Raw genomic sequence first — 57,671 nt, 5'->3', positions numbered from 1 at the left:
CATCCTGGACCGGCCTTTCCACCACGATGCCCGGCGGGCCTGGGTACATCCCCGCCATCTCGATATATGGCAGCGGTACCTCAGCCGATTCGGACCGGCGGAACACCGGTGGCGGTACCAGGGCGCCATGGTGCACCTGAAGCGGTTCCTGCGCAGGGCCCATCAGCGGGGCGTGACGGTCGCGCTGGGAACCGATACGCCCTTCCCCCACCTCGTACCGGGGATGAGCCTGCACGACGAACTCGCCATGTACACGGATGCCGGCATTCCGGCCGTGGACGCGCTCCGGTCGGCCACTTCGATAAACGCCCGGGTGCTGGGCATTGACGAAAGGACCGGTTCCGTCAGGCCGGGAAGGCAGGCCGACCTCGTCGCGGTGCAGGGGAATCCTCTCGAACGGATCGAAGATATCGAAAACGTGTCGTGCACCGTGCGCGAAGGCCGTCGGTTCGAACCGTCCGGCCTGATGCGGGACTTCAGGACGACCTTCGACCGGGAACCGGACGGCGCGGTCACCCGGGATCTGCTGGATTACGTCGACGGCAAACACGTGAATCGGCCGGTTTCATGAAACGCATGATCAAGGATCTCATGTTCTGCTTGGCCGTATCCGCCGCCACAGCGGCCATTCCAGCGGCGGGCGTCAGTACGCTGCTGGCCATGACCGGGATCATCGAGGACGACCGGGTGCTGATCTGGATTTTCCTGGCCCTCGCGATACCGATTTTCGTTTTTACCTACACGCGTGTTACGCGGAATCCGCGTGATTGAGGAGGATGGCAGCATGACACAACAGGCGCAGGCGGCAACGCTGGGCGGAGGTTGCTTCTGGTGTCTCGAAGCGATCTATCAGCAGGTCAAAGGCGTCTCGAGCGTGGTGTCCGGCTATGCCGGCGGCAGCGTGGCAGACCCGGATTACAAGTCCGTGTGCACCGGCGCGACGGGCCATGCCGAGGTCGTGCGGATCACCTTCGATCCGGCCGTGATCTCCTACGCGGATCTGCTGCATATCTTCTGGCGCATACACGATCCGACCACGCTCAACCGCCAGGGCGGGGACATCGGCACCCAGTATCGTTCGATCATCCTGTACCACGACGAAGCGCAGAAGCGCGCTGCCGAGTATTCGAAGGCGGAGACGGACGCTACAGACCTCTGGAGCGATCCGATCGTCACGGAGGTCGAGCCCCTGCGGGATTTTTACGAGGCCGAAGCTTATCACCACAACTACTATCGCAACAACCCCCGGCAACCCTACTGTTTCATGGTCATCGATCCGAAAGTGGACAAGTTCAGGAAGTCCTTCCAGCACATGATGTCGTGATCCACCGGACCGGGCCGCCCGGGCGTGCTTCCGGCGCGCGACCCGCGGCCTTTGCGATCCGTGGTCTTCGCGACCGCGTCAGTGCGGTCCGCGTCAGGTGCGGTCCGTGTCAGTGTGATCCGCAGTCTAAGGAGCGCTTATCCGTGCGCGTAGGCATCCTCTCGCTGATCCACGAATCCAATACGTTCAGCCACACGCCGACGACCCTCGACCTGTTCCGGCGGGACGGGATCCTTACGGGCGAAGCCGTCAACGACCAATTCAGGGGCGGCTTCCACGAGATCAGCGGCTTCCTGGACGGCCTGGACGACGCCGGCATCGACGCCGTGCCGCTGTTCTATGCGTCCACCCCGCCGTCCGGCCGGATCACGCGGGATACCTGCGACGCGCTGATCAAAATGATGTTCGAGCAGCTCGCGGGCGCGGGACCCCTCGACGGCCTGCTGGTCGCTCCCCACGGCGCCAACGCCGGCGAGGGGACGGACTACCACGACCTGGACGGGTTCTGGCTTACCCGGCTGCGTAAGGAGGTCGGACCCGGTCTTCCGATCATCTGTACCATAGATCCCCACGCCAACCTTTCGCAACGCATGGTTTCCGCCTGCGACGCCACCATCGCCTACCGCACCAACCCGCACCTGGACCAGAAGCAGCGGGGCCTGGAAGCCGCTTCGCTCATGAACCGGACCCTGCGCGGGGAAGTGCGCCCCGTGCAGGCGGCCGCCTTCCCCGCGGTGGCCATCGGCATCGAACGCCAGGACACCTCCTCGCCGCCCTGCCTGCCCCTCTACGAAAAGGCGGATGCGCGGCTGAAGGAGCCGGGCGTCCTGTCCGACAGCATCGTCCTCGGCTTTCCCTACGCGGACGTGCCGGAGATGGGATCGGCGTTCATTGCCGTTACCGATGGCGACCCGGACCTGGCCCGGCGCATCGCGGACGATCTCGCCGGATACCTGGTGGCGCACCGGGACGAGTTCGTCGGCGAGTTCGTCTCCATTCCCGATGCCGTCGACGCCGCGCTGGCAGGCGAGGGTCCCGTATGCCTGCTCGACATGGGAGACAACGTGGGCGGCGGCTCGGCCGCGGACGGCACGCTCATCGCCCACGAACTGCTGGATCGCGGAGGCGCCGATGCCTTCCTCTGCCTGTACGATCCCGGGTGCGTCGAACAGGCCGTTGGCGCGGGGACCGGCGCGCGCCTCGTCCTGAATATGGGAGGCAAGACGGACGACCGGCACGGCCCGTCCATCCGGGCCGAGGTGCGGGTGCGGGGCATCCACGAGGGACGCTTCACCGAATCGGCCGTGCGCCACGGCGGCAAAACGTCCTTCGACATGGGGTTGACGGCAGTGGTGACCGCGGACAGCGGACTGACGGTCAGTCTGACGTCGCTGCGTACCGTGCCCGTGAGCCTGGGCATGATGACCAGCATCGGCCTGGACCCGGTCGATTTTCAGGTGCTGATCGCCAAGGGCGTGCACGCGCCGACGGCGGCCTACGCCCCCGTGAGCAGGCGCCTGATACGGGTGGACACGCCCGGCGCCACGACGGCGGACATGCGGAGGTTCACCTATCGGTACCGGCGCCGGCCCCTCTATCCATTCGAAGATTGATCATGAGACTCGAATCGGTGTTTGATGCGCTTCCGCCCCGTCTCGGCGGACGCGAACCACATTCCGTATGGCTTGACAGCAACCCGCCCTGTGATTATGGTTTTCCGATGAAGATCGAACCATCCGGTCCGGTCATCTATGGCCTGCCACGCCGATGAATGAGGAAATTCGCGAAGACGTACAGGGAACGGCTCAGTGAGAGACATACAAGGAGCGGTGTAGTGAAGGATCTCAACGAAAAGCTGGATCAACTGGAGCGGGACGGTTTTGTGCTGATCAAGGGCGCCCTGTCCCCGGAGGAGACCGAGCAGGTGCGGTCACGCATATTCCACGCGAAGGATCAAGGTTGGGAGGAAGGACTGAACTCGGTCGGCAACATGTGGTTCGACACCCTGCTGGACCGGGAACCCGATATATTCAGTCCCCTCGTGGGCCATCCGAGCGTGGCGCCGCTGCTCTATGCCATGATGGGCAAGCAGTGCCAGCTCCGCAGCTTCAGGGCGCACATCAATCCGGGACCCTACGTCCAGGAATGGCACATGGACTTCTACGGGTACTGGAACGAGAAGCGGGAAACGGAGAAACGCCGCCTCGCGGTTCAGCCCAGCAGCGTGAACACGACCTTCTATTTCCAGGACAACGTCCCCGGACAGGGCAATTTGAGATTCGTCAAGAACGGCCATCTCGCCGAACCGCCCCACCTCTATCCACGGATAGACCATGTCGCCTTCGAGGAATGGTGTTACGCCCAGGAACACGTGGTACTGCGCCCCATGGCGGGCGACGCCGTGGTCTTCCTCAGCCACATCCCCCACCAGGGAGCCAAAGAGGACGATGGCATGGAGCGGTGCAACGTGGTCTGCCACTACCAGACCTGTCCCATGTACGAAGGCGTCTGGTACGTCTCCAGCCCCCGGCCCTTCAACGGTTCCTTCCCCTTCCACAAGACGGCGCCGGCCGGAATGAACTAGGTTGTCGGAATGGCTGCCGCACGTGAAGTGGCCGAATCAGCCTCGCCTCACGCAAGCATGGAAGACCGGACTCGAATTCCGGGCGCATCGTGGTGCCGGGAGGGGGTGAAATCGAAATCCTTTGACACGGCGGCTGCCGGTCTATAGTATACGGTGCGGCGTTGTTAAGTTAAAAGACTGCATAGGGATAGCGTCCGGTTCCGGCCGGCGGTCCCGTTGCAGGGAGGAGGTCCTCCATGACCACCACCAAGAAGGAGTTGGTGGAACAGATCAGCAAGCGCCTGGGATTGAAGAAAGAACAGGTCTTTCCCGTTGTCGACCAGACGTTCGTGGCCATGCGGGATTCGCTCGTCCAGGGAGATCGAATCGAGATCCGTGGGTTCGGCGTTTTCGAGGTGAAGGACACCAAGGCCCGTACCTCCGCGCGCAATCCCCGCACGAGCGCCATCGTTTACGTTCCGGCCGGAAAAAAGACCCGTTTCAAACCTGGAAAACTTTTGAAAGAGGCCCTTCGGGTCCCCCTCGATGAGTGAAACGAAGGCGGGCTGTCACACCCCCGCCGTCCTGTCGAAATTTGCAACTCTTGCCCGTCTGAATCTGTCCAGGTGGGCGATGTGCCTCTGCACTTTCCTGGTCGCGGCGCAGGATACGGCCGTTGCCGAAACCTCGCAGCAGACCCCCACCATATCGCTTGGCGAAGCGGTAGCCTTCTACGAGGCAGGCCGGCACGACCGGGCCCGCGACGCCTTCCTGCGTATACTGGAAGACCAGCCCCGGGAACCGGTGGCGCTCTTCCACCTGGGACGCCTGGACCCGGATCGGGAGGCCGCGGAACAATACTACCTGCAGGTACTGCTCCACGACCCGGATCACGTTCTGGCGGACGACGCGCTGCTCGAAGTGTCCCGCATACAGTTCGACCTGGAACGACACGACGACGCGGTCAACGCCTGCAACCGGCTCCTGAAAGCCTATCCGGATTCGGAACTGAAGGATGAAACGCGTTTTCTCCTGGGCAAGGCGCTCCTGGCCGGACGGCGGCCGGAACTGTCTCGCATGGTATTCCAGCAACTCCTTGCCTCGCAACCCGATTCGACGCTCGTTCGTTCGGCGCGCCTGGCGATAGCGGACAGTTACCGCGACCAGGGCGACCTCATCGAAGCCGCCCGTCAGTACCTGAAATTCGAAGTGGAGTTCCCCGGAGCAGAAGGGCTGGAAAAGGTCCTCCTGCAGGCGGGACAGTGCCTGCGGCAGGCGGGACGCGACGTGGAGGCCGGCTACGTGTACCAGCGTCTGATCACGCGGTATCCCGACACGCCGGAAGCGAATCGTGCGAGGGTGGAGAGGCCGGTGCCCGAGTAACGTGCGCGGGCACGGCGGCCGTCAGACCGGAAAGATCAATGCCGGACCAGCATCACGGTCGGCACTACCTGGCCGTCTTGAAATACACGGAATAGTCCGGTGCGATGAGGATGCGCTTTACTCCGTCCGGCACCGCGTACTCGAAGGTCTGCCGCTTCTGGGTATTCCAGATTTCCCGGGTAATCCGGTCCCCGTTTTCCAGTTCGAAGACCAGGGGCACGATCGCCTGGAAGACTTCCCTTTCCTGTTCCTGCAGTAACTGTCCCCGCACCGTAAACACCTTCCCGGCCCCCTCACCGCCGTCTCTCTTACTGGTGGTGTGATACACCCGGTAGACCGGATAGCCCGTGCGCCGGATCCACTGGTCGAAGAACCAGTCCATCTCCCGGCCGGCGACCGCTTCCACCGCCGCCTCGAAGTCCTCCGTGGTCACCACCTTGCCCACATTGTCCCGGTAGAAACGGGAGAGCGCGGCCATAAAGTGTTCGTCGCCTATGGTGCGCCGCAGCATGTGCAGCACCATGGCGCCCTTCTCGTAGACGATGGCCTGGTAGTTTTCCCTGAGCCGGCGACCCAGGTCGACGGCGCCGTGCCGGTCGGCGAAGAGCGCCTGGTCCGTGTGCCGCTCCAGCATCTCCCGGAATCCGTCGCCGCCGATCTCGCGTTCGATGAACAGGTCTGCCGCATACGTCGCCATGGCCTCCGAAAGCCAGGCGTCGCGATACGTCTTCGGGATCACGGCGCCGCCCCACCACTGGTGGGCGAGCTCATGGGCCAGGAAGCCGCGGAAGATATGCTGCACTTCCGTGTACATGTGGGCGTGCAGATTCGCGTCCAGGCTGAAGGCATCCTGGAAATACAGGCCCCACAGCATCAGCATCGACGGCAGCGCCCGGCCGAATTCGTAGTCGTCGGGCATCTGGATGATGTCGAGCTTCCCGTAGGGATAGGGACCGAAGATGCCGCCGAAGAAATCGAGCGCGGGACCGATATGTCGGATGATCCGCTCCGTACTCGAATCACTCTTGCGCCGGTCTTTATCCACGCTGAAGGACAACTCGACTTCACCCACGGAAACCGACCGGGTACGGTTCTCGGAGAAGGTGACGCCCAGCGATGACACCGGATGCCGGCGCTGCCACCGGGATACCCGCGTGTCGCCCTCCACGTACCCGTCCACCGCGGCGCCCGTCGTCGCCACGGCCAGCTTTTCCGGGTAGCGCAGTTCCAGGTCGAAAGTGTACAGGTCCTCGTTGGAATGCACGGGCAGCCACTGCTGGTTGTTCAACAGGCCGAAGAAGTCTCCGCCGCCGTCCCGGAAGACGTCCCCTTCGTACCACAGGGTCAGCGTGGTGGTGCTGTCCCTCGGGACAGGCTGGAGAAACGGAATGGTGCGATAGGTCCCCTGTCTCGTGAACAGGGCGCCCCGGCCGTCGGCGTAATCCACGCGAAAGACGTCGAAGGCCGGATTCAGCGTGAAAGTCGCCGCGGTGAGCGTGTCCGCCCTGGCCGTGATGTCCAGAATCGTCTTCAGCCGCATGCGCTTCCCGTTTTTCTCCAGCGTCCCGGAGATCCCGTAGTGATCCACGGACAGCAGCGGACCGCGGACCTTCTCGTCCTTTCCGGTGGCGTCCGTCCGGTCCACCCCGAAACGGCACCACACCACGGGGGGACTGATATGCGGATTCCTGGGAAAACCGCTCTTCTGCACCAGGCTGACCGCTTCCGATTCATAGGGGCTGTACGTGTAGACCAGCCACCGGTCCGATTCCGCGAGGTCGATTTCCGCCTGGAGAAACGCCGGATGCGAGTGGGCCAGCGAGAAGCGTTTCCGGGCGGGCTTCATGTCCATCAGGTAGTCTCTGTCGACGCGTTTCATCAGGGCTTCCGCCCGGTCGAAGGCCCGGCCGCCCTTGACGCGGGACAGCACGACGCCTTCCACCAGTTTCTCGTAGCCCTCAGGAGAAAGGATCAGCACGATCCGTTCGAACCGGGTCGTGTACACCGCGTCGGTGGTGCGGGCGTACTTGTTCATCTGCTGGCGCTCGACCCGGTCCGGCGGCGTGAAGGTGAAACGGCCCGCGCCCATGAGAACCACGCGCCCTATGCGGTCTCCGGAAAACCCGGGCATCAGCAGGCCGTCTTCGATGTCGAATACACAGGCAGGTCCCTCGATCGTCAGGCGGTCGAAGGCGTAGACCTCGTCCTCGCGGAGCGAGAACCGGAAGCCGAGACGGGCGGTCAGCAGCGACTCGTACCGGCCGGTCTTCCAGCCATTCCCGTCCGGAGCGAAATGGACTTTCCACAGTTCGGCCGAAAGCCGGTCTTCCTCTTCGATGAAAACGCTGAGCCGGACTTCGGGGTGCACGAGGAGACTGTCGACCGCGTGTCGCTTCCTCAGTCTGATCCGGGCATCGTCGAATCGTTCAGCCAGGGAAGGAGCGTTTTCTTCGCGGATCTCCTCGAGGGGATTGTCGCCGATGTCCCGGTCGTTCAGCAGCTCGTAAAGTTCCCCCAGGGCGCGTTCGATGGCGCCGCCGTCGATCACGCGGTCTTGGGCCGCGCCGCCGCGGAGAACCGGAGCTTCGGTTGTGTCACCTGCGCCGTCCGCGATGGCTGTGGCAGCGATTTCCTGTGGCGAAGGCGGTTCCCCGCGGGCACTGTCGCAGGCGGGGTGAACAAAGTGAGACAATAGGAAAAACAGCAAGGCGGGCAATACCCGGGATGACGGACGTGGAAGAGAGACGATCATGACCGTTTCCTCACACAGGATGCATGATCCTAGTCCATCATTTCCCGCATATCGATCAGGCGGGATCGGATCCACTGTATGACTTCGGATTCGGAGGCGGATTCGGGGGGCGCCCTCCTTTCCGCGTCGCGGTCGGCCTTTTCCGTGGTTCGGTCAACTTTTGCCGCGGTGGGATCCGCTTTTTCCGCGGTTCGGCCGGTCTGTTCCGCGCCACGGTCCGCCTTTGCCGCGGCGCGGTCCGCCGCGGATTCCTGGAGCTTCTTCCTGGCGCCGGCTATGGTGTATCCCTCGTCCCGGGTGAGCTGCTTGATCGCGCGGATCAGCTCGATGTCCTTCTCCCGGTACATCCGCTTGCCGGCGCGGTTCCGCTTGATTCGGAGCTGACCGAACTGATCTTCCCAGAACCGGAGTACGGACGGCTCCAGGTCGAGCATGGTCGAGACTTCGCTGCTGGAATAATACAGCTTGCTCATCGTTTCCCTTCCCGTCCGCGGATCAGCACCCGTATGGGCGAACCCTCGAATACGAAGGCCTCCCGGAGCCGGTTCGACAGGTACCGCCTGTACGAATCCGGTACCGCGTCCGGATGGTTCACGAAAAACACGAAGGTGGGCGGAGCGATCTGTACCTGCGTGCAGTAAAGGATCCGGGTCGCCCCTCCGTCCGGCGCGGCCGGGGGCGGATAATAGGCCGTGATGCTTTCCACGACGCGGTTCAGCTCGCCGGTGGACACCCGGAGCGAACGCATTTCGTGGACGTGGCGCGTCTTCTGCATGATCTGGGTCACCCCGCGGCGGGTCTCGGCCGAAACGAACAGGATCGGCGCGTAGTCGGCGAACCGGAGATACTCCCTGGCCGTCTGGGCGTAGGCCTCCGTCGGATGCTCGGTCCAGTCCACCAGGTCCCACTTGTTGAAGGCGATGACCAGCCCCTTCCCCGCCTCGTCCACCTGCGAGACGATCCGCTGCTCCTGCGTGGCCAGGCCGTCGACGGCGTCCACCAGCAGTACCGCCACGTCGCAGCGCGCTATGCTCCGCATCGTGCGCGTGAAACTGTAGAACTCTATGTCGCTCTTAATCCGGGACCGGCGCCTGAGGCCGGCGGTATCGATCAGGTTGTACTTCACGCCCTGCCGGGTGATCCGCGTGTCCACCGAGTCCCGCGTCGTACCGGGGACGTCGGATACGATCACGGTGTCCCGGCCCACGATGGCGTTGACCAGGGACGACTTCCCCACGTTCGGCTTGCCCACGATCGCCACTTTGATCGCGCCGTCTTCCTCTTCGACGACGGGGGCGGGTTCGGGCATATGTTCAGCCAGCATATCCATCAGGTCGCCGGTATTCCGTCCCTTCAGGGCGGAGATCATCATGGGCTCGCCCAACCCCAGGGCGCCGAATTCGTAGGCGTGGTTCTCCTGCGCGCCGCTGTCCACCTTGTTGGCGACGACGATGACCTGCTTGCCGGCCCTTCGGACGACTTCGGCCGCCTTCTGGTCCAGGGGCGTGATGCCCGTGCGGACGTCCGTGACCAGCAGGATCACGTCGGCTTCGCTGACGGCCAGCCGGGCCTGCTGTTCGATGGCCGCCTCCATGGGTTCGTCGGATTCCGGGACCAGGCCGCCCGTGTCCACCACGGTGAACTTCTTCCCGAACCAGTCCGCCTCGGCGTAGTGCCGGTCCCGCGTGATGCCCGGGGCGTCGTGCACGATAGCGTCGCGGCGGCCGATCATCCGGTTGAACAGCACCGACTTGCCCACGTTGGGACGGCCTATGATGGCGATGACAGAAGACATGGCGGTTTGTCGTCCTGTTGCGGCCTGGGTTCAGCGCGGTCCGGCCGCGGAGCGAAGACCGGGAAGCTCTCCCATTAATTCCGGGAACAGCTCCACCGGCGCGCCGACCCGCTCGCTCAGCCCGGACAGGGTCATATCGTCCAGCAGCAGTCCGTCGTCGTTCAGGACGTTGGGCGGAAGGTACACGCGGTCCCCCACTTCCTCGTCCTTCAGCGCGTGAAGGATGTCCTGGCCGGTCAGCAGTCCCGACACGGTGATGCCCGGTCCGAAAAAGGTGTTCTGCGCGACGACCAGATTCGCGTCGACGCGCTCCACCCGGTTCAGCGGCTCCACCAGCGACTTCCTCACGACGTCCTGTGCCAGTTCGGCTGTGACGAGTGTCGTCCGGAGCGGTTCGGCCGCCCGTTCGGGCAGCGTCCGGGTCTGCCCGGCCATATCGGCTTCGAACTGCGTGACCATGCCGACGCCGTTCTCCACGACGGGGCAGTCCTCGTAGAAGGACGGCGGCGGCAGGGGTGTGGAAGACATCAGATACCATTCGTCGGACAGGTAGACCAGCGGATGGCCCAGCCGTTCGCGGAGCTCATCCTGCCAGGCGCCGATCGTGTCGATCATGCGCCGGGCGTAATCCACGGTTACCGGCTCGAGGCGGTACAGTCCCTGGCGGTGTCCGGTGAGACCGACGGGCACAATGGAGATCGACTCCACCGCCGGATACAGTTCGGCCAGGTCGTCCACGGTCTTGCGGAGCGCGGGACCGTCGTTGAGTCCGGGACAGAGGACGATCTGCGTCTCGATCAGGATGCCGCCCTCCGCCAGCCGCCTGAGGATGGGCATGACGTCCTTCGCCTTGGGTGCGCCCAGCAGCATCCGGCGCAGCTCCGGGTCCGTGGCGTGGACCGACACGTAGATCGGGCTCAGGCGCTGGACGATGATGCGTTCGAGGTAGGCGTCGGATGCGAAGGCCAGCGTAACATAATTACCGTACAGGAACGTGAGGCGCACGTCCTCGTCCTGGAAGTAGACGGCCTTGCGCATGCCCTTCGGGTTCTGATGAATGAAGCAGAACACGCACTTGTTGGCACAGGACTGGTAGGGCGGTTCGTGCAGAGACAGCCCCAGGTCCTCGTCCGGATCCTTTTCCACGTCGATCAGCACCCGGCTTCCGTTCACCTGGAGCACGTCGAGCTCAAGCACGTCCTCGCTGGACCAGAACCGGTAGTCGAGGGAATCCCTGACCCGGGCCTGATTGATCCGGATCAACCGGTCCCCTGGCACCAGGCCGACATGCTCCGCAATGCTGTCCGGACGCACCTGTTCGATACGCATATCACATAACACTTTGAAATTGCTGCAACAAAAACCGGGTCATCACAAGCAATCGTTTAGGTATTTCCAATAACAAATTGCGACCCTTGACAATATAGAGAATCGGACTCTTCCTGTCAAGGAGATTGGCGTGCCTTGGGGGCCGCTGACGGGGCGGTCCGCCGGCCGGTTCATCGGCCCGGGGGACCATGGACTTTTTGCTTGCCCCGAGCCCGCCTCCAGGGCTATATTGGATGCGTTGGCCCGCGGAGCTGTCAAGCGGGCGTAAGCATATGAATTTACAGTCTTTAAGGGCCATTTCGGGACTTGCCGGCGCTCTGGTTCAGGGGAAGAGGCCCGCGCCGGTTCGCCGTTCGTGATTACCGGGGAACATCCATGCCAGCCAAAACCATGTATGAGAAGGTCTGGGACCGGCACGTGGTCAGGGAGATGGCCGACGGGCTCGCCGTCCTCTACATCGACGCCCACCTGATCCACGAGGTGACCTCTCCGCAGGCCTTCGAGGGACTGCGGGCCGCGGGCCGGAAGCTGAGGCGGCCCGATCTGACCTACGCCACGATGGACCACAACGTGCCCACCACCGACCGGTCCCTGCCCATGACCGACGAGATCGCCAGGCTCCAGGTGGACATGCTGGTCCGGAACTGCGAGGAGTTCGGCGTGCCTCTGTACGACCTCGACTCGCCTAATAACGGCATCGTCCACGTGATCGGACCGGAACTGGGCGTCACGCAGCCGGGCAAGACCATGGTCTGCGGCGACAGCCACACGTCGACCCATGGCGCCTTCGGCGCGTTGGCCTTCGGCATCGGCACCAGCGAGGTCGAGCACGTCATGGCCACGCAGTGCCTGCTCCAGAAGCGCTCCAGGACCTTTGAGATCCGAATCGACGGAGTATTGAGCGAGGGCGTGACCGCCAAGGACATCATCCTGAACGTCATCCGCCGCACGGGCACGGCCGGGGGCACGGGCACGGTCATCGAATATACGGGGAGCACGGTCCGGAGCCTGTCCATGGACGAGCGGATGACGGTCTGCAACATGTCCATCGAACTGGGCGCCCGGGCCGGCCTCATCGCGCCCGACGACACGACCTTCGAGTACCTAGCCGGCCGCGAGTTCGCCCCGGGCGGCGCCGAATTCGACCGGGCCGTGGAGCGATGGCGCGGACTGGCGACCGACGAAGCGGCTGAATACGACGAGCGTCTCACCCTTCGCGCCGACGAGATCGTCCCCCAGGTGACCTGGGGCACCAATCCCGGCATGGTGACGGACGTGACCGGGGTCGTGCCCGATCCGGGCGGGATGGCCAGCGAGAACGACCGGCGCGCCGCGGAAAAGGCGCTGGCCTATATGGCGCTGGAACCCAATACGTCGATCACGGATATCGAAGTGGACCGGGTCTTTATCGGAAGCTGCACCAATTCCCGGCTCAGCGACCTGCGCGCGGCCGCGGACGTCATCAAAGGCCGCCGCGTATCGCCGCGGGTCACCGCCCTGGTGGTGCCCGGTTCCTATTCGGTAAAGCGGCAGGCGGAAGCCGAGGGCCTGGACCGGGTCTTCAAGGAGGCCGGGTTCGAGTGGCGCGAGGCCGGATGCAGCATGTGCCTCGGGATGAACCCGGACATCCTGCAGCCCGGAGAGCGGTGCGCGAGCACTTCCAATCGCAATTTCGAAGGACGGCAGGGGCGGAACGGCAGGACGCACCTGGTCAGCCCGGCCATGGCCGCGGCGGCCGCCGTCGCCGGTCATTTCGTCGACGTGAGAAACTGGTAGGGCAACCCGGAAACGGAGCCTCGCATGGCAGAATCCTTTACCCGGCACACCGGCCTGGTCGCCCCGCTGGACCGGATCAACGTGGATACGGACCAGATCATCCCCAAGCAGTTCCTGAAGCGCATCGAGCGCACCGGCTTCGGCCAGTTCCTGTTCTACGACTGGCGTTTCACGGCCGACGGTTCCCCCAACCCCGGTTTCGTGCTCAACGAAGACCGGTACCGGGGCGCGACGATCCTGGTCGCGGGGGACAATTTCGGCTGCGGTAGTTCCCGGGAGCACGCGCCCTGGGCGTTGCAGGACTACGGCTTTCGCGTGATCATCGCGCCGTCCTTCGCGGACATCTTCTACAATAACTGCTTCAAGAACGGCCTGCTTCCCGTCGTGCTGCCCGCCGATACCGTGCGCCGCATGCTCGAAAGCGCCGCGGAGCAGCCCCGCTATACCGTTTCGGTGGACCTCGAACGGCAGGTCGTCACCGAACCGGACGGCGCCTCCGACCGGTTCGAGGTCGATCCCTTTCGCAAGACCTTTATCCTGAAGGGTCTGGACGAAATCGGCTGGACCCTGCAATACGAGGATGACATAGCGGAGTATGAACGAACCCAGCGTACCGGTTGACCAGCTCCTCGCGCTGTCCAGGGCCAGCGACCAGATGATGCGAAGCGTGTTCCACCGGGATCATAGCGCCACGCTGCGCACGGTGACCCGGTGTGTCCACGATCTCCTCGACGCCGAGTACTGCGGCATCTTCCTGGTCCCGGAGGACGCGCCCCACGAACTGGTGTTGACGGCGCAGTACTCGGACCTTTCCGGCCACGACGACCCGTCGCCCGTCCGGTTGCAGATTCACAGCGCCCCGAAGGGCGGCATGACCGGGCATATCGCCGACCAGGGCGACATCGTCCGCCTGCACGGGACGCAGCTCACCCGCAGTCCCTTCTACTCCGGCAACGTACGCGAGTACCTGGCCAGCAAGGAGTTGCGGTCCCTCCTGGCCATTCCCCTCAAAGATCATAAGGACGTCGTCCTGGGACTCGTCAAGGTGGAGAACAAGAAGTCGCCGGACGGCTCGGACGGCTCGGGCGGTTCGGATGGCCCGGGCGGTCCGCTCTCGTCGGACGGCTTCGATGAGGCGGACGAGTACATCGCCCGGATCCTGGCCAACAAGATCGTCGTCGTCCTGGAGCATCTCAGAACGGTCTCCCTCAACCGCGACCTGGTGCACGCCATCCACACGACCCGCGACCGCGCGTCCATGCTAGAGGAGATCCTGCATCGCAGCCGGGCGCTGGTTCGGGCCGACCGGGGCGACTTCGTCTCCTGGAACGAAACACTGGGCGACCTGGTCATCGCCGCTCAACTGGGAGAGGCAACCTTACCGGCGGGAAGTTCCGCCCACAGTCCCAGTATCGTGCGCCGTCTCTGGGACGATCCGTCGCTTACGGAGATCCGCGTCCCGGACGTATCGGTCGACCCGGACTATCACGCCATAGACGACAGGACGAAATGCCAGATCGCGGTCAAGCTCCAGTTCGAGGGCCGGCCCATCGGCATCCTGAGCGTGGAATCTTACGAGGCGGACGCCTTTGACGACCACGACCTGGAGATGCTGCACTGGCTCGCTCATTACGCGGCGATCGCCTACCAGGTCGTCGGACGGGAAGCCCAGTTCAGGGGGATCGTCCAGCGCCTGGTCGAACATTCGCCGCCCCGCAACGAGATCCTGAATCGGATTCTGGTCAGCGTGCGGTCGATCTACGGGTTCACGGACGGCATCATCTACATCGTAGACTACACGGACCAGATGCTCCACTGCCTGTCCTACATCGGTTGCGAGGGCTTCGACGGCGATCTTTCCCGCCTGAGCTTCCGTTTCGACGAGAAGGCGCTGGCGACCAAGGCGTTCCGGGACCGGAAGAGCTATCTCTGCGTCGATCCGCAGTCGGATCCCCAAATCAGCCCCCGCGCCCTGAGTATACTGAAATTCGACGTGCCCATCGTCGTCATGCCGCTGCTGTACGATCAGAAGGTCGTGGGCGTATTCACCCTGTGGAGCCAGAGCGGCCAGGTCACGCCAAACGAGCGCCATCTGAGCGAAATGGAACCCTTTGCCCGGCTCGCCGCCGCGAACATCGCGCTGTCGGAGACCGAGCGCCACCGCAGCACGGCCCTGGAATCCATCCAGGAGATCCTGACCCTGATGCAGACCGAGTTGTCCAGGGAGAAGAACCTGCGCCTCATTCTCCACGGCGTGCAGATGGCCGGCTTCGACCGGGCGCGCATATTCGAAGCCGACGAAACGGGAGGAAAACTCGTGGGCATCGACTCGGTCGGCATGGACGACCCGGACGGTTTCGCGGGCTATACGATCATCATCAAGGACAATCCTTACACGGACTTCGTGGCCAGGCAATCCAGGACCAGGCCCTCGGCCTGTTGGTTCGACCCCGCCGATTCCGCGTTCCATGGCCGCTCTCCCGACGCGGCGGCGCTTGGCAAGGACGACGATCTGCCGTGGCTGGCCGTGCCGCTGGTCATCGCGGGACAGTTCTACGGCCTGATCGGGGCGGACAACATGCGCACCCGCCACGATATCACCCGGGACCACCTTGAATTCATGACCGTCATAGGCGCGCTGGCTGCGCAGGTCATCGCGAATTCCCAGACCGTGGAACTCCTGCGCGACCGTACCCGGGCCGAAGCGCGCAGCGAACTGGCCCAGCGGACGCTGCACGCCCTGAAGACACCGGCGATGGCCACGCAGATCTTCCTGAGGCACCTCAACCAGGAGATCGGCGACGAGACGCCGCACAACGGCCGGGCGGGGGAGCTCATGAACAAGATCCGGGGACAGATCGACCGTATCGCCGCGATCGCCGAGGATATGCAGCGCCTGACCAAGCTGACCCTCACCCCGAAGCGGAAAGTGGATATCAACGAGATCGTGCGGCGTACGGTCATGGACGGCGTGATCGGCGAGACCTGCGAGGTGGAATTCGATCTCGCGGACCCGCCCCCCTTCGTGGAGGCCAACGTGGAGGAGATCGACCAGGTGATCACCGAGCTGACCGGCAATGCCTGGAAGGTCATGGACTACAACGGACGCATCCACGTTTCCACGCGGCTCGGCCTCGCTTCGCAATATCCCCGGCTGATGCGCCGGAAGGACGGTCGGTACGTATTGATCAACGTCCGCGACACGGGGCCCGGAATCCCGGAATCCGTGCTCAAGGAACTTTTCAGGCCGGGCGTGTCCACGACCGGCGGTTCCGGACTCGGGCTCTATGCCATACAGACCATTGCCGCGGAACACCACGGCGAAGTCTGGCTCGAAGACACGGGCCCGGGCGGCGCCACCTTTACCTTCGCCCTGCCCGTAGCGGGCACAGGCGGCTCCGACCGGTGAACAGGTGAACCGCTCTGACGGGCACAGTCGGTTCAGACCGATGAACCGATGGACCGCTCTGACGGGCACAGTCGGCTCCGACCGACGGACCAGTGAACCGCTCGGGCGGGCTGAACGGCAGACGCCATGACGAAACCCCTCGTTCTCCTCCTCGACGACGACACCGCCATGCTGGACGCGGTCACTCTTGATCTTGAAGGCGCCTTCGACGTGATCTGCGTCACCGGCGTGGAGGATTGCGTCGACAAGATCAGGGACGCCCGCGGCGCCGTGGAAGTGGCGGTCGTCGACATGTGGATCGAAACGGACCGGGAGGGCGGACTGGACGCGATCCGGGGCATCAGGGCCTGCGACTCGCCTCCCGAATGCATCGTGTTGACGGCCTACGGCACCCACGCCAACATCGTCAAGTGCATGGAGACCGGCGCCTTCAGCTACGTGGAGAAGTCGGGCCGCGCCGCCGACGACGCCACCGGCCTGCTGATCACGACCATCCACCGGGCCGTGGAAACCCGCCGCCTGAAACAGCTCGAGGCAGCCCAGGAGCAGATCAAGGCGGACGAACGTATCAAGCAGGACCTGCAGCGCGCCTACGAAATCCAGCAATCCCTGCTGCCCCCCGGGGACCTGCATCACGCCGGCATGCATTTCAGCGGGTACTGCCGCCCGGCCGAGAACGTGGGAGGCGACTACTACGACTACTTCGTACTGCCCGATGACCGGGTCGGACTGCTGATCGGCGACGTGACCGGACACGGGTTCGACGCGAGCCTGATCATGGCCGTGGCGTGCAGTTGCCGGTCCACGCAGACCCGGATAGACCCGGACGTGGCGCCGGTCATGGATGCCCTCAACCGGATCGTGCAGACGACCGGACCGGACTGGCGGTTGATGACGGCGTGCTACATCCTGATCGATCCGTCGACCCGCGGTTTCTTCTACGCCAACGCCGGCCATCATTTCCCCTTCCACTACCGCGCGGAGACCGGGAAAGCCGAACCGATGGAATCGACCGGACTGCCGCTCGGCGTAGACGCGGACATGGCCTTTCCGGTCGTCGAGCGGTCCTGGTCTCCGGGCGACGTGATGGTCCTCTTCTCGGACGGGATCGTCGAAGCGGAAAACGCCGCGGGGGACATATTCGGAGAAGACCGGTTGCAGGCCCTGGTGGAATCCCACGGACAGGAATCGCCGCCCGAATTGAGGCAGCGGATCATCAATGCCCTGGAGGCGTTCTGCCAGGGCGTCCCGCTGCTGGACGACATGACCATCGCCGTGGCGAAACTCTGAGCATGCCGTCGTGGTTATCGCGGCGGCAAACCATAGGTAGAAGCCATGCGGATCGTGCCGATCGCCGTGGCGAAAATCCGAACACACCGTTATGGTGAAACCAGGTAGATGCCACGTTGATTTTGAAGATCGCCGTGGTGAAACGCTGGTCATGCCGCCGTGAAGATCGTCGAAGAACCCTTAACCTTACCCCGTCTGGCCGAACACGGCGACGTGCCGATCGCCTACGAGGTGACATCGCGCCTGAGGCCCGAACCGACGGAAAGCGGCCTGGGCGGCATCAGATTGGTGGAAGAGCCGGTTGATCCCCCTTACTTGAAGGACTACGACGCCACGTCTGAAGAGGGCCCCGCCCGATGGCTCCGACGGTGGGACTGGGACACGTCGGCGTGGGGACTGCTCGCGGCCTACGAAGGTTCCCGGCGCGTGGGCGGAGCGGTGCTGGCCCGGCGTACGGCGAACGTGAATATGCTGGAGGGACGGGACGACCTGGCGGTGCTGTGGGACTTCCGTGTGCACCCGGACTGTCGCGGGGCCGGTGTGGGACGCCGGCTCTTTGAAGCATCCGTTGAATGGGCGCGGCGCCACGGCTGCGTCGAGATGAAAATAGAGACCCAGAATACCAACGTGCCCGCGTGCCGGTTCTACGCCCGCCAGGGATGCCGGCTAAGCGCCATCATCGAACGCGCCTACGCGGAGTTCCCTGAAGAGATCCAGTTGATCTGGCGGTTGCCGCTGTGACGGCCAATTCCGCCTTGCGTCTGCGACGGCCATTTCCGCCTTGCGCTCCGAATGCGCCGGCATATAATGATGAATATCCGTCAGACCGGAAAGTCTCGCTGCAACGGATCACCTTGCACGATTGCCTCCGCGGTGCCTGACGCTTTATCGTTGTACAATTGTACAGCTTAAAAGATCCATTCACCGAGTGACGGTATCACGCATTTCGGACATCCCCGGACCACACCATGCATCCCACGCCTCTGACCGAGTCCCAACGACGTTCCTTTGAAGAGGACGGCTACCTGATCGTCCAGGGCGCGCTGGATCCTGCTCAGATCGAAGCGCTGACGGAGACGGGCGACCGGCTCATGGACGGGTTCGAGTACCCCGACTTCTACGCCCATCGCCGTCCCGGTCTCGTGCAGGAACAGCCCTTCCTGGACCTCGTAACGAACGAGCGCACGGTCCCGCTGATCGTCGCCCTCCTCGGCTTCAATATCCATATCACGAACACCGCGCTCATCTACAAGCACCCGGAGGCGCCCGGGGATACCGACCAGGTCAACTGGCACCGCGACGTGGGCGTTTCACTGGACGTCGGCCACGTGTTGCTTCCGTTCGTCGGCCTCAAGATCGGCTATTGCCTGACGGATTTCCCCGGCCCGGACACCGGGGCGACCATGTTCGTGCAAGGCAGCAACAACATGAAGTCCGCGCTGCCGATACGAAAGGGGCACGTCCATCCGGACGAATACGTGCAGCCGGTCCTTCGGGCAGGCGACGCTTTCCTTTTCGAAAACCGGACCTACCATGCGGCCGGATTGAATTTCACGAAGCAGATCGCCAAGGTCGTCATCTACGGCTATCACTACCGTTGGATCAAGCCCGATCACTACATGCGGTTCTACAACGACGCGCCGCAGCCCGATGCCAATCTGCTCAAGAGGACCGACGACATCGGACGCCAGTTGCTGGGAGGCACCGTGGATTCCGAAGGACGCGACGCGCCCGACGGTATCGACTGGGCCATCCGGGGATGGGCAGATCGGCACGGACTCGACGTGGCGCAGCACACGCATACCATAGAAGCCTGATCCACCCCGCCGGACAGAATCCCATGTACATGAAACTCATGCGTCCCCACCAGTTGCGCGAGGCGGTGGAACGGGGCGACCCGCTGCTGGTTCCCGCCGGCTGCATCGAGACCCACGGTCCCCACATGGCCATCGGTCACGATACGATCATCGTGGAGGAGATCTGCGCGCGGGTCGCGGAGCGTCTCGACGTAGTCATCTCGCCGCCCTTCGATTTCGGTCCAACCGGTTACGCCCTCGGCGGCCCCGAAGACGGCACCATCGATCCGGACTACGCATCCTTCGGGTCGTACGTGAAGTCGATCCTGCGCAACTTCCTGGAGATGGGCTTCCGGCGTATCTACGTGATGATCATGCACCAGGGCATGGAGGCGCCGCTGGCGCTGGCCTTCAAGAAGGCCGCGGCGGAGCTTTCCTTCGAAATGGTCCTGGCCGAAGGCAAACCGCGGGGATGGTGGGCGGATGCCAGGATGTCCAGGGAGGCTCGCCGGTTCGGCCGGGTCGAGGTACATCCCATGGTCCTTCCGGCGTCGTCCCCCCCGGCCGGCGGAGACCACGCCGGGTACAACGAGACCTCCTTCCTGCTGGCCACGCGCCCCGAACTGGTGGATCAGGGCCGCCTGGACGAGAACGCGCCGTGGTACTGCCGCCAGGAGGAGGACCGGAACAGCTGGACGGCCAACGCGGTCCATGGGGAAGCCATGGTCGAGGCGGTTGTGGATGCCTGGGTCGAGATGTTGAAGGGTTAGGCGGCCAGGACCGACCGTCCGGTTCACGGCCGGAAACAAAATACAGGTGGCCCGCCACGCAGCCGCGCGACAAAGCGGTCGAGCAGCCAAACGGGGCCCGATTCCAAATCAATCCTATCGTGGAAAGGAGCAAAGCATGCGGTCCATTTTCGTCGGTATCGAGTATGCCGGCAAGTCCACCCTCATCGATCTCCTGGACGCCTATTACCAGAAGCGGCGGCGCCGGACGCATCTCGACGATCACTTCACCATCCCGGACGCTTCCCTGAGTCCCGTTTCGCGGGCGCAGTACGTCCACTACCCCGACGATGTGAAAGAACGCCTGCAACGGATGCAGTTGCACTACCACGTGGAGGTCATCCGCAACTATCCCCACACGCTGATCGCTGGCTGGCACATCGAGGAAAAGATCTACTGCGACGTGTACGGCAGCGTGGAGGGGAATCCCTACTATCCCAACTACGTCCACCACAATCAGCGGCACTACGAGGTGCTGGTGCTGGAAGCCCGGCTGCCCGACGTGGTGTTGATCCACCTCACGGCCGACGACGAGGCGGTCCGCGAGCGCATGCGCACCGACCCGCACGAGTACCAGATCATCGACGAAAAGGACATATCGGATCTCAAGAAACGCTTCGAGGACGAAGTAGACCGATCGCTCCTGACGCGCAACGGTCATCTCGTCACGCTGGATACGACCGAAAAGTCTCCGGAGGAGTCGCTGGACGAACTGCTGCTTAAGACCGATCCCCTGGTGACCGACGGAGAACTGGCCATGCGGGCTATGCCGGTGCCGGACGGTGATTACGAGGTCAGGTACGAGAATGGGGCAAGGAAGATGGTGTAGAGGGAGAAGCAGGATCCGTTTTCGATTTTGTTGCCAGACCGGTACGAGATTGGGGTTCCAATTTCGACCAATCAAGTATGGACAACCTTCTTTTGGTCATAGGTTCAGTATCGACTGCATGCCTCGTTCTCTTGGCAGTAGTTACGCTGTCATGGAAGTTCTCGCAGATGAATCAAAGCGAGATGGCAGCACTTCGTGAATCCATTGATGAAATAAAAAGCGTACTGTTCGAAATCAATGAAAGGTTGGAAAGAGTTGAGGGAAGACTGGGAAGAGTTGAGGGAAGGCTGGAAAGAGTTGAAGGAAGGCTGGAAAGAGTTGAAGGAAGGCTGGAAAGAGTTGAAGGTCAATTAGGCATGAACCCAATTACTGGCAGGATGATGGACAGTTAAGTTATCCGAAGAAGCCAAAACGCTTGTTCCGAGGGTTTTACTAATGGAAGGAATCAGACGATGACCGTGATGTCCCGCGATAACTGGACCTTCGGAGCACAGATCGTAACTGCCGTAGGCATGTTCATCGTAACCCTGGGCATCTTGTTCATCGCTACGCTTACATATCTGGACCGGGAAGACCAGGAATTCAGGAATGAGATACGGACCGAGTTGGCCGCGTTCCGAACTGAAATGCAAATCGACTTTACGGAAATCCGTACCGCAATGCGAGATATGAACAATCGTCTCGACAACATAAACACCCGACTAGGCAGAGTCGAGGGGTATCTGAGGGTGTCCGGCGATGAGTAACGCACCCATTTCTACGCCGCCAGGTCCTTGCCCTGGGCTTCTTTAATGCAATCCGCGAGAATAGGCACGCCTTCGCGGATATCCTCTATCGTGGGGAATCCGAAAGCGATGCGCAGGTAGGGAATATCCTCGTTCCCGGCGCTGAAGGACTGCCCGAGGCTGTAGTAAACCCCCCGTCCGGCGGCCAGTTGCAGCGCTTTTCGGGTGTCCGTAGCCGCCGGTATCCGCACCCAGACGAACATGCCGCCGGGCGGATCCGTCCACCATACTTCCTCGCCCAGATCACTGAAGTGGGTCGCCAGCGACTCGACTAACGCGTCCTTGCGCGCCTTCATGACTTTATTTACATCGCGGATGTGGTCCCAGAGGTGATCGCCCAGGTATTCGGCCACGATCATGCTCGCCAGCGCGTTGGTTCCACCGTCCATCTTGTTCGCCATGATCCGCTGCTGCAGCGCCTCCGGCGCCATGAAGTAGCCCTGCCGTACGCCCGGTCCGAGGATCTTGGAGAAAGAGGCGACGTACACGACACGGTCGTCTTCGTCGAGGTGGTACAGGTTCGGCGGCACCGGATCGGACTGGAACACCAGATCTCCGTAACAGTGGTCGTCCACGACCAGCGTGTCGAACTTCCTGGCCAGTTCGAGCAGGCGTTCCCGCCGTTCCAGCGGCAGGATGGAGCCCGTGGGGTTGTGATGCGTGGGTATGGTATAGATGAACTTCGGTGGCGTACCCGAGTCGACGAGCCGTTTCAACACCGTCTCCAGTCCATCGGTGACCAGGCCGTGGTCGTCTATCGGGGCCGGCTCGATGCACACCTGCCGGCTTCGGAACACGCTCAGCGATCCGCCGTAGGTGAAGGATTCCGTGACGATCGTGTCTCCCGGCGACGTGAAGGCGTCCGTAATCAGCTGGAGTGCCTGCATGGATCCGGACGTCAGCACGATCTCCTCCAAGGGCACCGCCCGTCCCGTACCGCGCTCGAATCGGTGTGAAGCGATGGCCCGCAAGGGTTGATAACCGCGTCCGTCCGGGTAATTCACCAGTTCCGCGCCGCGGCTCGAAATGACCTTCGCGGCAGCCTCTGCCAGCGCGTCCGAGGGAAAAGACTGCGGATCGGGTCTTCCCGCGCCGAAATTGATCTCACGCATGGATCTGCTCCTGTAGGGTGGCGGTGACGCCGTCGTAGGAAAGTCAATCGGTGAATGTAGAAAAGCCGCACCGCGCCTGTCAACCGCTTATGCGCGTACCTGGGGCGCTCGCCAGGGGACAAAGTGGGCGGCGTTGACAGGATATACCACGTATCCTACATTTACTCTACCGTTCTCTGAGGCTCGAATCCATCGGTTCTCCAACCATGACCCCGTTCCGCTTCCTCCTGCTCGCTATCGTCGTGTCGTTACCGGTCGTTGCGGCCGTTGCCGAAGCGCGGGACCAACCCCCCGTCCGCGTCGAAGTGCCCCTTTTCGAGGGCGGCCAGGGACTGGAGTTCTTCCTCGAATGCGCCCGCACCTACGAACAGGAGCATGAAGGCGTTCAGATCGACCTCTACGGAGATCCCCGCATCCACGACAAAGTGCGGGTGCGTATCCTGGAACGGTCTTTCCCCGAGGTCACCAATGCCCGGCTGAACTACTGGGCGCTCATCCGCAACGGCGATCTCCTTCCGCTGGACGAATTCCTCGATCAGCCCAACTGGGAGGGCGACCGCACCTGGCGCGAATCGTTCCTGCCCGGCACCCTGGATCGCTATTCCCATGAAGGCAAGACCTACAGCGTACCCTTGATGGCCTCGGCCTACGCCGTGTGGTACAATAAGAACCTCTTCGAGGAACACGGCTGGCAGCCCGCCACCACCTGGGAGGAGTTCTTCGCGCTTTGCGAAGAGATCAGGGCGGCGGGCATGTGGCCGCTCGCCTTTCAGGGCCGGTATCCGGGATACGTGCAGGCCGTAATCGACCACGCGTACTACCACCTCGCCGGGCCTGACCGGTACGACGACCAGAAGAACCTGGTGCCCGGCAGTTTCGACAATCCCGAATTCGGGGAAGCCCTGTCCGTCGCGCAGCGGATCGCATTGAACTACTTCCAGCCAGGCGCCATGGGCATGAGCCACACGGAATCCCAGCTCGAGTTCTTCCTGGGACACACGGCCATGATCTTCTGCGGTTCGTGGCTCAAGAGCGAGATGCTGGGCAAGATACCGGAGGGATTCCGCCTGGGGTCCTTCAACCTGCCGGTGGCGCCGACCGGCAAGGCGGATCCGACGGCCGTCTACGGCGGTTCCGGGTACTATTTCGTCATGAAGGATAGCGACAACCCGCTTGCCGGAGTCGAGTTCCTGCGGTTCATGACCTCCCGGCGCATGGCCGGTCTTTTCGCCCGGATGCGCGACATCCCCGTGTCCGTGGCCGGTGTATCCGAAGAGAACCTGTCGGAGGACATGGCCGACCTGGCCGCCATGCTGAAGGACGCGGCCGTCACCTACGGCACACCGCCTGGGGAAGGCTATCCGGCCATGACACAGTACTGGACCGATGCCCGGTTCAGGGTGATTACCGGTCAGACCATGCCCGCGGTGGCCGCGGCTGAGCTGGAAGCCGCCGCGGCCGTCGTACGGCGGCAGACCATCGCACCGGACGAGATCAACATCCGGCACGTGTGGAAGCCCAGTCTGCTGATCGGACTCATGGCCCTGGCCGTGGGCTACTGGTCGGCCACGACCTGCAAGCGCTACCGGGACCGCCGTCGCGCCGGAACCGCGCACGCAGCCGGCCTCCCGTTCCTCCGGAGGACCGACCGGATCATCTTCATCGCGCCCGCCCTGCTGCTGTACTCCGTGTTCGTCATTATCCCAAGCGTGAAATCCTTCGTCTGGAGCCTGAACGAATGGGACGGGCTGACCGACATGCGGTTCACGGGCCTGCTCAACTTCGGCCGCCTGCTCTTCGAAAGCGACGGGTTCTGGATCGCGCTGAACAACAACCTGTTCATCATGTTCGTCATCCCGCTGTTCGTCATCCCGATCTCCCTCTTCCTGGCCGTGTGCATCAGCCGGCAGATACGGGGATCGAAGTTCTTCCGCATCGCCTTCTTCTTCCCGAATATCCTGGGGGCCGTGGCCGCCACGCTCCTCTGGATGCACCTCTACAATCCCCAGGGCGGACCGATCAACACGGCGCTGGTGGGACTGGGCGTGATCCTGTCCGCCGCCGGTCTCGAAAGCGCGGGAAGCTGGCTGCAGGCCATGGAAGGATTCGCCTGGCTGTCGCAGTCCAACCTGTACTGGGCCCTGATCCCCATGTCCATCTGGGGCGCCTGCGGCTTCAACATGATCCTGTTCCTCGCCGCCATGGAGAGCATCCCCCAGAGCCTCTACGAAGCGGCGGACATCGACGGCGCCTCGTCATGGCGACAGTTCTGGACCATCACCCTGCCGCTGATCTGGGAGGTGCTGTCCATCTCCATCGTCTTCATGGTCATCGGGGGGATGAAGGCCTTCGAAACCATCTGGCTCCTCACCAACCAGACGCCCACCACGCAGGTGCACGTCATCGGCACGCTCATGGTGCAGGACATGTTCACCGAGTTCAAGATCGGCGAGGCCACGGCCATCGCGGTGCTGCTGTTCATCATGGTCTTCTTCGGCACGGCCGCCACGCTGAGGCTCATGCGAAGGGAAACGGTGGAATTCTGATGACGCGGACGAGAACGAAGAAGCGAACGACGGTGGGATATTGATGACGCGGACGAGAACGAAGAAGCGAACGACGGTGGGATATTGATGACGCGGACGAGAACGAAGAAGCGAACGACGGTGGGATATTGATGACGCGGACGAGAACGAAGAAGCGAACGACGGTGGGATATTGATGACGCGGACGAAAGAGGATAAAAGGATGGAAGAGAAGAAACAGACGGGCGAAACGCGCCGGACAGCGACCTGGAATCTCCTCATCTATCCCGTGCTGCTCGGCTACCTGGTCATCGTGGTCTACCCGATGGCCTGGCTGCTGTACACGTCGCTCAAGACGGACCGGGAGATTTTCCTGGCGCCTTTCACACTGCCGGACTGGGCGGACCTGCAGTGGATCAACTTCTCACGGGCGTGGACGGTGGGGCATTTCGGAGACTACTTCCTGAACAGCGCGGTGCTGACGGTACTGACAGTAATCCTGTCGCTGCTCTTCGCGGCCATGGCGGCCTATGCCCTGTCGCGGTTCCGTTTCTTCGGCGCCCGGCCATTGTTCTTCTTCTTTCTGGCGGGTCTGATGGTGCCACTGCAGCTGGCCATCGTACCGCTGTTCTTTCAGATGAAGGACCTGATGCTGCTCAACTCCCGCCTGGGATTGCTCCTCGTCTACATCGCCTTCGGGATGCCCTTCGCCATCTTCATCCTGGCGGGCTTCTTCAAGTCGCTGCCGTCCGGACTCCACGAATCGGCGCTGATGGACGGCGCCGGCGAACTGCGGGCCTTCTGGCACATCATGCTGCCGCTGGCCAAGCCCGCCCTGGTCACCGTGGGCATCTTCGCCTTCCTCGGCACCTGGAACGAGTTCTTCATGGCCTTCATGTTCCTGTCGGGAGAAAACGCTGAAAGCCTGCGCACCCTTCCCCTCGGCCTGGCCAACATCACCATTGTGAGCCAGTACCGCAGCGACTGGGGCATGGCCTTCGCCGGCCTGGTGCTCATGATGCTGCCCACGATGCTGGTCTACGCCCTGCTCCAGCGCCAGGTGACCCGGGGGATCACGGTGGGTGCGCTGAAGGGGTGAATCAGAGGCGCTTGCTGCGCAGGCGCAGCGCGTTCGAGACGACGGAAATCGACGATGCGGTCATCGCGAAGGCCGCGAACATCGGACTGATGAGGATGCCGAAGACGGGGAAGAGCAATCCACCGGCCACCGGTACGCCAGCGGTGTTATAGGCAAAGGCCAGGAACAGGTTCTGGCGAATGTTGCGCATGCTGGCGCGCGCGAGCCGCCGGGCACGGACGATGCCGTTAAGGTCGCCTCTGACCAGCGTGATGCCGGCGGTCTCGATGGCCGCGTCGGCGCCCGTGCCCATGGCGATCCCGACATCAGCCTGGGCGAGGGCGGGCGCGTCGTTGACCCCGTCTCCCGCCATGGCGACCTTCCGCCCCTCGGCCTGCAGTTCCTGGATCATGCGGGCCTTGTCCTCGGGCAGCACATCGGCGCGAATGTCATCGATGCCGACGCGGGTTGCCACGGCCTTCGCCGTGCGCTCGCTGTCGCCCGTGGCCATGATGATGCGAAAACCGAGTTGACGAAGGGCACCGAGCGCGTCAGGCGTGGAGTCCTTTACCGGATCGGCGACGCTCACGAGGCCCGCGAGCTTGCCGTCCGGCATGACGGCCACCACCGTTTCGCCATGGTCACGCCGGCGATCGGCCCGTTCGGCCAGCGCTTCGACCTCCAGGCCGAGGTCGCGCGCCATTTTCAAGTTGCCGATCGCGACCGTCCTGCCGTCGATCCTGCCTTTGGCGCCCTTGCCGGTCACGGCTTCGAAGTCCGTCGCCTCGCCCAGCTGGACGCCACGGTCTTCGGCTCCGCGCACGATGGCCTCGGCCAGGGGATGCTCGGAACCCTTTTCCAGGGACGCGGCCAGCCTCAGTACCGTGGCTTCGTCGTATCCGGTCTCGGGCAGGACGGCCACCAGCCGGGGTTTTCCCTCCGTCAACGTGCCCGTCTTGTCGACGAGCAGCGTGTCGACCGTTTCAAACCGCTCGAGCGCTTCGGCGTTCTTGATCAGCACGCCCATCTGTGCGCCGCGCCCCGTCGCCGTCATGATCGACATGGGCGTTGCGAGACCCAGCGCGCACGGGCAGGCGATGATCAGAACCGAAACCGACGCAAGTATCGCGTAGGACAGCGCGGGCGCCGGACCCCAAAGCGCCCAGGCAATGAACGCGCAGGCCGCTGCCAGGATCACCGCCGGTACGAACAGGCCCGCCACCTTGTCGACGTACTTCTGGATCGGCGCGCGACTCCGCTGCGCATTTGCCACCATCTCGACGATCTGGCTCAGCATCGTGTCGGCGCCGATGCGCGTGGCCTCCATGATCAGGCTTCCGGTACCGTTGATGGTTGCGCCCGTGAGTGCATCGCCCGCCGTTTTCTCCACGGGTATCGGCTCACCGGTGATCATGCTCTCGTCGACGGAGGAGCGGCCTTCGACCACCACGCCGTCGACAGGCACCTTGTCACCCGGCCGCACCCGCAGCCGGTCTCCGGGTCGCACCTCGTCAACCGGGATCTCTTCCTCTCGTCCGTCCTCGCGGACCACGCGCGCGGCCCTGGCCGCCATGTCGAGCAGCGCCCGGATTGCCCTGCCGGAGCTCTCGCGGGCGCGAAGTTCCAGGACCTGGCCCAGAAGCACCAGCGTCACGATCACCGCCGCCGCTTCGAAATAGACGCCGACATGGCCCTCCGCGTCGCGGAAGCCTTCCGGGAACAAGTCGGGCGCCAGCACCGCGACCAGGCTGAAGAGCCAGGCGGTGGCCACCCCCATCGCAATCAGGGAGAACATGTTGAGGTTCATGGTGCGAAACGACGTCCATCCGCGCGCGAGGAACGGCCAGCCACACCACAGCACCACCGGCGTGCCCAGCAGCACCTCGATCCAGAGCGCCCCGCGTGCTCCAAAGGCCTCTCGCAGGCCCCCGAAGCCGAAAAAGGGCCCCATCGTAAGAATCAGGAGGGGAAATGTCAACGCGGCGCCGACCCGGAATCGCCGGGTGAAATCCACCAGTTCGGGATTCGGATCGTCATCGGCCATCGCGGCGGATTCAAGCTCCAGGCCCATGCCGCAGACCGGGCATGAGCCGGCATGCGCCTGGCGCACCTCCGGATGCATCGGGCAGGTGTAGATTACATCAGTCATGACCAATAGCCAAACACCTAGGGCTTGTCGGTCCAGACCGGGTCGGGTGTGATACTCGTCTCCGGCGTCGGCCCTGTGTCGGTCCACTCTTCCTCGTTCTCCAGCAGGAATCCCGGCTCGACGGACATGTCGTGATCGCAGATGATCTGGCAGGACAGCCGCACCTCGCCGAGGGCGCCCTTCTCGGTCAGCACGTCGCGTTCGGCTTCGGTCATGGTGTCCGGCTCGCCCGATACGAACGTCACGCGACAGGTCGTACACTTGGCGTTCCCGCCGCAGCGGTGGCCGATGTTAACGCCGGTTCCCTCGATGGCCAGTACGAGACGTTGCCCCGAATCGACCTCGTTCTCCACTCCGTTGACGGTGAGTTTCGGCATGTTTCCACGCTCCTTTCGAGTGTGAGATCGTGTGGTGTGAATCAGCTTCTATTCGAGCATGATTCGACTGTTACTTTAATGGCTGCCACTTAACGCCCGCGCAACCGGGGTTTTCAACCCTTAAAACTCGTGACCCAGCCGATTCCGCGTATGCTCCAGGTCCACCCAGCGGTGCGGGCCGTCGGTCACGGCGAAGCAGACCTCGTAGACCGAATTCTCCGTGGCCTTCAGAGCCAGTTCTATGATCTGCGTGATGTCCGCCTGGCTGCACCATACCGACCGCAGGAACGGCTCGGTGGCCTCGTTCTGCTTGTTGACCCAGCCGATGCGGAGGCAGACGACGGAAAAACCATGGGCGTCGTGGTAGGTGCGGCAGATGCCTTCGCCCCACACTTTGCTGGCCGAATAGGGTTCCGTGGGCCGGGGCGGGTCGGTGACCTTCACGATGGGCATGGGATCGGGCAGCCCCTCGAGGCGGCCCTCGTTGAGGGACACGTAGGGTTCGGAGAACTGGCCGTAGCCCCAACTCGCCATGACGGAGCTCGCGTAGATCAGGCGCCTGATGCCCTCCTCCCTGCAGACTTCCAGCACGTTGTAGGTGCCCCGGATGTTGCTCTCCAGAATGGTCTCGAAGGACGCCCCGGGATCGGGAACCGCGCCGAGATGGATCACCGCGTCCATGCCGGTAAGGGCCCTCGACACGGCGTCCCGGTCGGTCAGGTCGGCAAGAAAGAAACGGTCATCGGGGATTCGCAGGAGATCCTCATCGTCGATGCGGTCCGATGAGGCGGTCCGCCGGCCGCTCCCGTAGACTTCGTACTCATCCTTCGCGCTCAGATGGCGGTACGTCAGGTTGCCGATCAGTCCGTACGCTCCGGTTACATGTACCTTTAAGGGTCGTGCTTCACTCATTGGTTCCTCCGGTTGAACTTCCGTGAATCGATAGGGTTAAGCCTCGTCCATGAAAGGATAACGCCAGTCTGCCGGCGGGACCATGGTTTCCTTGATGGTCCGGGCGCTCATCCATCGCAGCAGGTTCATCGGGCTGCCCGCCTTGTCGTTCGTCCCCGACGCCCGCGCCCCGCCGAAGGGCTGCTGTCCGACGACGGCGCCGGTGGGCTTGTCGTTGACGTAGAAGTTTCCGGCGGCGTTGCGCAACGCGTCCGAAATGCGGACGATAGCCTGCCGGTCCCTGGCGAACACGGAACCGGTTAGCGCGTAGGGCGAGGTGCTGTCACACAGTGCCAGAGTCTCTTCCAGCCGGTCGTCCTCGTAAACATATATAGTCAGCACGGGCCCGAAGATCTCTTCTTCCATGGTCTTGAAACGCGGGTTGGTCGTAACGATGGTCGTCGGTTCGACGAACCAGCCATGCTCCCGGTCGCAGCCACCGCCGGTGATGATCTCGGCGTCCTCCGCCGACCGGGCGTATTCGATGTGATCAGCGATGTTCTCGAAGGATGCCTCGTCGATCACGGCCGCCATGAAGTTCGTGAAATCCTCCGGGTCGCCCATCCTGATTTGCTCGACTGCCGCGACGAACCGTTCCCTGAAGTCCGGCCACAGGGAGCGGGGCACGTACATCCGGGAGGCCGCGGAACACTTCTGCCCCTGGTATTCGAAGGCGCCGCGGACCGCCGCCGCCACGAGGGCATCGACGTCCGCCGAGGCGTGGACGAAGATGAAGTCCTTTCCGCCCGTTTCTCCCACGATGCGGGGGTAGTGCTTCATGCGGTCCAGGTTGCCGGCCACGGTACGGTACATCCGCTGGAACGTGTCGGTCGAGCCGGTGAAATGGATCCCCGCCAGGTCCGGGCTGTTCAGCACCGGATCGCCCACCTCGGACCCCGATCCCGGGATGAAATTGATTACGCCGGGCGGCAGGCCTGCTTCCTGCAGCAGCCGCATGACATAGTATGCCGAGTAGACCGCCGTGGAGGCCGGCTTCCACAGGACCGTGCAGCCGGTTAGGGCCGGCGCCGTGGGCAGGTTGCCGCCGATGGCGGTGAAGTTGAAGGGCGTGACGGCGAAGACGAATCCCTCGAGGGCGCGGTACTCGAGACGGTTCCACACCCCTTTCGAGGAGGCCGGCTGGTCACTCATCAGCTGTGCGAGGTAGCTGACGTTGAACCGCCAGAAGTCGATCAGTTCGCAGGCGGAGTCGATCTCGGCCTGGAAAACCGTCTTGGACTGGCCCAGCATCGTCGCGGCGTTGACCGTCTGGCGCCAGGAGCCGGCCAGCAGGTCGGCCGCCTTCATCAGTACCGACGCCCGGTGTTCCCAGGGCATGTCCGCCCAGGCCTTACGGGCTTCCAAGGCCGCGTCGATCGCCAGGCGGACCTCGGCCTCGCCGGCCCGGTGGTACACGCCGAGATCCAGCGCGTGGTCGTGAGGTGCGCGCAGCGGTGCGGTGCGGCCCGTCTTTACCTCCCGCCCGCCGATGATCAGCGGGATCTCGACCGGCGCGGATTTCAGCTCGTGGAGTCGAGCCTTGACGGCCGCTCTTTCGGCCGATCCCGGGGTGTAGTCCAGGACCGGTTCATTATAGGGCTGGGGCGGGTTGAAGCGTGCGTTGGCCATGCCCCATATGTATCTGGCGCGAAGCCGCCGTGTCAACTGTTTTGTGGGCCGCCCGGACGGCATCCCGCCGCACTGATCTGTGGCACCTTCCGCAGCGCTCCCCATGGCATCCCACCACGCTGATCCGCAGCGCTCCCCACGACCATTTTACCCTTGCCAGACCCCGCGGTGATATGAGATATTGATGATACTAAACGATCAAGACACCCGATCCATAACAGCAGGGTTCGCGGCGGTACGGAACGGCGGCCGCCCGGGCCGGGGGTACGGTCATGAGCACCGATCAGGCGGACCAGGAACACGGTATCAAGGCAGTCAACCAGGAATACACCCAGTACGACCAGGTTAAAAAGGAACAGACCTACAACCTGGCCGAAGGCGCGGCCTTAGAGGAATTCGACGAGGAAACGCAGATCAGGACCTGCGACATGGCCCTTTTCTACCGCGGCGGTCCGGAGGGCAGGGCGCAATTCGCCCGGGATATCGGCGAGGCCATGGAAGGTATCGGATTCGTCATCCTCGAGAACCACGAAATCCCGACCAGCCTGTACGAGGAGACCGAGCGCAAGGTGGCCGAATTCTTCACGGCCACGCCTATGGCCGACAAGTTGAAGTACGAGGCGCAGCGGCAGGGTTCGGTCAACCAGGGGTACTTCCCGATCAAACAGACCAGCCGCATGCATCCCGATCTCGTCGAGGGCTGGGTCTTCTGCCGGCGGGCCTTCAATCTGGGCGAGAACCCGGATTACCGGGAAGCGGATTTCTGGCCCGCCAGCGGATACGAACCGTTCTTCCGGGAAGTCATCCTGAATCACGAAAAGCTTATCCTGCCCCTCATGCAGAGCATCCTGACCTACCTCGGCTGCGATCCGACGCTTTACGACGAAAAACTCACCCGGACGAACTTCGGGTTCCGGCTCAACTACTACCCGCCCATCACGGCGGAGGACGACGCATCCGGGGCCGGCCGCATGCTGGGACACGAGGACGTCGACCTGTTCACCATCCTGCCCTCCCACGGGGTGGACGGACTGCAGGTGCTGAACCGGGAGAACATGAAGTGGATCCGCCTCAATCCCCCGGAAGGCAGTATCATCATCAACACGGGCGACTACATGCAGCGGATCACCAACGACCGCCTCCCGTCCACGACCCACCGGGTCAGCAAGCCGCAGGACGCCCGTCTCTTCGAAACCGCCCGCATCAGCATTCCCATGGCCGTCTACGTCTGGGAGGAAGAGATGCTCGAGGTGCTGCCCAACACGGGCGAGCCCAAGTACGAACCCATCTCGGCGGTTCAGTTCCATACCCGCACCACGAGCAAGTACTACGGTGACGACTACGCGGTGGACGACGACTGACGGGCCGGGAGCGGATACGCTTCGAGGTTACGGAATGGTCGACGATCGAGCCCTGATCCGGAAAAGGACAGCGCATGACCCCCCATGAACGGTATCTCTTCGACCTGCAGGGCTTCATCGAGGTCCCGGACGCCCTTGACGCCGGACGACTCGCAGAATTGAACCGCATCCTCGACGAAAAGGTCGAGGAGGCCATGGAACCCGGCGCGACCACGCACCGTTTCGGTTTCACCCTGCTCGACTGGGGTCCCGCGTACCGGGCGTTGATCGACAACCCGCGGATAGATCCTTACCTGGAGCAACTGGTCGGACCGAAGTACCGGCTTGACCACGATTACGCCGACATCATCCGGAAGGGCGACGGGCCCATCGGCACGACCCTGCACGGCGGGGCAATTCCCTTCGACCCGCTGTATTCCTACACCTGTATAAATGAGGAAATCCGGTGTGGCCTGACCGTGGTCGCCTACAACCTGAAGGACGTGAACCCCGGCGACGGCGGCTTCGGCTGCGTGCCCGGCAGTCACAAAAGCAACTTCCGGTTCCCCGACGAGTGGCGCAACCTGAAGACCGATCAGCCCTTCATCCGCGCCGTGACCGGCAAGGCGGGCACCGCCGTGATCTTCACCGAGGCGCTGACCCACGGCACCATGCCCTGGCACGGCGACGAGCGCCGCACCCTCTTCTACAAGTACTCGCCCAACTCTGTTTCATGGTACGCTCAATACTATGATCCGGACTGGTATGAAGACCTGACGGAAAAGCAGCAACAGATACTCGAGGCGCCTAACGCCAGGTACCGGAAACGGGAACGGAGTCGACGCGGAGTCGGGGTCGGGATGGAGTGAAGAAAGATTACGGGCAGGCTGTCAATCTACCGACTAAATGAGTTATGTTGTTCTGGCTCATCGAATCGTGAGGTTACCAATGAACGTCAAGCAAGCAGTAAAGACAGCCATGGAACATGTTGCCGATGTATACTCGGAAGAGAATATATCGCATATTGGGTTAGAAGAGGTCGAATACGATGAACCGACCGCTCAGTGGAACGTGACAGTAGGATTTGCCCGTAAATGGGATATCCCTCATCCAGCTCATATCCCCGCCTTTGTTCCACTAAGACCTAACAACAGAACGTACAAAATCGTAGTAATACGCGACAGCGACGGGCAGGTGACTGCAATGAAAATACGGGAACTGGCTGCTTCGTAATGAATAGCGTACTCATAGACACGAACCTGCTTGTCCTTTTGTAGGGCGAATTAAGTTACCTCGGCCGAGGAGTAGTATACTTCAATCATGTCCGTGCTACGTACCTCACGTAGTATCGATTGAGGCTGAATCGTGGGTGCGTTCTACCCAATCTCGTGCTCAATCGTCCACCAAGTCCAACCCATACTTGAAACTGACCAATGGCCCTGAAGAAGTCCCAACTATATTCCTCTCTTTGGCAAAGCTGCGATGAACTGCGTGGTGGCATGGATGCCTCTCAGTACAAGGATTATGTCCTTACGCTGCTGTTCATGAAATACGTCTCTGACAAGGCGTCCAAAGATCCGAATATGCTCATCGAAGTGCCCGAGGGCGGGAGTTTCGCCGATATCGTAAAGCTGGTCGGCGATAAAGAGATCGGCGATAAGATAAACACGGTGATCGCCACGCTCGCGGAAGCGAACGATCTTGGAGACGTCATCGATCAGGCGGATTTCAACGACGAAAACAAGCTGGGGTCCGGCAAGGAGATGCAGGACAGGCTTTCCAGGCTCGTCGCCATATTTGACAGTCTCGATTTTGGCGCGAACCGGGCCGATGGGGATGATCTCCTCGGCGACGCCTACGAGTATTTGATGATGCACTTCGCCACGGAATCCGGCAAGAGCAAGGGACAGTTCTACACGCCGGCCGAGGTCTCACGCATCATGGCCCAGGTGATCGGCATCGGACCGGATACCCGGCAGGATCAGACCCTCTACGACCCGACCTGCGGTTCAGGTTCGCTCCTGCTCAGGGCCGCCGATGAAGCACCGCATGGCATTACCGTCTATGGCCAAGAGATGGACAACGCCACCTATGCGCTGGCGCGGATGAACATGATCCTGCATGGTCACGAGACCGCCGAAATCTGGCGAGGCAACACCCTGGCCGCTCCGTACTTCAAGAACCAGAACGACCGCCTCAAGACCTTCGACTTTGCCGTTGCCAATCCACCTTTTTCCGCCAAGGCCTGGTCCAACGGCCTTGATCCTGCCAACGACGAGTTCGGACGTTTCGGCTACGGTATCCCACCTGCCAGGAATGGTGACTACGCGTTCCTCCTTCACCTCATTGCGTCGCTCAACAGCAAGGGCAAGGGGGCGATCATCCTGCCGCACGGCGTACTGTTCCGGGGCAACCGGGAAGCGGACATTCGAAAGAACCTCATCCAACGCGGATTCATCAAGGGTATCATCGGCCTGCCGCCCAACCTGTTCTACGGCACCGGCATCCCCGCCTGCATCCTGGTTGTAGACAAGGAAAACGCCCATGCGCGCGGCGGCATCTTCATGATCGACGCGAGCAAGGGCTTCCGCAAGGACGGCAACAAGAACCGCCTGCGCGCACAGGACATCCACCGAATCGTCGACGTATTTAACCGACAGATTAAGTTGCCGCGTTATTCCCGCATGGTTCCGACCGCCCAGATTGTCGGCCCCGCTAACGACTACAACCTCAACATCCCGCGCTGGGTCGATTCCAGCGAGCCGGAAGATCTGCACGATCTCGACGCCCATTTGCGTGGCGGCATCCCGGACCGCGACCTCGACGCGCTCAGTGTCTACTGGGACGTCTTCCCCTCACTGCGCCGGACGTTGTTTGTCGGCAACGGCCGAGAGGGCTACAGCGAAAGTCGCATCGAGACGGGACAGGTGAAGGCCGCCATTCTCGATCACATGGAATTCAGATCGTACGAGACCCGGGTTGCGGCCGTTCTCGACGATTGGTGCAAGACACATGAGGCCGTTCTGAAAGGACTGGAGACAGGCGCCAACCCCAGGGAACTCATTCGCGCCTTGGCAGAGGATCTGCTGGCGCGTTTCGCTGACCTGCCGCTGCTCGACCCGTACGACATGTACCAACGGTTGATGGACTATTGGGATGAAACGATGCAGGACGATGTGTACCTTATCGCCGCGGAAGGCTGGCAGGTAGGTCGCAACCTTCGTTCCTCCCATGACAAGGAAACTCCGGAGTTCACTATCAAGAAGGGCCAAAAGACTACCAAGTACATTGGTGAACTTATCCCGCATACTTTGTTAATTGCGAAATTCTTCAAGAACGAACAGCAAGAACTGGAGCGACTTGAGGCGGAAGTTTCCGAATTGGCGGAACGTAAGGAGGAATTCGAAGAGGAACATGGTGCCGATGAGGGCGCTCTCAACGGTCTTGAAGGAAAGAGTGGTATCACCAAGGGTAATGTGCGGCAACGCGTCATCGAGTTAAAGGAAGCCATTCTAAAGAGTTGTTCCGAAGGAACGCCGGAGCACAATCAGGTAAAGGCCATCAAGAAAACAACCTTTGGCGTTCATGATTGGACCAAGAACGTCCAAGACGAAGAAGGACTATTCGAGGAGTTGGATATTCTCTACGACTATCTCCAGTTCATGGAAGACGAGAAGGTCCAAAAGGATACATGCAAGCAGACACGGGACACGTTACTTACATCGGTGATCCAGAAGTACACGATGCTCACCGAAATTGAGATAAAGACGCTTGTGATCGAGGACAAGTGGTTTACGAGTATACGGGCCGCCGTCAAGGATGAGGTGCAAGGGTTGACACGGCAACTTACCGGGCGCGTGACAGAACTGGAAGAACGCTATGCCTGTCCGTTGCCGGAGTTGGATCGGGAAGTGGAGGCGTTCGGCGAGAAGGTCGAGGGGCACTTGAAGCGGATGGGGCTTACGGTACGACAAATTCGGAGGTCACGTGCTATCGGATAAGGTGCCAAAAGGTTACAAGCGAACCGAAGTGGGGGTGATACCGTCTGATTGGTCCATGTATTCCATTGGTGATCTTTTTGACTATCTGCGTACTGCTTCTAATTCGAGGGCCGAACTCGGTGACACCGGTGACGTTGCATACGTGCATTACGGAGATATCCATACCCGCTTTCATCACTTCATCGACTTCTCTCGCGATAAATTACCACGCCTTTCGGTTGATAAAGGCGTTACAGCGAACCGGCTTCGTGAGGGCGATCTGATAGTTGCTGATGCTTCTGAGGACGAAACCGGGGTCGGCAAGAGCGTGGAAGTTCGAAATCTTGGCGTTACTGAAGCAGTTGCCGGACTGCATACTCTCCTGTTGAGACCAAAGGACCTACGCACCCATGAAGGCTATCGCGGGTACCTTCTGGATAAGGAATCCGTAAAGAGGCAGTTGCGTAGTCTCGCCACTGGTCTAAAGGTCTTTGGAATATCGAAACAGGCACTCAGAGAGGTGCGCATACCGTTACCATCTCCTACTGAACAACGCACCATCGCTGAGGCGTTATCGGATGTAGATGGATTACTCACGGCGTTGGAGGAACTGATCGACAAGAAGCAGGCTGTCAAACAAGCTACCACGCAGCAACTTCTCACTGGAAAGTTTCGGCTGCCGGGATTCAGTGGGAAGTGGGAGACAAAACGACTAGGGGATATTGCGTCCATTCGCAATCAAAAGGTACTACCCTCGAAAGTACCAATAGATACGCCCTGTGTGGAACTCGACCATATCGGGCAACGCGAGGGGCGGCTACTGGGGTGTTCAACGGCTCAGTACTCAACTTCTTCCAAATATCGTTTCTATTCTGGTGATGTGCTCTTTGGCCGACTTCGTTCATATCTTCGAAAGTTCTGGCTCGCAGACCGGGACGGAATATGCACGACTGAGATATGGCCACTGGTGACTGATACGAAGCAGGCAGACAACGGTTTCCTATATACCATCATTCAATCCGACCAATTCATCAAAGCGGCCAGTGTCTCCTATGGAACACACATGCCACGCACAGACTGGGATGTAATGCGAAACTTTGAGATCTGGCTACCGCCAGTTCGGGAACAACGTGCTATTGCTGGCACTCTTTCTGATATGGATATCGAGATCGCCGTGCTGGAGCGCCACCGGGACAAGACTCGCGCCATCAAGCAGGGCATGATGCAACAGCTTCTCACAGGTCGAGTGAGGCTTGTTAAACCCGCATCTCCTTCCAAATAGGACGGAATGACAAGTTGGCTCTTCTTTACAAAGATTGGATCAATAGTACTGCACCCTTGACCGGGTTAACTCTACGGACCGATAAACCGGAAAATAGATGATCGCTCTTGACGACCCCGAACTGAAGCCACTTGTGCAGGATCTTCAAAAGTACGACTTACGTCATACATCAAGTCGTCTTGCTAGTCTCCTCACTGTACCATCATTACATGCGAATACTATACGTCTGGAAATCCTCGTTCATCTAGCTGTTCTCCACTGTCGAGGGAAACGGAAACCAACGTTGAATGATGTAGATCGTTGGCTAAACAGATTTCTGGGCGATACTTCTATTGTAATGGCAGAAGACCCGGCCGAAGATGTTTTCATCACGAACGTTAGTACACCAAATGGAAATCGGCGGTTGTTTGAGGGAATCTGGCATTCAAGCGGTTACTTTACACAGACTGTTCTCGATATCATATACCACCATAGAGCATTGCCTGAATATAAGAAAATGCTAGACCCATTATTTGCTTTGCTAGCACTGAGCGAATGTGTCGCAGATAGAGTTGGATTGCAACGGTGGCATACTGAATCATCAACCCCCAAAAGCGTCAGTAGATTATCGCCAGCGATTCGAATTGTCGACAGGGCGAAATCCGTATCATTCACCACAAACGACCTCACTGCACTACAGGTTAGTTCTGTTTTACTGGAACCGTTTATCCTTAAGTCTCACAACAGGAAACTCCTTGATTCCGAGAGATTAGGACATACTTCACTGGAGCGATACCCGCTTTTGCAGTTTGGGAACGAACTGGTACTTGTGTTGCCTCATGCAGTCGGCCCTGCTATCAGGAGATTCCTTTTGGGTCAGTTACAATTGACGGGACTGTTGCCGCACTTCGCACAATTGCTAGCCTCCTATCAGTCCTATCAAATAGAGTCGGAGGGACTAAGCACGCTAGAAAACGTGGATTCTCATCAAGTACCAAGCACAGACACGTCAGATTTGCCTATTCAAGATTGGTTGCTCAAGGTCGACCTGAATCAGGGTCTACATGTAGTCCTCCTTCACTGTAGTGTAGACCCGTTGATTGAAGGACTTGACAGTGTGATTGAGTATGCGAAAGAAACAGAAAAACGCCTGTGGGTATACCTTAATCGAACCGTAGATCATTGCGTGTCTTCACCAGGAGTAGATCGCGGAACAACAATATTGGTCGCAGGTGGATTAGGAGGAAATTGTGGCTTAAGCACTGAAGATTGGCAGGGGCGGTGGAGTCTGACCGTTATACATATTTCAGATTTTCTAATGTTGGTTAATGATCCCGCTCAATCGATTCGAAGGTTTTTGAAATTCATCAAACAGAAAAGATGGGTGGAAGAACAAGGAGTTGAATTTGCAGGCATCAGTGGTGACTACACTTTTTTCTGCTCTTGGTTAAGGTCTAATTTCCAGATAGTACCTCGAGGGCTATCAGTGAGCCTGGGTTCAGTTCTCTTGGTTGATTGTGGTTACCCGATGAATGTACGCGCCAAAGGCAGAAGAACACTCGACCGTCATTTAATCCAATCAACGACAGGAAATTATGTTTACGTCGAAAGACTTGATGCAGATTCATACTTTGATTCCGTTTCAGATCGCCCAGTATATGCCAGCCTTGGACATCTACGATCAGGTGTATTAGCAGGGGCGATTGAAACAGAGCGTGGCCCCAGTTGGTTTAGTTTACGCCTTCGTGAAGAGGGCAATGGATTAAGGGACCATGCTTATCAAATTTGGAATGGCTTTATTGACTTGTTCTTCAGGCTTGTGATTGAATTCGAGTCGCAGGGCAAGGATCTACAGTCCGGTCCAATAGAAGTATGCCTAGATTTAACAGATGTGGACTTACCGAGTGTTAGTGCAGGTATACAGTCGGCGACGGAGTTCATTGAACCAGGAATATCCATAAAGAACCGAACTGTCGTAATAAAGTTTCCGCCGGTTCTCTTGAAGTACTTCCAGCATCCGGAAAACTTCGGCGAACAATATGTTGTCAACTGTATTACGAAAGGCCTTACCAGGCTACATGTGGGATTGGGCACGGACTTCGATGATAGCAAAATCGAGCAGTTAACCAGAATAGTAACTGGTGATGCGGGGATACGGATATTACATGTTTTCACGAGCTATGATTACGTTGAACAACTGCTACAAAAACACAACATGAATCCTGTAATGCTATCACGTGAGGACTTTTCATTTTCAGAACTGAAACTGTCTGAGGGCTGCCTACAAAGTGATAACGTAAGTAATATCGACTCAATAAGCGCATGTAACAAGTTCTTGAATAAGGTCGTTGAAAAGATATGGGATCAGTTGCGATACCAATTAAACTCTCTTGATCGAGCGTCGGTAATACAGGGGATGTTTTTCGTTCATGAAGGTATCCTCCATGACCGAATTCGTTGGCGACGGACGGCAAAAGCAATGCAAGCACTCTATGGATCTGATGATGATGTGCTCCATACCGCACATGAACGCGAGGGAATCAGGAGCATCACTGACTTGGCAACTCGTACCTTACTTGAAATAGCAATCTGTGAATGTCCGGAATCGGGAGGGAATCTCCTATCACAACAGCAAATGGATGAACTCTTAGCAAAGACTGCCCTGATGATGCAAGTCGCATCTCACTCCGACGGATTCAAAAACAAGTTGCTCGATCCTCCAATAGAATTACACCAAAATGGAACTTATTCCATTGAAAGGGATATCATAAGCACTGTAATCGAACCATTTATTAAAGCACACGTTACTGATGGTTTTGAAGAGGATGTTTCCAGATATCCTAACCTGTATCAAAACAGACTATTTGAAAATCCAAAGCCGATAGAGGAACTTTATCCTGAAAGCTTACTTAACGCGTTTGAATCCGAGTTCGACATTTCGTTACGAGATGCCGTTGTGGGAATTGAAGAATTGTTCGAAATGGCAGTCGATTGCGATCAAATCGTTGTCAAGACGACATTGGGTGAAATTAGAAACAGACTTATTACAACAAGGGGCTTTTCCGAGAACGCAACCAATGCGTTCATATCTGCTTTCAGTTTATTCCATAGGCCCAAATGGGATGTAACACCGCCTGGAATGACAAACAGGGATATCCAACCGTGGCGTTACAGTCGTCGAATGTCCGTGGTTTTTAAGCCGATACTTGTTTTTGGAAAACAGGACACGGACGTAGTGATCTTCGGAGTTGGCACCTTACAGTTGGGATTCCGTTATCTACTATACTGTATTGAAAACGGGTATCTACCTCAGGAGTTTTTCAGTTCGGATACGATGAGAAGCTATATCGGCGGAATCACAGACAAGAAAGGTCATGACTTCACAGTCACAGTCGCTGAACATCTGAGTACGAATGGATGGCGAACCAAAACCGAGATTTCGATGACTCAGTTAGGTGCGTCGTCCGACTTAGGGGATATTGATGTCTTGGCATGGAAATCAAATGGAGCAATCTTAATCGTTGAGTGTAAACGATTGAGACTTGCTCGAACAGCCGCCGAGATCAGTGAAATCTGCCGTCGTTTTCGCGGAGAAGCGAAAGATGAACTGTTTAAGCATATGAGAAGGGTAAACTGGATCGAAACCAAGCCCTCAAGCTTGAACACGATCATAGGGTTCCCGGTAAATCCAAATCGAATTGATCAGAGGTTAGTTACAAACGTTCAGGTACCAATGAGATTCCTTTCAGATCTGCCCATACCGAATGATAAAATCGGTCCGTTGGGATCTATCGGATATTAGGATACTCGCCCATTACTCTACGTTCCTCCCAGGGTCGACTGGTCTGCTCGTCCCAAATTCGGCGCGTCGGACCGTCTGGCCTACGACAGCGAGAGAATACCTGACGTCTTCTGAATTCCTTCGAGCATGAGAGCTATCCGCCCCCTTCGCATATCCCGTTCTGGGGTGGTTTGACACCGGCCTCGCACCGGCGTACTAAAGTGTCAACCGCCTCACAAAAACCGCCAAAGCCATGGGCATTGGATATTGATCCGAAAGAGACCGATCACGATGACCGATGTTTCATCGCGGCGAAATCAGTCTGAAACAACCGCGTGAACATTGAAGAGCCGGAGAAATACGAGATTGACAATCGAATCACGACTAAATACATAATGATTAACTGAACTAACTCAACATACGATAAGTAATCGTGGGTTGACTTTTCGATTCAGGATACAAACCCGCAAGGCAAAAGATGGCAACTCAGGTCCTAAGCGAAGTACTTGAAGCCACCGGCTACATGGCGAATGGCGAGCCGGCACCCGGCGTGTACCTTGATGAGAAGGCCCATGCCGAGTGTAAGACTCGGGACTTTATGCCTGACGCCTTTTGGCGTAGCGACTCGGAGCTCACCGTCTATTTCAAGAGCGAAACGGAAGTTCCGCCCGAAAAGGAGATAGCCCGATGGCGCCGGGAGATATGGAATCAGGGATTTTCTCCACTGCTGTGGGTGGTTTCTCCGCAAAGAATTGACCTCTACAACGGTTTTGCTCAACCTCTGAAGACCGGAGACGCTTCCTCTAACCGACTGCGTACGTTTCAGAAGATCGAGAACGAGTTGGATGAGCTTGATGCATTCGCCGGTCGACTTGCGATGGAAACGGGACGGTTCTGGCAACAGGCAGATACCGTAGATCGCAGTGCCAGCGTGGACCGGAAGTTGTTGTCTGACCTCTATGCCCTTGAAGTCGATCTACTAAAGATAGGATTGGACCGTTCTGGTGCTCAGGGACTGATCGGCCGCTCGATTTTTACTCAGTACCTGATTGATCGAAAGATCGTCACGGAACAGAATCTTGAGAAGGATTACGGTCATCAGTCCTTTCCCGCCGTACTGCGTGATCCTCCAGCCACAGCTCGATTGTTCAATTGGCTTCGAGAGGTATTCAATGGCGACATGTTCCCCGAAGAGGGAGATGCTCTGCCTGACACCGAGCATCTCTCAAGGGTGGCGGACTTCCTTGAAGCCATGGACCCCGAGACGGGGCAGATGACGCTCTTTCCTTACCAGTTTGACGTGATACCAGTAGAGTTGATCAGCTCGATCTATGAGCAATTCGCTCATGCAGATCCATCGATTTCCGATACCCGTTCCGGGAAGGATGTCTTCTATACCCGGCTGTCGCTTGTCTCTCTTGTTCTGGATGAGATCACGGAAGGACTCACTGGAGAAGAAACCGTACTTGATCTGACCTGCGGTTCCGGCGTCTTTCTGGTCGAAGCCTTGCGACGACTGGTTGATCTTCGATCGAAAAGAGAAGAACGAAGCCGTGAATTGATCCGTTCCACGTTACACCAACAGGTCTACGGCGTGGACATCAGCGAAGCCGCGGTGCGCGTAGCCGCATTCAGTCTCTATCTGGCGGCCCTGGAACTCGATCCGAACCCAGATCCTCCTCAGACGCTGAAGTTCGAACCGTTGATAGGTAAAACGCTCTTCGTCGGTGATGCGTGGGATGACAAAGTTCTAGCAGATGGACTGTCAGCACCAACCGAAAGAGACGCCTCCCGGAAGTTCGACGTTATCGTCGGTAATCCACCATGGAGCTATCGAGGTCAATCGGCCAGATCGGAACGCCAAGCCCGAGGGAGCGGGAGGACGGCGCTGTCGCCTCGTGGTGAGAGTCTGGATTTCGTGTTTCGAGCGATGGATTTTGCCACTGAGGATACGCGATTTGGCCTGATTTTAAGTGCGGTCCAATTCTTCAGTCTGAGCAGAACCGGCGCATCCGCCTCGCGTCAAATCATTGAAGAATTATCTCCCGTGACGCTGGTCAATCTGTCGAATCAGTCCGATTGGCTGTTTCCAAGAAGCAGTATGCCCGCAGTTGTCCTCTTTGCAAGACACCGGCCCTCACGCCCCGATGCGATCACCGCGGTGCAGGTTCCCTGGTCTCCGGCCGGAACGCAAAGCCACACGTTCGAGATTGCAAGAAGCGATATCATTACGTTGCCGCTGGCCGACTGGCAGAGAAAACCGGAGTTCCTGAAGGCTGCGGTTGTCGGTTTCCGTCGTGATCTGTCCCTGTTGGACAAACTGACGGACAGTCATCCGAAGCTTGGAGACCAGCTTGCCAAGCTCGGTACGGAGTTCAACGTCGGGCTGACTTTCGGAGATAAAAGCCGCGCTGCGCGTTTCCTTCAAGGGCATCCGATCCTGACAGCGGCCGACCTTCGACCGTTCTCCGTCTCGACCGATTTGGGCTTGTTTGAAGACGATAAAGCGCAGTGGCCGCGCAATCCCGACATCTACAAAGCGCCGTTGCTGCTCATCAAGGAGTTCCTGAGACGCGGACCACGCCCGGTCACCGCTGTTGCTGATCAAGATACCATCTTCACGGACGCCTTCTTTGGTGCGACCCTTCCACACGCGGAGCGAGATACTCTTCACCTGCTAGCCACTATTCTGAGTTCGTCGCTCGCATCTTGGTTCTTCCTCATGACGTCATCGACTTTCGGTTTGTGGATGCAACGGATCAAGCTTCGGGACATCGAACGTATGCCGATTCCCGATCTCAAAAAAGCCCGGAACACCGAGAATGGTAGATACCTGGTGCAACTTGCCTGCGATATGCAGGCAGGTTCTCCCTCCGTCTCCGATTGGCAGAATCTTGACGAAGCCGTATTCGACCTATATGAAATGGACGTAGCCGCCCGTGTCGTTGCCCGTGATGGTCTGTCCCGTGCAAGTTGGCAATGGAAGGCAGGCAGGATCGCTTCTGTTGAAGCCGCAAACGTTAGCCAACTTTCGGACTATGCCCACAATTTCGTGGCGGCAATTGGTGTTTGGCTCTCCGTAGCAAACAAACGCCGGATGCGCGCCGAGGTCTTTGAACTTCCGGAACGTGCACCGCTTCGGGTTGTTCGCTTCATTCTTGAAGAGCGTTCAAAATGCCCGGATCTTCCCGAGTTGAAGACTGTTAGAACAGGTGGAGACCTGAAAGACGTTATTGACCGGGTCGGTGAACGCTTGGAAGTTCCCCTAACGACAAACCTGATCGGCCAGCGCGAGCTTCGTGTACACGGTCGCGACGAAGTTGTGATCATCAAGCCTGCCGCCCGGCGGCACTGGATGGGTGTATCGGCCTTGGAAGATGCGGATTCGGTCATTGCCGAAAGTCTCTCCGGTTCCGTTTTATGAGGTTACCATTTGATGTCACGGTCGTCGCCGGTCGTCGGTTCATTAATCTATGGCCTGAAATTGCTACAGCGATCCTGCGTACTGTCGAAGCCGGCTGGACGCTTGCGTTACAGTCGTCTCAACTCAGTACGAGTGCGGGGGAAGTAGAAATCACGGAACGGCTACGCGATGGAATGCGATGTGCGCTGAATTCGGGACGTTTTTCGTGGAGCAAGTTAATGGCAGTTCCGCCCGGAACCGAATCCCGTTCTCGGCCTGAAGTATTCGTACCAGACGGGCGAATCGATATTCCGATTCTGTGGATCGATATCATCCGCTTCGGCGAGCACGACCCACACGCAATCATCGAATGCAAGCGGGTTTCCGGTGGCGATGCTCGCCTGTGCCGTGAGTACGTCGTCGCCGGCATTGATCGTTTCCAAACCGGGCAGTACTCAGAGAACCACTCTGCTGTATTCATGGTTGGATACCTGATCGCCGACAACCCTGAAACCACTGTCGCAGGTATCAACCGCAACTTGAACCACAGGTCACGCTCTGCCGAGAATTTGAGACCGTCAAATCTGACTAGCGAGCCATGGGTTTGGGGGAGTCTCCATCCGAGAACGAATAATAACTCACCGATAGAATTGCATCACGCATTCTTGGCGTTCACGGAGTCGTGACTTCAAAATACTTAGCCTTGATACCCTTCTTCAAAGTTGGTTTCTCGCAGTCTGGTATGGGTAAGATGGTCAACGTGCCATAACCGCGCTATCCTCCGGAAACCTCTGTCGAGATAGCTCTGCTGGACCGATACCACGACAAGCCCCATATTGTCTAGCAAGGCTTTAAACATGAGTTCCTTACAGGCCATGTGCCACTGCTTGATCCAGTGTAAACCGATTTTGGCTTGAAGAGATGGACGGAAGGGACTGTCTATGAACTGGTCGCTTGATTACTACAACCTGATCTGTTTTTGGAATCCGTCGGCTGATATTTTTAAACGTTGGTCGGGGGCATCTACTTTTCCTGCGGAACGTCTAGAATTTGGAGAAAACGTGGATGACCTTTCAGAACTCCCTGCTTTAGTTGTAGCGGAGGTCGCAGGCCCAACAAGTGAACCCCATACCCCCGCCTTTTTTACGCAACTTGAAGACGTTCGAGTTTTAAGTCGCAGTATCAGGTTTTCATACAAACATCTAACCAAGGGACTGAGTTCGGAAGAAGTGTTCGGGAGCGAGTTGTTTGATACTGAGGATTGGGAACGCACGCGAACTCACTGGGCTGTGAAAAGGGGCAACTTGGTATCGAAAGTTTTCGAGCTATTGAAAGATCGTGGCGATCCTGATTTGCCAAAACTGTTCGACGTTAAAACGTGGCCACTCCCGAGATTAGAACAAATCGCTGTCATGATGCCCTTTAAGGACGAGTTCAATCCTGTCTATGATATCATCAAAGCTGTTTGCGAGAAGGTCGGCTATCCTGCCCTGCGCGTAGATGAGATATATGGACCTACCAAAATCGTCGACGACATATTCAACAATATTGTCCAAAGTCGGCTGGTCATCTGCGATCTGACCGGAAGGAATCCAAACGTTCTGTACGAAGCCGGACTGGCGCACGCGCGTGGACGCGACACGGTTCTCATAACACAGAACAGAGAAGACGTGCCTTTTGATCTTCAACAGATTCGTCACATCCATTATTTTCCAAACAGAGAGGGGCTTGAATCGCTAGGTAACGAATTAGAGCAGTCTCTCAACGCCACTCTAAACGAACACTGAGAGGCTCCTTTACAAAAGACGGAGAATCAATGGCAAGCATTACGATTCGCAACTTGAGCGATGACTTAAAACAACGATTGCGTATGCGGGCAGCCGAGCATGGCCGCTCAATGGAGGAGGAAGTTCGGGAGATTTTGAAGGTGGTGCTGACCGAAGACATACCTCCGGTCAATTTGGCACGCGCTATACGTGCTCGCTTTGCTCCTTTGGGTGGTGTGGAGTTTGACGTACCACCCCGAGAACCGATGCGAGACCCCCCGAGTTTCGATTGAATTGCCGCCTGACTGACCTGTCCGACGCCATCATCCGCGACCCGCAACATCGAACTTTTTGAACGTTGCGGTATCAAGTGATCGAACCTCGGTCTGCATGATCATCTGTCCGTGTATGAGTCGAACAGCATCTGAAGGATACAACACCTGACAGATAACAGGCAATCCGTCGTAACGTGTTAAAACACGGGAAACCCCGAGTCATGAGCAAAGTCGGCGAACAGGAGATCCTCACACAGCAGTGTGTTGTGGCGTTATTTGACGATGTGCTCGGCTACGCCTATCTCGGCAACTGGAAGGACCGGCCCGACAACGGCAACATAGAAGAGGGTCTGATCACCGACTGGCTCAAGCGCCAAGGTCACGATGACGGGATTATCGCCAAGACACTGTTTTCTTTTGGCAAGGCGACAGCACTCGGCGGAAGCAGAACACTCTACGATTCCAACCGCGAGACGTATGAAATGCTCCGCTACGGTGTAAAAGTTCAGCCGGAGGTCGGAGAGCAGACCATTACTGTCTGGCTAATCGACTGGGAGAATCCCGAAAACAACGACTTCGCCATCGCCGAAGAGGTGACAGTCGTCGGTGAGCATACACGACGCCCCGATCTTGTACTGTACGTCAACGGCATCGCCATAGGCGTGCTGGAATTGAAGCGATCTATTGTATCGGTAAGCGAGGGCATCCGACAGAATCTGGACAGCCAGAAGAAGGAGTTCATCCGTCCGTTCTTTACGACCGTACAACTGGTTATGGCGGGTAACGAGACGGAAGGACTTCGTTACGGCGCGATAGAGACACCTGAGAAGTACTGGCTGCGTTGGAAGGAACAAGAACCCTCAAACGCCATTGATGACAATCCACTGCTCCAGGAACTCAGTCAACTTTGCGACAAGAAGCGGCTATTGGAGATCGTACACGACTTCATCGTCTTCGACACGGGGAATAAAAAGATATGTCGTCACAATCAGTACTTCGGCGTACGTGCCGCTCAGGAGCGCGTGAACCGGCGCGAAGGAGGCGTCATATGGCACACCCAGGGCAGTGGAAAAAGTCTGACCATGGTCTGGCTGGCGAAGTGGATACGTGAGAACTTAAACGGCGGCGGGCACGTCCTTATCATCACCGACCGCACCGAACTGGACGAGCAGATTGAGAAGGTCTTCAAGGGCGTCAGTGAGGATATCCATCGAACCAAGAGCGGTGCCGATCTAGTGCATGTACTGAACACCGCCAACGAGTGGTTGGTTTGCTCTCTGATCCATAAATTCGGCGCGTCGGAGGAAGGCGATATCGACGCGTTCCTCGAAGATATCCGGAAACACCTTCCCGACGATTTCCGCACAAAGGGCGATATCTTCGTCTTCGTGGACGAGTGTCACCGCACCCAGTCCGGGAAACTCCACGCGGCAATGACCTCCCTGCTGCCGGAAGCAGTGCTGATCGGGTTTACCGGCACTCCGTTGCTTAGAGATGACAAAAGGCGAAGTATTGAGACCTTCGGACCTTACATACACACCTACAAATACGACGAAGCGGTGAACGATGGCGTGGTACTGGATCTGCGCTACGAGGCGCGTGACATAGACCAGAACATCACCTCTCAGGACAAGGTCGATCTGTGGTTCGACGTCAAGACCAAGGGTTTGAGTGATGTGGCGAAGGCCCAGCTCAAGCAACGCTGGGGCACGATGCGTAGGGTGTTGAGTTCACAGGATCGTTTAGAGAAGATCGTGGCGGACATTCTGTTGGACATGGAGACACGCGACCGCCTTAAGAGCGACCGAGGCAACGCTTTGCTCGTCTCAGACAGCATCTACTCTGCCTGTCGCATCTATGAGATGTTTCAGAACCATGGCCTGGAGGGGAAATGCGCCATCGTCACCTCCTACCGGCCGGCCACCGCGGATATCAAAGGGGAGGAGACCGGCGAAGGAGTCACGGAGAGACTGCTCAAGTACAAAGTCTACCGCAAGATGCTCGCGGATCATTTCAACGAGCCCGAAGACTCGGCTATGCAAAAGGCCGACCGATTCGAGCAGGAAGTCAAGAAGCGCTTCATCGAAAGTCCCGGACAGATGAAACTCTTGATCGTGGTGGACAAACTGCTGACCGGTTTCGATGCGCCTCCCGCGACCTGTCTCTACATCGACAAGCATATGCAGGACCATGGGTTGTTCCAGGCGATCTGCCGGGTCAACCGTCTTGACGGTGAGGACAAGGAATACGGGTATATTATCGATTACAAAGACCTCTTCAAATCCCTGGAACAGTCGATCAAAGATTACACCGGTGCAGCATTTGATGGGTACGATGCCGAAGATGTAAAAGGCTTGCTAAAAGACCGACTCCAGCAAGGTCGTGAGCGGTTGGAGGAAGCAAGGGAGGCGATCAAGGCGCTGACGGAACCTGTCGAGCCGCCTCGCGATACTTTCGCGTATATCAAGTACTTCTGTGGTTCGACAAGTAGTGATGCTGAACTACTCAAAGAAAACGAACCGAAACGTATTGCTTTCTATAAACTTACGGCGGCTTTCCTGCGTGCATATGCAAACCTGGCTAACGAGATGCAGGAAGCCGGCTACACCGAGGCAGAGACGGCGAAGATAAAAAACGAAGTGGACCATTTCGAGAAAGCTCGGAAAGTCGTCAAGCTTAACAGCGGAGACTTTGTCGACATGAAGATGTTCGAGCCTGCTATGCGTCACCTGCTCGACACCTATATCCGGGCAGAGGAAAGTGAGCAGGTTTCCACGTTCGACGATATGACTCTGGTAGAACTGATCGTCAGAGATGGTGAAGACGCAGTCGATGCGCTACCTGAATCCATGCGAGAGGACAAAGAAGCCGTAAGTTCGACCATTGAGAATAACGTCCGTCGACTGATCATCGACGAGGCACCGGTCAATCCAAAGTACTATGAGAAAATGTCGCGATTGCTGGACGATCTGATTCGCCAGCGCAAGCAGGAAGCACTGGAATACAAGGAATACCTGGCTCAGATGGTTGAACTGGCAAAAAAAGTAAACAATCCAGCATCCGATACCTCCGCGTCCTATCCTTCGACCATAAACACCTCGGCATTGAGATCTCTATACGACAACCTGGTTGGAGTTCAGGGTCTGAAAGTTGCACAACAAACACCCGACTTCCCGTTTGAATCGACCGAGGATGTTACGGAGGCGAAAGCCTTATCATTGGATAAGACGATAAGGACTGCGAAAATGGATGATTGGCGGGGCAACACGTTGAAGGAACGTAAGATCCGTAATGCCATCAGGTCGGAACTCGACGGCAACGACGTACTCGTAAACGCGATTTTCGAAATCGCAAAACACCAGGACGAATACTGAGTTGAGTGGTCACCTCATCGAAGTACGTGGAACAGCGGTAGAGATCGTCCGCAAGGACATCAAGAACCTCCACCTTGGCGTATATCCTCCGAATGGCAGAGTCCGCGTGGCCGCACCGTTGCATCTAGATGACGATGCCGTCAGGGCGGCGGTTGTCTCCCGTCTGGCATGGATTCGTAAGAAACAGGCCGAATTCGAAAAGCAAGTCCGACAGTCTCAGCGCGAGTTCGTGTCGGGTGAAAGTCATTACTATAGAGGTCGTCGCTACCGACTACAGGCGAGTGAGTTCGATGGTCCATCTGGTGTCCGACTGTTAAACAATACGAGGATGGAGTTATGCTTCCGTCCCAGTGCCGACCGGAAAGCACGGGAAGCTGTACTGCACCGGTGGTATCGGCGCCAACTTCGGAATCAGGTGGTGGCGTTGAAGACCGAATGGGAACATAAAATTGGTGTAACGGTAAACGACATCCGTATCAAGAGGATGAAAACCCTCTGGGGCTCCTGCAACATCGAGACGAAACGTATCTGGTTGAATCTAGAGTTAGCCAAGAAACCAGCATCCTGCCTGGTGTACATCCTCGTGCACGAAATGGTTCACTTGATCGAGCGCAGGCATAACGACCGGTTCAGAGAACTGATGGACAAACATCTTCCCCAGTGGCGATTGTACCGGGACGAATTAAACAGTGCACCTCTCGCGCATGACGATTGGCGTTACTGAGTGATTCTAAGACCGCACTTTCGTTAACTCGCCATCCCCTTCGCATGATCACCCCACCATGACCATCATCACCGCTACCACCCGGCTCTTCCGCGAACTCCGTCAGCAATACAATTGGAAACAAGAAGCGGCGGACCTTCCCTCCTGGCCCTCGGCAGAGATTCTGGAATTATCCGACTGGCTACTAGATTTATGGAAAACCTGGCTGTTCTCCGAACGGGCGGCGGACACAACCAATCGGCTGCTCTGGCCAGCTGAAGAACGGGTGATCTGGGAAGAGATCATTCGATCACAGACCGATATTCTGCCACTGGATATACCCGCTACCGCTAAGGCGGCGCTCAAATCCTGGGAGCTCTTGTGTAGCTGGAATCTGTCGCTTGATGCCACGGAGTGGAAGGACTCGGCGGACTCCCAAGCGTTCTACGGGTGGGCCAGGGAGTTCCATACGCGTTGTCGTGAGAAGGGCTGGTTCTCGAACGCGGAACTATCTTCCGTTGTCGCAGATCTCATTGAGCGGGGTGAAGTCTCGGTCCCTGAAAAAGTCGAGTTCGCGGGATTTCATGAACGGACTCCTGTCCAACAAAGACTGATCGATGTTCTCGCACGCCGCGAAGTGGAAATCCGGGATCGCGAACATCCAGATACTGTTGGCGACGCCGTACGCATTGGTCTGGCCGACGCCGGCCGTGAGATCCGTGCCGCCGCCGAATGGGCGCGCAGAATCCTGGAGGACGTGTCGGAAACTGCGGCTCCAACGTTTCAGATCGGTATCGTCGTTCCCGGTCTGGAGCAGCGCCGGGGCGAGATAGAACGCGTTTTCGGTGAGGTGTTCCATCCCCGCACCCGACTCCAACCGAACCTGGACACAACGCGTCTGTTTAATATCGGAGTCGGACTTCCCGTCGACGAATACCCGATTATCCAGGCAGCATTCCTGATCTTGAGAACGGACCCCCAGGATATCCCGATCGAGCGTGCCGGTCAGATTCTGCGTTCGCCGTTCCTGTACGGCGCCAAGGAAGAGATGACAAGTCGTGCCCTGCTGGATGTAACCTTGCGCTCGCGTCGACAGACTCATGTTTCACTCTGGGAATTCGTCGGGCTGGCCCGAGAAAATGACACCTCGCACCACTGTCCCGAACTCGTGGCCCGGTTCGGACCGTGGACGGACCAATACAGGACCCTGCAGCCTCCGCGTATGCCCAGTGACTGGGCGTCGGTCCTCTCAGGCTTACTGGGTGACATCGGGTGGCCCGGAGATCGAGAGCTCGACAGTATCGAATACCAGACCATGAAAGTCTGGAAAGAGCTTCTATCTGAACTGGCCAGACTCGATAGCGTTTCCGGTCCCGTCCCGCTCGTCGATGCGGTGGATATACTTGAAGATCTTGCTTCATCCAGACTGTTTCAACCGGAGTCATCACCCGCACCGGTTCAGATCTTGGGCGAGTTGGAAACTGCCGGCCTGAGTTTTGACCGGCTCTGGATCATGGGAATGCACGACGGTGCCTGGCCTGCGGTTCCCGCGCCCGATCCGTTCCTTCCGCTTCGTCTGCAACGTCGTTTCGAGTTGCCCCGGTCGACGCCGGCACGGGAACTGGAGTACTACCGGCTGTTCACCGATCGTCTCCTTTCGAGCGCACCGTCTATTGTCGTCAGCTATCCTGAGCGGGAAGACGATTCGGATCTCAGGGTCAGCCCGCTTTTCTTTTCACTGCCCGAGAAACCGGCTGCCGACTTGGGGTTGCTCACATCGTCCAGTTACGCAGATCAACTTCTAAGCATCCCCAGGATGGAAACAATACACGACCACCGTGGACCACCGTGCGACGATGAGGCGCTCAGGGGCGGGACCTCCCTGTTCACGCTTCAGGCGGCCTGTCCGTTCAGGGCCTTTGCTGAATCGCGGCTCGGCGCCAGCACGCCGGATGAGCCGGTACCCGGACTGGACGCCCTCGACCGGGGACGCCTGGTTCACCGCATTCTCGAGCGTGTCTGGGAACGGCTGGGATCCCACCACGGACTGCAATCCGTCTCCGAGGACGAGTTGGCGTATATCATCCGCATAAACGTCAGTTCTGAGATCCTGAATCAGTTGGGCGATTGGGCGGTGCGAAATCCCCGGTTCATAAAGATCGAACAGGCCAGGCTGGAAGGCATTATCAGGAACTGGCTGCGCCTTGAAACGGCGCGGAAGCCGTTCACGATCCTCGAACAGGAAAAATGGCAACGTGTTACAGTAGGTGGTGTTGAGATGACGATCCGAGTCGACCGGGTGGACCGTCTTGAGAACGGTGAAATCGTCATCATCGACTATAAAACAGGATCTTGCAGCCCTTCCGATTGGGAGGGGCCCCGTCCGGATAATCCCCAACTGCCCATCTACGCCGTGGCCACGGACGATGCGGTCGCAGGCGTGTTCTTCGGCAGGGTCACGGCCGGAGATGTGCGTTTTCGAGGCCTGGCCAACGCCACCGGTATCGTTCCCGGTCGCGGTGTTAAGGTCCCCGACGGTGAAACACCGATGGAGGACACGATCAAAGCGTGGAGCGAAGCGCTGGATCGGCTTGGCCGCGACTACAGAGCCGGACGGGCGGAAGTTAATCCCAAGGACCGTAATCAGACCTGTAGATTCTGCGCGTTGCCGTCATTATGTCGGGTAAGCCAGGGATCCGTCGAGTTGGAGGAAGACGATGCCTAACCTCGCAGCAGATCAGGAGCAACGTCAACAGGCTCTCGATCCCACCCGGTCCTTCATCGTGCAGGCGCCCGCGGGATCGGGAAAGACCGAATTGCTCATTCAGCGGTTTCTGACGTTGCTGGCCCGTGTGGATCGGCCCGAGGCCGTCGTCGCTATTACCTTTACACGGAAGGCGGCCGCAGAGATGCGTCACCGGATCTTAGCCGCTCTGAAGCGCGCTGCCGGACCTCAACCTTCGACACCCCATGAGCAGCGCACCTGGCAACTCGCCCGTGATGTCCTGGCTCGAAACAACAGGATGGACTGGCACCTTTCCGATCATCCGACGCGGCTTCGAATACAGACGATCGATTCACTATGCGCCATGCTGGTTCGGCAGATGCCTTGGATTTCCCGCATGGGGGCTGCGCTGCAGCCGATCGATAATGCTGGTTACCTGTATGATCGGGCGGCCCGCCTGACATTGATCTCCTTGGATTCAGAGGGGACGTCCGCCGAAGTTTCGGAGGCTTTGTCAAAACTACTGGCTCATCTGGACAATAACGTCGGACGGATCGAGGAGCTATTGAGCGTTATGCTCAGGACCCGCGACCAATGGATGCGCTATGTGGGCAGAAAGGCTGAGTCCGAAACGCTGCGGGCGGAACTGGAGTCCTCCATCAGGCAGATAATCGCAGATGCCTTGGAAGAGGTCAATGCGGCATTCCCCGCACAATACAGGAACGAGACGGTCGAACTTGCTCGTTTCGCGGCCGGGAATCTTCGGGACGCGGGCCAAGCAGACAGTAATGCGATCGGCCAAAGGTCCGTTCTGGAAGCCTGTTATGATCTCCAGCGTTTCCCGGATGCCTCCGTTGATTCGCTGCCGGTCTGGCTGGGACTCGCGGAGATGTTCCTGACTGCAAAGGGGGAAAGACGCCAGAGGCTTACCGTGAAGGAAGGTTTTCCGTCCACCGGCGATGGCCGGGCCGCCAAAGACCGTTTCGCCAATATCGAACTAGACGAGGTCTGCATCGCTTCATTGTACAAGGTACGATCGCTGCCTCCGCCGGACTTTGAAGAACCACAGTGGGACATATTGAATGCCCTGATGCTATTACTGCCTTTAGCCGTAGACCAGCTTAGGACAGTGTTTCAGGAAGAAGGCCATGTCGACTTCACGGAGATGGCGATTGGCGCACGAAACGCCCTGGGACCGGATACGGAGCCTACCGACCTGTCCAATGCGCTGGACTGTCAGATCCAGCATTTACTAATCGATGAATTCCAGGATACGTCCCAGAGCCAGTTTGATTTGCTTTCCAGGCTCATCAGGGACTGGCGGCCCGGCGATGAGCGAACGTTGTTCTTGGTCGGCGATCCGATGCAGTCTATCTACGCCTTTCGCGAAGCCGAGGTGGGACTTTTTCTACAGGCCCAGACGAACGGGATTGGCACCATCCGGCTGACACCGCTCACTCTGTCGGTTAATTTCCGCTCGTTCGCGGGAATCGTGGACTGGGTGAATCGCGCGCTGAGCGACGCGTTCCCAGACACCGAGGACTTCCTCACCGGCGCTGTGGCGTACGAACCTGCTTCAGCGTTCAAGGGCCATAGTTCCGATAGCACCGTTTGCATACATCCTTATATCGGGCAAGACCCCGAGGCTGAAGCCGAACGAGTCGTGAAGATCATCGACGAAGTCCAGGAGAAGTGGCCGGACGAGACCATCGCCGTGCTGGTCCTGGCCCGCAGTCACCTTCTCAGTATTGTCTCCGTCCTTCACCGGAACGGTAAGAGGTTCCGCGCCGTGGAGATCGACGCCCTGGGTGAGCGGCCGGTGGTGCAGGACCTGATGGCGCTCACGCAGGCACTCCTTCATGCGGGCAATCGCTTGGCCTGGCTGTCGATTCTCCGAGCACCGTGGTGCGGTCTTATGCTCGCAGACTTGGAAGTACTAGCCGGCGGTGAAACCCCGGGAGCCGTCTGGGACCTGCTTCGGGATCAAGACAGGCAGGAGCGTCTGACTCCCGACGGTCGGGCGCGCGTTCGCCGCATAATCCCGACTCTTGACGAGGCTTTCGCCCTGCGAGGCAAGTTGCCGCTCCGCCGATTGGTGGAAGGAGTATGGACCAAGCTGGGCGGCCCGGCAGGCTTGGAATCCAGGACGGACCTCGAAGATGCCTCAGCCTACTTGGACCTCTTAGAGCAGGCGCAGGACGGATTGGGAATATCGAACGAGAAGAAATTCGCTGAAGACGTCGCCCGGCTTTTCGCAGGTTCAGACGTCGAGGCCAGTGGAAACTTGGAGTTGATGACGATTCACAAGGCCAAGGGACTCGAGTACGACACGGTCATACTACCAAGTCTGGGCCGAATTACGCGACCGGACGATCCGCGACTACTTTTATGGCGCGAATACATGGATGGCGATCGATCCCGCCTTTTGCTGGCGCCCATACCTGGAGTCGGAGGCGACGACGATCCTCTCTACACGAACCTACGGAGCATTAACACGAAAAAACAGGCCCACGAAAGAACTCGCCTACTCTATGTGGCTACCACAAGGGCCCGGAAGTGCCTGCATCTGCTGGGACACGCTAACCTCGATCGTGAAGATGAGTCGCTGAAAGCTCCTGATTCCCGTTGCCTGTTGTCGGAAGTATGGAATACGGTCGAGCCTGAATTCTTGGCTGCTTGGGATGCTCGCAATGAGACTGAGGAGCATCAAGAGAGTGACGGGGAGAGCGACGAAGACATTGCAAAGGTTTACGGTATTCCCCTCAGGCGACTGGTCGCGGACTGGACACCGCTGCCGTTACCGCCTGATATCGACATGAAACCGCGCCACCAGCCGGCTGAGATCGAAGACGACGACGCCCATAATCCAACCTTCGAGTGGGCTGGTGACATGCAGCGGCGGGTGGGCACCGTCGTGCACCACATGCTTCAGCGGTTGCAGGTCCCGAATCGCCTAGACTTCAACGAGGAAACGCTCCGTACTGCGCTCCGGTACGAGGGGCTAGACGGCGACAATCTTGACGAGGCGGTGTTCCGGGCAGTGACTGCCCTCAACAATACCATCCAGGACGACCGCGGCCGTTGGATACTATCCCGCCACGAAAACGACAAAAGGGAGTACAGGCTATCAACAGTATTAGAAGGTCGGTTTCAAAGTTACGTCTTGGACAGGACCTTCGTAGACGACGGTAGACGATGGATCATCGACTACAAAACGAGTGCCCACGAAGGTGGGGACATGGAAGGGTTTCTAGATAATGAGCAGGAGCGATACCGCACACAACTTGAAAACTATGCACGCCTGATGCGATCCAGGGATTCCCGGCCTATAACCCTAGGGCTGTATTTCCCTCTGCTGCAGGGGTGGAGGGAGTGGGAGTTTGGGGGGGATGGGAAGTGAGGTGCAGCTACGCGAGAGAACCT

At 58.9% G+C, this 57,671-nt stretch carries 42 protein-coding genes (1 of these 42 running past the window's edge); 32 read left to right on the top strand and 10 right to left on the bottom strand.

Annotated features, from left to right (window positions below; all coding sequences use genetic code 11):
* The 7 genes from OXG98_03245 to OXG98_03215 form a co-directional block, all read left to right on the top strand.
* Positions 1-571: the 3' portion of an amidohydrolase family protein gene (locus OXG98_03245; GenBank protein MCY3771024.1), read on the top strand. The gene continues 737 nt to the left of window position 1, outside the view; 571 of the gene's 1,308 nt are visible here — the last part of the coding sequence; its start codon lies beyond the left edge, outside the window; the stop codon is at positions 569-571.
* Positions 568-771 carry a hypothetical protein gene (locus tag OXG98_03240; protein ID MCY3771023.1) on the top strand — a complete coding sequence of 68 codons (204 nt, stop codon included), beginning with the start codon at positions 568-570 and terminating at the stop codon, positions 769-771. Before OXG98_03245 ends, OXG98_03240 begins: the two co-directional genes overlap by 4 nt.
* Before the next feature lie 13 nt (positions 772-784).
* Positions 785-1,324 (top strand): peptide-methionine (S)-S-oxide reductase MsrA, encoded by a 540-nt coding sequence (gene msrA, locus OXG98_03235; protein MCY3771022.1) that lies wholly within the window; start codon positions 785-787, stop codon positions 1,322-1,324.
* 143 nt (positions 1,325-1,467) lie between these two features.
* Positions 1,468-2,937, top strand: coding sequence for a M81 family metallopeptidase (locus tag OXG98_03230; GenBank protein MCY3771021.1), 1,470 nt, complete (start codon positions 1,468-1,470; stop codon positions 2,935-2,937).
* Between the two features lie 221 nt (positions 2,938-3,158).
* Positions 3,159-3,908 carry a phytanoyl-CoA dioxygenase family protein gene (locus OXG98_03225; protein MCY3771020.1) on the top strand — a complete coding sequence of 250 codons (750 nt, stop codon included), beginning with the start codon at positions 3,159-3,161 and terminating at the stop codon, positions 3,906-3,908.
* Between the two features lie 236 nt (positions 3,909-4,144).
* Positions 4,145-4,441, top strand: coding sequence for an integration host factor subunit beta (locus tag OXG98_03220; protein MCY3771019.1), 297 nt, complete (start codon positions 4,145-4,147; stop codon positions 4,439-4,441).
* Positions 4,434-5,270: a tetratricopeptide repeat protein gene (locus tag OXG98_03215; protein ID MCY3771018.1), complete on the top strand. Its 837-nt coding sequence runs from the start codon at positions 4,434-4,436 to the stop codon at positions 5,268-5,270. Before OXG98_03220 ends, OXG98_03215 begins: the two co-directional genes overlap by 8 nt.
* 64 nt (positions 5,271-5,334) lie before the next feature.
* On the opposite strand, the gene OXG98_03210 is transcribed toward OXG98_03215, so the two are convergent.
* From OXG98_03210 to OXG98_03195, 4 genes are all read right to left on the bottom strand, one after another.
* Complete coding sequence (locus OXG98_03210) at positions 5,335-7,818, bottom strand: M1 family aminopeptidase (GenBank protein MCY3771017.1); 2,484 nt, start codon at positions 7,816-7,818, stop codon at positions 5,335-5,337.
* Between the two features lie 233 nt (positions 7,819-8,051).
* Positions 8,052-8,495, bottom strand: coding sequence for a MerR family transcriptional regulator (locus OXG98_03205; protein ID MCY3771016.1), 444 nt, complete (start codon positions 8,493-8,495; stop codon positions 8,052-8,054).
* A complete protein-coding gene (der, locus tag OXG98_03200; protein ID MCY3771015.1) occupies positions 8,492-9,817 on the bottom strand; it encodes a ribosome biogenesis GTPase Der in 1,326 nt (441 codons plus the stop codon). Before der ends, OXG98_03205 begins: the two co-directional genes overlap by 4 nt.
* Before the next feature lie 30 nt (positions 9,818-9,847).
* Positions 9,848-11,146 (bottom strand): DUF512 domain-containing protein, encoded by a 1,299-nt coding sequence (locus OXG98_03195; protein MCY3771014.1) that lies wholly within the window; start codon positions 11,144-11,146, stop codon positions 9,848-9,850.
* A 375-nt stretch (positions 11,147-11,521) separates the two neighbouring features.
* Between OXG98_03195 and leuC the strand changes: the two genes are divergently transcribed.
* From leuC to OXG98_03145, 10 genes are all read left to right on the top strand, one after another.
* Positions 11,522-12,922, top strand: coding sequence for a 3-isopropylmalate dehydratase large subunit (gene leuC, locus OXG98_03190; GenBank protein ID MCY3771013.1), 1,401 nt, complete (start codon positions 11,522-11,524; stop codon positions 12,920-12,922).
* A gap of 24 nt (positions 12,923-12,946) precedes the next feature.
* Positions 12,947-13,543, top strand: coding sequence for a 3-isopropylmalate dehydratase small subunit (leuD, locus tag OXG98_03185; GenBank protein ID MCY3771012.1), 597 nt, complete (start codon positions 12,947-12,949; stop codon positions 13,541-13,543).
* On the top strand, positions 13,518-16,331 hold the full coding sequence (locus OXG98_03180) for a GAF domain-containing protein (GenBank protein MCY3771011.1): 2,814 nt from the start codon (positions 13,518-13,520) through the stop codon (positions 16,329-16,331). The genes leuD and OXG98_03180 overlap by 26 nt, the downstream gene beginning before the upstream one ends.
* 126 nt (positions 16,332-16,457) lie before the next feature.
* Positions 16,458-17,621 carry a SpoIIE family protein phosphatase gene (locus OXG98_03175; GenBank protein ID MCY3771010.1) on the top strand — a complete coding sequence of 388 codons (1,164 nt, stop codon included), beginning with the start codon at positions 16,458-16,460 and terminating at the stop codon, positions 17,619-17,621.
* 159 nt (positions 17,622-17,780) lie between these two features.
* Positions 17,781-18,362: a GNAT family N-acetyltransferase gene (locus tag OXG98_03170; GenBank protein MCY3771009.1), complete on the top strand. Its 582-nt coding sequence runs from the start codon at positions 17,781-17,783 to the stop codon at positions 18,360-18,362.
* A 227-nt stretch (positions 18,363-18,589) separates the two neighbouring features.
* Positions 18,590-19,438 (top strand): phytanoyl-CoA dioxygenase family protein, encoded by an 849-nt coding sequence (locus OXG98_03165; GenBank protein MCY3771008.1) that lies wholly within the window; start codon positions 18,590-18,592, stop codon positions 19,436-19,438.
* A 23-nt stretch (positions 19,439-19,461) separates the two neighbouring features.
* Entirely contained in the window at positions 19,462-20,187 is a 726-nt protein-coding gene (locus OXG98_03160; GenBank protein MCY3771007.1) for a creatininase family protein, read from the top strand.
* 136 nt (positions 20,188-20,323) lie between these two features.
* Positions 20,324-21,034, top strand: a complete 711-nt coding sequence (locus tag OXG98_03155; protein MCY3771006.1) for a hypothetical protein — start codon at positions 20,324-20,326, stop codon at positions 21,032-21,034.
* 167 nt (positions 21,035-21,201) lie between these two features.
* Complete coding sequence (locus tag OXG98_03150; protein MCY3771005.1) at positions 21,202-21,426, top strand: hypothetical protein; 225 nt, start codon at positions 21,202-21,204, stop codon at positions 21,424-21,426.
* A 60-nt stretch (positions 21,427-21,486) separates the two neighbouring features.
* The gene (locus OXG98_03145; protein ID MCY3771004.1) at positions 21,487-21,780 is read left to right on the top strand and encodes a hypothetical protein; all 294 of its coding nucleotides are present in this window, start codon (positions 21,487-21,489) and stop codon (positions 21,778-21,780) included.
* 11 nt (positions 21,781-21,791) lie between these two features.
* Here the strand turns inward: OXG98_03145 and OXG98_03140 are convergent, their stop codons facing one another.
* Positions 21,792-22,931, bottom strand: a complete 1,140-nt coding sequence (locus OXG98_03140) for a PLP-dependent aminotransferase family protein (protein MCY3771003.1) — start codon at positions 22,929-22,931, stop codon at positions 21,792-21,794.
* 206 nt (positions 22,932-23,137) lie between these two features.
* On the opposite strand from OXG98_03140, the gene OXG98_03135 reads away from it, so the two are divergent.
* Together OXG98_03135 and OXG98_03130 are read left to right on the top strand one after the other, a co-directional pair.
* Complete coding sequence (locus tag OXG98_03135) at positions 23,138-25,477, top strand: extracellular solute-binding protein (GenBank protein MCY3771002.1); 2,340 nt, start codon at positions 23,138-23,140, stop codon at positions 25,475-25,477.
* Positions 25,478-25,679: 202 nt separating this feature from the next.
* Positions 25,680-26,555 carry a carbohydrate ABC transporter permease gene (locus OXG98_03130; GenBank protein ID MCY3771001.1) on the top strand — a complete coding sequence of 292 codons (876 nt, stop codon included), beginning with the start codon at positions 25,680-25,682 and terminating at the stop codon, positions 26,553-26,555.
* 1 nt (position 26,556) lies between these two features.
* On the opposite strand, the gene OXG98_03125 is transcribed toward OXG98_03130, so the two are convergent.
* The 4 genes from OXG98_03125 to pruA form a co-directional block, all read right to left on the bottom strand.
* Positions 26,557-28,683 (bottom strand): copper-translocating P-type ATPase, encoded by a 2,127-nt coding sequence (locus tag OXG98_03125; GenBank protein ID MCY3771000.1) that lies wholly within the window; start codon positions 28,681-28,683, stop codon positions 26,557-26,559.
* A gap of 17 nt (positions 28,684-28,700) precedes the next feature.
* Entirely contained in the window at positions 28,701-29,060 is a 360-nt protein-coding gene (locus OXG98_03120) for a 2Fe-2S iron-sulfur cluster-binding protein (protein ID MCY3770999.1), read from the bottom strand.
* Positions 29,061-29,180: 120 nt separating this feature from the next.
* The gene (locus OXG98_03115) at positions 29,181-29,972 is read right to left on the bottom strand and encodes an NAD-dependent epimerase/dehydratase family protein (protein ID MCY3770998.1); all 792 of its coding nucleotides are present in this window, start codon (positions 29,970-29,972) and stop codon (positions 29,181-29,183) included.
* A 36-nt stretch (positions 29,973-30,008) separates the two neighbouring features.
* Complete coding sequence (pruA, locus tag OXG98_03110; GenBank protein MCY3770997.1) at positions 30,009-31,640, bottom strand: L-glutamate gamma-semialdehyde dehydrogenase; 1,632 nt, start codon at positions 31,638-31,640, stop codon at positions 30,009-30,011.
* Between the two features lie 272 nt (positions 31,641-31,912).
* On the opposite strand from pruA, the gene OXG98_03105 reads away from it, so the two are divergent.
* The 7 genes from OXG98_03105 to OXG98_03075 all read left to right on the top strand — a co-directional run bounded on the left by OXG98_03105 (position 31,913) and on the right by OXG98_03075 (position 45,426).
* Entirely contained in the window at positions 31,913-33,001 is a 1,089-nt protein-coding gene (locus OXG98_03105; protein ID MCY3770996.1) for a hypothetical protein, read from the top strand.
* A gap of 74 nt (positions 33,002-33,075) precedes the next feature.
* On the top strand, positions 33,076-33,849 hold the full coding sequence (locus tag OXG98_03100; protein ID MCY3770995.1) for a phytanoyl-CoA dioxygenase family protein: 774 nt from the start codon (positions 33,076-33,078) through the stop codon (positions 33,847-33,849).
* Positions 33,850-33,928: 79 nt separating this feature from the next.
* Complete coding sequence (locus tag OXG98_03095) at positions 33,929-34,213, top strand: hypothetical protein (GenBank protein ID MCY3770994.1); 285 nt, start codon at positions 33,929-33,931, stop codon at positions 34,211-34,213.
* A gap of 200 nt (positions 34,214-34,413) precedes the next feature.
* The gene (locus OXG98_03090; protein MCY3770993.1) at positions 34,414-36,981 is read left to right on the top strand and encodes a class I SAM-dependent DNA methyltransferase; all 2,568 of its coding nucleotides are present in this window, start codon (positions 34,414-34,416) and stop codon (positions 36,979-36,981) included.
* Positions 36,968-38,242, top strand: a complete 1,275-nt coding sequence (locus tag OXG98_03085; protein ID MCY3770992.1) for a restriction endonuclease subunit S — start codon at positions 36,968-36,970, stop codon at positions 38,240-38,242. The genes OXG98_03090 and OXG98_03085 overlap by 14 nt, the downstream gene beginning before the upstream one ends.
* A 97-nt stretch (positions 38,243-38,339) precedes the next feature.
* Positions 38,340-42,023: a hypothetical protein gene (locus OXG98_03080; GenBank protein ID MCY3770991.1), complete on the top strand. Its 3,684-nt coding sequence runs from the start codon at positions 38,340-38,342 to the stop codon at positions 42,021-42,023.
* A 457-nt stretch (positions 42,024-42,480) separates the two neighbouring features.
* Entirely contained in the window at positions 42,481-45,426 is a 2,946-nt protein-coding gene (locus OXG98_03075) for an N-6 DNA methylase (GenBank protein MCY3770990.1), read from the top strand.
* Positions 45,427-45,641: 215 nt separating this feature from the next.
* On the opposite strand, the gene OXG98_03070 is transcribed toward OXG98_03075, so the two are convergent.
* On the bottom strand, positions 45,642-45,848 hold the full coding sequence (locus OXG98_03070; protein MCY3770989.1) for a hypothetical protein: 207 nt from the start codon (positions 45,846-45,848) through the stop codon (positions 45,642-45,644).
* Between the two features lie 498 nt (positions 45,849-46,346).
* Between OXG98_03070 and OXG98_03065 the strand changes: the two genes are divergently transcribed.
* From OXG98_03065 to OXG98_03040, 6 genes are all read left to right on the top strand, one after another.
* Complete coding sequence (locus tag OXG98_03065; GenBank protein ID MCY3770988.1) at positions 46,347-47,192, top strand: hypothetical protein; 846 nt, start codon at positions 46,347-46,349, stop codon at positions 47,190-47,192.
* A gap of 29 nt (positions 47,193-47,221) precedes the next feature.
* The gene (locus tag OXG98_03060) at positions 47,222-47,464 is read left to right on the top strand and encodes a plasmid stabilization protein (protein ID MCY3770987.1); all 243 of its coding nucleotides are present in this window, start codon (positions 47,222-47,224) and stop codon (positions 47,462-47,464) included.
* 203 nt (positions 47,465-47,667) lie between these two features.
* Positions 47,668-50,820 (top strand): type I restriction endonuclease subunit R, encoded by a 3,153-nt coding sequence (locus OXG98_03055; protein ID MCY3770986.1) that lies wholly within the window; start codon positions 47,668-47,670, stop codon positions 50,818-50,820.
* Position 50,821: 1 nt separating this feature from the next.
* Positions 50,822-51,544 (top strand): SprT family zinc-dependent metalloprotease, encoded by a 723-nt coding sequence (locus OXG98_03050; GenBank protein ID MCY3770985.1) that lies wholly within the window; start codon positions 50,822-50,824, stop codon positions 51,542-51,544.
* Positions 51,545-51,602: 58 nt separating this feature from the next.
* Complete coding sequence (locus tag OXG98_03045) at positions 51,603-54,248, top strand: PD-(D/E)XK nuclease family protein (GenBank protein ID MCY3770984.1); 2,646 nt, start codon at positions 51,603-51,605, stop codon at positions 54,246-54,248.
* On the top strand, positions 54,241-57,648 hold the full coding sequence (locus OXG98_03040) for a UvrD-helicase domain-containing protein (protein MCY3770983.1): 3,408 nt from the start codon (positions 54,241-54,243) through the stop codon (positions 57,646-57,648). Before OXG98_03045 ends, OXG98_03040 begins: the two co-directional genes overlap by 8 nt.
* Positions 57,649-57,671: the final 23 nt, after the last annotated feature.

The organism is Gemmatimonadota bacterium, from assembly GCA_026706345.1.
In the GTDB taxonomy this organism is placed as follows: Bacteria; JAAXHH01; JAAXHH01; order JAAXHH01; family JAAXHH01; genus JAAXHH01.
This window is presented reverse-complemented; position numbering and strand designations above follow the sequence as displayed.

Bases quoted from the DNA above. Each gene is read 5' to 3' on its own strand.
- OXG98_03115 (MCY3770998.1), bottom strand. From the start codon at position 29,972: ATGAGTGAAGCACGACCCTTAAAGGTACATGTAACCGGAGCGTACGGA.
- OXG98_03150 (MCY3771005.1), top strand. From the start codon at position 21,202: ATGAATCAAAGCGAGATGGCAGCACTTCGTGAATCCATTGATGAAATA.
- OXG98_03055 (MCY3770986.1), top strand. From the start codon at position 47,668: ATGAGCAAAGTCGGCGAACAGGAGATCCTCACACAGCAGTGTGTTGTG.
- OXG98_03215 (MCY3771018.1), top strand. From the start codon at position 4,434: ATGAGTGAAACGAAGGCGGGCTGTCACACCCCCGCCGTCCTGTCGAAA.
- OXG98_03240 (MCY3771023.1), top strand. From the start codon at position 568: ATGAAACGCATGATCAAGGATCTCATGTTCTGCTTGGCCGTATCCGCC.
- OXG98_03105 (MCY3770996.1), top strand. From the start codon at position 31,913: ATGAGCACCGATCAGGCGGACCAGGAACACGGTATCAAGGCAGTCAAC.
- OXG98_03135 (MCY3771002.1), top strand. From the start codon at position 23,138: ATGACCCCGTTCCGCTTCCTCCTGCTCGCTATCGTCGTGTCGTTACCG.
- OXG98_03080 (MCY3770991.1), top strand. From the start codon at position 38,340: ATGATCGCTCTTGACGACCCCGAACTGAAGCCACTTGTGCAGGATCTT.
- OXG98_03125 (MCY3771000.1), bottom strand. From the start codon at position 28,683: ATGACTGATGTAATCTACACCTGCCCGATGCATCCGGAGGTGCGCCAG.
- OXG98_03100 (MCY3770995.1), top strand. From the start codon at position 33,076: ATGACCCCCCATGAACGGTATCTCTTCGACCTGCAGGGCTTCATCGAG.
- OXG98_03165 (MCY3771008.1), top strand. From the start codon at position 18,590: ATGCATCCCACGCCTCTGACCGAGTCCCAACGACGTTCCTTTGAAGAG.
- OXG98_03090 (MCY3770993.1), top strand. From the start codon at position 34,414: ATGGCCCTGAAGAAGTCCCAACTATATTCCTCTCTTTGGCAAAGCTGC.
- OXG98_03160 (MCY3771007.1), top strand. From the start codon at position 19,462: ATGTACATGAAACTCATGCGTCCCCACCAGTTGCGCGAGGCGGTGGAA.
- msrA (MCY3771022.1), top strand. From the start codon at position 785: ATGACACAACAGGCGCAGGCGGCAACGCTGGGCGGAGGTTGCTTCTGG.
- leuD (MCY3771012.1), top strand. From the start codon at position 12,947: ATGGCAGAATCCTTTACCCGGCACACCGGCCTGGTCGCCCCGCTGGAC.
- OXG98_03060 (MCY3770987.1), top strand. From the start codon at position 47,222: ATGGCAAGCATTACGATTCGCAACTTGAGCGATGACTTAAAACAACGA.
- OXG98_03140 (MCY3771003.1), bottom strand. From the start codon at position 22,931: ATGCGTGAGATCAATTTCGGCGCGGGAAGACCCGATCCGCAGTCTTTT.
- OXG98_03095 (MCY3770994.1), top strand. From the start codon at position 33,929: ATGAACGTCAAGCAAGCAGTAAAGACAGCCATGGAACATGTTGCCGAT.
- der (MCY3771015.1), bottom strand. From the start codon at position 9,817: ATGTCTTCTGTCATCGCCATCATAGGCCGTCCCAACGTGGGCAAGTCG.
- pruA (MCY3770997.1), bottom strand. From the start codon at position 31,640: ATGGCCAACGCACGCTTCAACCCGCCCCAGCCCTATAATGAACCGGTC.
- OXG98_03155 (MCY3771006.1), top strand. From the start codon at position 20,324: ATGCGGTCCATTTTCGTCGGTATCGAGTATGCCGGCAAGTCCACCCTC.
- leuC (MCY3771013.1), top strand. From the start codon at position 11,522: ATGCCAGCCAAAACCATGTATGAGAAGGTCTGGGACCGGCACGTGGTC.
- OXG98_03220 (MCY3771019.1), top strand. From the start codon at position 4,145: ATGACCACCACCAAGAAGGAGTTGGTGGAACAGATCAGCAAGCGCCTG.
- OXG98_03145 (MCY3771004.1), top strand. From the start codon at position 21,487: ATGACCGTGATGTCCCGCGATAACTGGACCTTCGGAGCACAGATCGTA.
- OXG98_03045 (MCY3770984.1), top strand. From the start codon at position 51,603: ATGACCATCATCACCGCTACCACCCGGCTCTTCCGCGAACTCCGTCAG.
- OXG98_03065 (MCY3770988.1), top strand. From the start codon at position 46,347: ATGAACTGGTCGCTTGATTACTACAACCTGATCTGTTTTTGGAATCCG.
- OXG98_03175 (MCY3771010.1), top strand. From the start codon at position 16,458: ATGACGAAACCCCTCGTTCTCCTCCTCGACGACGACACCGCCATGCTG.
- OXG98_03040 (MCY3770983.1), top strand. From the start codon at position 54,241: ATGCCTAACCTCGCAGCAGATCAGGAGCAACGTCAACAGGCTCTCGAT.
- OXG98_03130 (MCY3771001.1), top strand. From the start codon at position 25,680: ATGGAAGAGAAGAAACAGACGGGCGAAACGCGCCGGACAGCGACCTGG.
- OXG98_03120 (MCY3770999.1), bottom strand. From the start codon at position 29,060: ATGCCGAAACTCACCGTCAACGGAGTGGAGAACGAGGTCGATTCGGGG.
- OXG98_03195 (MCY3771014.1), bottom strand. From the start codon at position 11,146: ATGCGTATCGAACAGGTGCGTCCGGACAGCATTGCGGAGCATGTCGGC.
- OXG98_03075 (MCY3770990.1), top strand. From the start codon at position 42,481: ATGGCAACTCAGGTCCTAAGCGAAGTACTTGAAGCCACCGGCTACATG.
- OXG98_03180 (MCY3771011.1), top strand. From the start codon at position 13,518: ATGAACGAACCCAGCGTACCGGTTGACCAGCTCCTCGCGCTGTCCAGG.
- OXG98_03205 (MCY3771016.1), bottom strand. From the start codon at position 8,495: ATGAGCAAGCTGTATTATTCCAGCAGCGAAGTCTCGACCATGCTCGAC.